The 49,870-nt window shown below is 63.5% G+C and carries 49 protein-coding genes and 2 pseudogenes; 22 read left to right on the forward strand and 29 right to left on the reverse strand.

Annotation, left to right across the window (positions count from 1 at the left end; all coding sequences use genetic code 11):
* Nucleotides 1-371: 371 nt before the first annotated feature.
* Both J5M58_RS21230 and J5M58_RS21235 read left to right on the forward strand, forming a co-directional pair.
* Nucleotides 372-539 carry a hypothetical protein gene (locus J5M58_RS21230; protein ID WP_207879485.1) on the forward strand — a complete coding sequence of 56 codons (168 nt, stop codon included), beginning with the start codon at nucleotides 372-374 and terminating at the stop codon, nucleotides 537-539.
* A 96-nt stretch (nucleotides 540-635) separates the two neighbouring features.
* A complete protein-coding gene (locus J5M58_RS21235) occupies nucleotides 636-812 on the forward strand; it encodes a hypothetical protein (protein WP_181457340.1) in 177 nt (58 codons plus the stop codon).
* Between the two features lie 244 nt (nucleotides 813-1,056).
* On the opposite strand, the gene J5M58_RS21240 is transcribed toward J5M58_RS21235, so the two are convergent.
* The 9 genes from J5M58_RS21240 to J5M58_RS21280 form a co-directional block, all read right to left on the reverse strand.
* On the reverse strand, nucleotides 1,057-1,821 hold the full coding sequence (locus J5M58_RS21240; RefSeq protein ID WP_112252279.1) for a hypothetical protein: 765 nt from the start codon (nucleotides 1,819-1,821) through the stop codon (nucleotides 1,057-1,059).
* A 64-nt stretch (nucleotides 1,822-1,885) separates the two neighbouring features.
* Complete coding sequence (locus J5M58_RS21245) at nucleotides 1,886-3,163, reverse strand: bifunctional O-acetylhomoserine aminocarboxypropyltransferase/cysteine synthase (protein ID WP_112252278.1); 1,278 nt, start codon at nucleotides 3,161-3,163, stop codon at nucleotides 1,886-1,888.
* Nucleotides 3,164-3,280: 117 nt separating this feature from the next.
* On the reverse strand, nucleotides 3,281-3,718 hold the full coding sequence (locus J5M58_RS21250; protein WP_207879487.1) for a hypothetical protein: 438 nt from the start codon (nucleotides 3,716-3,718) through the stop codon (nucleotides 3,281-3,283).
* 64 nt (nucleotides 3,719-3,782) lie between these two features.
* Nucleotides 3,783-4,472 carry a hypothetical protein gene (locus J5M58_RS21255; RefSeq protein ID WP_112252277.1) on the reverse strand — a complete coding sequence of 230 codons (690 nt, stop codon included), beginning with the start codon at nucleotides 4,470-4,472 and terminating at the stop codon, nucleotides 3,783-3,785.
* 180 nt (nucleotides 4,473-4,652) lie between these two features.
* A complete protein-coding gene (locus J5M58_RS21260; RefSeq protein ID WP_207879489.1) occupies nucleotides 4,653-5,369 on the reverse strand; it encodes an aspartate/glutamate racemase family protein in 717 nt (238 codons plus the stop codon).
* On the reverse strand, nucleotides 5,366-6,562 hold the full coding sequence (locus J5M58_RS21265; protein ID WP_207879491.1) for a DUF917 family protein: 1,197 nt from the start codon (nucleotides 6,560-6,562) through the stop codon (nucleotides 5,366-5,368). Before J5M58_RS21265 ends, J5M58_RS21260 begins: the two co-directional genes overlap by 4 nt.
* A 29-nt stretch (nucleotides 6,563-6,591) precedes the next feature.
* The gene (locus tag J5M58_RS28335) at nucleotides 6,592-8,850 is read right to left on the reverse strand and encodes a sigma 54-interacting transcriptional regulator (RefSeq protein WP_207879493.1); all 2,259 of its coding nucleotides are present in this window, start codon (nucleotides 8,848-8,850) and stop codon (nucleotides 6,592-6,594) included.
* Nucleotides 8,851-8,989: 139 nt separating this feature from the next.
* Nucleotides 8,990-10,747: an OPT family oligopeptide transporter gene (locus J5M58_RS21275; protein ID WP_112252273.1), complete on the reverse strand. Its 1,758-nt coding sequence runs from the start codon at nucleotides 10,745-10,747 to the stop codon at nucleotides 8,990-8,992.
* 130 nt (nucleotides 10,748-10,877) lie between these two features.
* Nucleotides 10,878-11,678, reverse strand: coding sequence for a hypothetical protein (locus J5M58_RS21280; RefSeq protein ID WP_207879495.1), 801 nt, complete (start codon nucleotides 11,676-11,678; stop codon nucleotides 10,878-10,880).
* Nucleotides 11,679-11,905: 227 nt separating this feature from the next.
* Between J5M58_RS21280 and J5M58_RS21285 the strand changes: the two genes are divergently transcribed.
* Entirely contained in the window at nucleotides 11,906-12,724 is an 819-nt protein-coding gene (locus tag J5M58_RS21285; protein ID WP_243432441.1) for a hypothetical protein, read from the forward strand.
* Between the two features lie 378 nt (nucleotides 12,725-13,102).
* Nucleotides 13,103-14,296, forward strand: a complete 1,194-nt coding sequence (locus tag J5M58_RS21290; RefSeq protein ID WP_207879497.1) for an ATP-binding protein — start codon at nucleotides 13,103-13,105, stop codon at nucleotides 14,294-14,296.
* Between the two features lie 9 nt (nucleotides 14,297-14,305).
* Here the strand turns inward: J5M58_RS21290 and J5M58_RS28470 are convergent, their stop codons facing one another.
* The 6 genes from J5M58_RS28470 to J5M58_RS28020 all read right to left on the reverse strand — a co-directional run bounded on the left by J5M58_RS28470 (nucleotide 14,306) and on the right by J5M58_RS28020 (nucleotide 19,213).
* Nucleotides 14,306-14,575, reverse strand: a complete 270-nt coding sequence (locus tag J5M58_RS28470) for a YkgJ family cysteine cluster protein (RefSeq protein ID WP_353844723.1) — start codon at nucleotides 14,573-14,575, stop codon at nucleotides 14,306-14,308.
* A gap of 2 nt (nucleotides 14,576-14,577) precedes the next feature.
* Nucleotides 14,578-16,200: a hypothetical protein gene (locus J5M58_RS21295; RefSeq protein WP_112252269.1), complete on the reverse strand. Its 1,623-nt coding sequence runs from the start codon at nucleotides 16,198-16,200 to the stop codon at nucleotides 14,578-14,580.
* 62 nt (nucleotides 16,201-16,262) lie between these two features.
* Nucleotides 16,263-17,363, reverse strand: coding sequence for a chemotaxis protein (locus tag J5M58_RS21300; RefSeq protein WP_112252268.1), 1,101 nt, complete (start codon nucleotides 17,361-17,363; stop codon nucleotides 16,263-16,265).
* A 104-nt stretch (nucleotides 17,364-17,467) separates the two neighbouring features.
* Nucleotides 17,468-18,487, reverse strand: coding sequence for a YafY family protein (locus tag J5M58_RS21305; protein ID WP_112252283.1), 1,020 nt, complete (start codon nucleotides 18,485-18,487; stop codon nucleotides 17,468-17,470).
* A 383-nt stretch (nucleotides 18,488-18,870) separates the two neighbouring features.
* A complete protein-coding gene (locus tag J5M58_RS28015; RefSeq protein WP_243432442.1) occupies nucleotides 18,871-19,065 on the reverse strand; it encodes a helix-turn-helix domain-containing protein in 195 nt (64 codons plus the stop codon).
* 7 nt (nucleotides 19,066-19,072) lie between these two features.
* The gene (locus tag J5M58_RS28020) at nucleotides 19,073-19,213 is read right to left on the reverse strand and encodes a hypothetical protein (protein WP_243432443.1); all 141 of its coding nucleotides are present in this window, start codon (nucleotides 19,211-19,213) and stop codon (nucleotides 19,073-19,075) included.
* Here J5M58_RS28020 and J5M58_RS21315 point away from each other — a divergent pair.
* Nucleotides 19,210-19,494: pseudogene (locus J5M58_RS21315) on the forward strand (phosphohydrolase); the annotation flags it as partial. The gene J5M58_RS28020 and the pseudogene J5M58_RS21315 sit on opposite strands and share 4 nt — an antisense overlap.
* Before the next feature lie 265 nt (nucleotides 19,495-19,759).
* Here the strand turns inward: J5M58_RS21315 and J5M58_RS21320 are convergent.
* The 3 genes from J5M58_RS21320 to J5M58_RS21330 all read right to left on the reverse strand — a co-directional run bounded on the left by J5M58_RS21320 (nucleotide 19,760) and on the right by J5M58_RS21330 (nucleotide 22,397).
* Complete coding sequence (locus J5M58_RS21320; protein ID WP_112252267.1) at nucleotides 19,760-20,692, reverse strand: 5'-nucleotidase; 933 nt, start codon at nucleotides 20,690-20,692, stop codon at nucleotides 19,760-19,762.
* Between the two features lie 84 nt (nucleotides 20,693-20,776).
* Nucleotides 20,777-21,268 carry a DUF1543 domain-containing protein gene (locus J5M58_RS21325; RefSeq protein ID WP_013972028.1) on the reverse strand — a complete coding sequence of 164 codons (492 nt, stop codon included), beginning with the start codon at nucleotides 21,266-21,268 and terminating at the stop codon, nucleotides 20,777-20,779.
* Between the two features lie 214 nt (nucleotides 21,269-21,482).
* Nucleotides 21,483-22,397, reverse strand: a complete 915-nt coding sequence (locus J5M58_RS21330) for a LysR family transcriptional regulator (protein ID WP_112252266.1) — start codon at nucleotides 22,395-22,397, stop codon at nucleotides 21,483-21,485.
* A 94-nt stretch (nucleotides 22,398-22,491) separates the two neighbouring features.
* On the opposite strand from J5M58_RS21330, the gene J5M58_RS21335 reads away from it, so the two are divergent.
* Entirely contained in the window at nucleotides 22,492-23,667 is a 1,176-nt protein-coding gene (locus tag J5M58_RS21335; RefSeq protein WP_207879499.1) for an MFS transporter, read from the forward strand.
* 152 nt (nucleotides 23,668-23,819) lie between these two features.
* Here the strand turns inward: J5M58_RS21335 and J5M58_RS21340 are convergent, their stop codons facing one another.
* Nucleotides 23,820-24,443 carry a glutathione S-transferase family protein gene (locus J5M58_RS21340; protein ID WP_207879501.1) on the reverse strand — a complete coding sequence of 208 codons (624 nt, stop codon included), beginning with the start codon at nucleotides 24,441-24,443 and terminating at the stop codon, nucleotides 23,820-23,822.
* Between the two features lie 197 nt (nucleotides 24,444-24,640).
* Here J5M58_RS21340 and J5M58_RS21345 point away from each other — a divergent pair, with 197 nt between their 5' ends.
* The 3 genes from J5M58_RS21345 (at nucleotide 24,641) to J5M58_RS21355 (ending at nucleotide 26,777) form a co-directional block, all read left to right on the forward strand.
* The gene (locus tag J5M58_RS21345; protein ID WP_207879503.1) at nucleotides 24,641-24,943 is read left to right on the forward strand and encodes a DUF3077 domain-containing protein; all 303 of its coding nucleotides are present in this window, start codon (nucleotides 24,641-24,643) and stop codon (nucleotides 24,941-24,943) included.
* A 79-nt stretch (nucleotides 24,944-25,022) separates the two neighbouring features.
* Nucleotides 25,023-25,745: a hypothetical protein gene (locus tag J5M58_RS21350; protein WP_207879505.1), complete on the forward strand. Its 723-nt coding sequence runs from the start codon at nucleotides 25,023-25,025 to the stop codon at nucleotides 25,743-25,745.
* A 111-nt stretch (nucleotides 25,746-25,856) separates the two neighbouring features.
* Nucleotides 25,857-26,777 carry a LysR family transcriptional regulator gene (locus J5M58_RS21355; protein ID WP_207879507.1) on the forward strand — a complete coding sequence of 307 codons (921 nt, stop codon included), beginning with the start codon at nucleotides 25,857-25,859 and terminating at the stop codon, nucleotides 26,775-26,777.
* 473 nt (nucleotides 26,778-27,250) lie between these two features.
* Here the strand turns inward: J5M58_RS21355 and J5M58_RS21360 are convergent, their stop codons facing one another.
* Nucleotides 27,251-28,555: an MFS transporter gene (locus tag J5M58_RS21360; protein WP_013972035.1), complete on the reverse strand. Its 1,305-nt coding sequence runs from the start codon at nucleotides 28,553-28,555 to the stop codon at nucleotides 27,251-27,253.
* Between the two features lie 266 nt (nucleotides 28,556-28,821).
* Between J5M58_RS21360 and J5M58_RS21365 the strand changes: the two genes are divergently transcribed.
* Genes J5M58_RS21365 through J5M58_RS21375 form a run of 3 tightly spaced genes read left to right on the forward strand, consistent with a single transcriptional unit; the run spans nucleotide 28,822 to nucleotide 31,130 of the window.
* A complete protein-coding gene (locus J5M58_RS21365) occupies nucleotides 28,822-29,985 on the forward strand; it encodes an iron-containing alcohol dehydrogenase (protein WP_207879509.1) in 1,164 nt (387 codons plus the stop codon).
* A gap of 20 nt (nucleotides 29,986-30,005) precedes the next feature.
* Nucleotides 30,006-30,320, forward strand: a complete 315-nt coding sequence (locus tag J5M58_RS21370; protein ID WP_013972037.1) for an NIPSNAP family protein — start codon at nucleotides 30,006-30,008, stop codon at nucleotides 30,318-30,320.
* 33 nt (nucleotides 30,321-30,353) lie between these two features.
* Complete coding sequence (locus J5M58_RS21375; RefSeq protein WP_207879511.1) at nucleotides 30,354-31,130, forward strand: SDR family oxidoreductase; 777 nt, start codon at nucleotides 30,354-30,356, stop codon at nucleotides 31,128-31,130.
* Between the two features lie 156 nt (nucleotides 31,131-31,286).
* Here the strand turns inward: J5M58_RS21375 and J5M58_RS21380 are convergent, their stop codons facing one another.
* From J5M58_RS21380 to J5M58_RS21400, 5 genes are all read right to left on the reverse strand, one after another.
* Nucleotides 31,287-32,222, reverse strand: coding sequence for a cyclase family protein (locus J5M58_RS21380; protein ID WP_133971488.1), 936 nt, complete (start codon nucleotides 32,220-32,222; stop codon nucleotides 31,287-31,289).
* Between the two features lie 98 nt (nucleotides 32,223-32,320).
* Nucleotides 32,321-32,863, reverse strand: a complete 543-nt coding sequence (locus J5M58_RS21385; protein ID WP_112252255.1) for a WYL domain-containing protein — start codon at nucleotides 32,861-32,863, stop codon at nucleotides 32,321-32,323.
* A 106-nt stretch (nucleotides 32,864-32,969) separates the two neighbouring features.
* Nucleotides 32,970-33,956 (reverse strand): zinc-binding dehydrogenase, encoded by a 987-nt coding sequence (locus J5M58_RS21390; RefSeq protein WP_207879513.1) that lies wholly within the window; start codon nucleotides 33,954-33,956, stop codon nucleotides 32,970-32,972.
* Between the two features lie 113 nt (nucleotides 33,957-34,069).
* Nucleotides 34,070-34,867, reverse strand: coding sequence for an SDR family NAD(P)-dependent oxidoreductase (locus J5M58_RS21395; RefSeq protein ID WP_112252253.1), 798 nt, complete (start codon nucleotides 34,865-34,867; stop codon nucleotides 34,070-34,072).
* Between the two features lie 113 nt (nucleotides 34,868-34,980).
* Complete coding sequence (locus J5M58_RS21400) at nucleotides 34,981-35,877, reverse strand: LysR family transcriptional regulator (protein ID WP_112252252.1); 897 nt, start codon at nucleotides 35,875-35,877, stop codon at nucleotides 34,981-34,983.
* Between the two features lie 376 nt (nucleotides 35,878-36,253).
* Here J5M58_RS21400 and J5M58_RS21405 point away from each other — a divergent pair, with 376 nt between their 5' ends.
* The 4 genes from J5M58_RS21405 to J5M58_RS21420 all read left to right on the forward strand — a co-directional run bounded on the left by J5M58_RS21405 (nucleotide 36,254) and on the right by J5M58_RS21420 (nucleotide 39,338).
* On the forward strand, nucleotides 36,254-37,447 hold the full coding sequence (locus J5M58_RS21405; RefSeq protein WP_025338595.1) for an MFS transporter: 1,194 nt from the start codon (nucleotides 36,254-36,256) through the stop codon (nucleotides 37,445-37,447).
* Nucleotides 37,448-37,477: 30 nt separating this feature from the next.
* Nucleotides 37,478-38,584: an alkene reductase gene (locus J5M58_RS21410; protein ID WP_207879515.1), complete on the forward strand. Its 1,107-nt coding sequence runs from the start codon at nucleotides 37,478-37,480 to the stop codon at nucleotides 38,582-38,584.
* A gap of 237 nt (nucleotides 38,585-38,821) precedes the next feature.
* Entirely contained in the window at nucleotides 38,822-39,067 is a 246-nt protein-coding gene (locus tag J5M58_RS21415) for a type II toxin-antitoxin system Phd/YefM family antitoxin (protein ID WP_013972043.1), read from the forward strand.
* The gene (locus tag J5M58_RS21420) at nucleotides 39,057-39,338 is read left to right on the forward strand and encodes a type II toxin-antitoxin system RelE/ParE family toxin (RefSeq protein ID WP_112252248.1); all 282 of its coding nucleotides are present in this window, start codon (nucleotides 39,057-39,059) and stop codon (nucleotides 39,336-39,338) included. Before J5M58_RS21415 ends, J5M58_RS21420 begins: the two co-directional genes overlap by 11 nt.
* Before the next feature lie 15 nt (nucleotides 39,339-39,353).
* On the opposite strand, the pseudogene J5M58_RS21425 reads toward J5M58_RS21420, so the two are convergent.
* Both J5M58_RS21425 and J5M58_RS21430 read right to left on the reverse strand, forming a co-directional pair.
* Nucleotides 39,354-40,015: pseudogene (locus J5M58_RS21425) on the reverse strand (BRCT domain-containing protein).
* Between the two features lie 91 nt (nucleotides 40,016-40,106).
* The gene (locus J5M58_RS21430; RefSeq protein ID WP_207879517.1) at nucleotides 40,107-41,012 is read right to left on the reverse strand and encodes a LysR family transcriptional regulator; all 906 of its coding nucleotides are present in this window, start codon (nucleotides 41,010-41,012) and stop codon (nucleotides 40,107-40,109) included.
* Between the two features lie 291 nt (nucleotides 41,013-41,303).
* Here J5M58_RS21430 and J5M58_RS21435 point away from each other — a divergent pair, with 291 nt between their 5' ends.
* Genes J5M58_RS21435 through J5M58_RS21445 form a run of 3 tightly spaced genes read left to right on the forward strand, consistent with a single transcriptional unit; the run spans nucleotide 41,304 to nucleotide 44,902 of the window.
* Nucleotides 41,304-42,608 (forward strand): MFS transporter, encoded by a 1,305-nt coding sequence (locus tag J5M58_RS21435; protein ID WP_112252246.1) that lies wholly within the window; start codon nucleotides 41,304-41,306, stop codon nucleotides 42,606-42,608.
* A gap of 30 nt (nucleotides 42,609-42,638) precedes the next feature.
* A complete protein-coding gene (locus J5M58_RS21440) occupies nucleotides 42,639-43,880 on the forward strand; it encodes a Zn-dependent hydrolase (protein ID WP_207879519.1) in 1,242 nt (413 codons plus the stop codon).
* Nucleotides 43,880-44,902 (forward strand): histone deacetylase family protein, encoded by a 1,023-nt coding sequence (locus tag J5M58_RS21445; protein WP_207879521.1) that lies wholly within the window; start codon nucleotides 43,880-43,882, stop codon nucleotides 44,900-44,902. The genes J5M58_RS21440 and J5M58_RS21445 overlap by 1 nt, the downstream gene beginning before the upstream one ends.
* 229 nt (nucleotides 44,903-45,131) lie before the next feature.
* Here the strand turns inward: J5M58_RS21445 and J5M58_RS21450 are convergent, their stop codons facing one another.
* Complete coding sequence (locus J5M58_RS21450) at nucleotides 45,132-46,556, reverse strand: PLP-dependent aminotransferase family protein (protein ID WP_112252243.1); 1,425 nt, start codon at nucleotides 46,554-46,556, stop codon at nucleotides 45,132-45,134.
* Nucleotides 46,557-46,604: 48 nt separating this feature from the next.
* On the opposite strand from J5M58_RS21450, the gene J5M58_RS21455 reads away from it, so the two are divergent.
* From J5M58_RS21455 to tam, 3 genes are all read left to right on the forward strand, one after another.
* Nucleotides 46,605-46,880: a hypothetical protein gene (locus J5M58_RS21455; RefSeq protein WP_146742838.1), complete on the forward strand. Its 276-nt coding sequence runs from the start codon at nucleotides 46,605-46,607 to the stop codon at nucleotides 46,878-46,880.
* Complete coding sequence (locus tag J5M58_RS21460; RefSeq protein WP_085624272.1) at nucleotides 46,880-48,289, forward strand: amino acid permease; 1,410 nt, start codon at nucleotides 46,880-46,882, stop codon at nucleotides 48,287-48,289. The genes J5M58_RS21455 and J5M58_RS21460 overlap by 1 nt, the downstream gene beginning before the upstream one ends.
* Nucleotides 48,290-48,553: 264 nt before the next feature.
* A complete protein-coding gene (gene tam / locus J5M58_RS21465; RefSeq protein WP_112252242.1) occupies nucleotides 48,554-49,330 on the forward strand; it encodes a trans-aconitate 2-methyltransferase in 777 nt (258 codons plus the stop codon).
* Here the strand turns inward: tam and J5M58_RS21470 are convergent.
* Nucleotides 49,320-49,691: a DUF2784 domain-containing protein gene (locus J5M58_RS21470; protein ID WP_207879523.1), complete on the reverse strand. Its 372-nt coding sequence runs from the start codon at nucleotides 49,689-49,691 to the stop codon at nucleotides 49,320-49,322. The genes tam and J5M58_RS21470 overlap by 11 nt on opposite strands.
* Nucleotides 49,692-49,870: the final 179 nt, after the last annotated feature.

Genomic DNA, 49,870 nt, shown 5'->3' on the forward strand with positions numbered 1-49,870 from the left:
GGGTATCCGGCACCAGGGCGCGACGCAGCGGCAGGATCGGCAGGCCCTGGCGCTCGCAGGACATGCACTGGTCGTGCGGCAGCGCGGCTTCGGCGACTGCAATGGCAATACGTTGGCTGATGGTCATGAGCGATCCTTGTGTTGGACAGGTCCTTGACGGCCTCTGAACACTAACGGGGAATCGCTTTCCAGAGAGGCATTGGGCTTCCTAAAAGCTTGTAGGAAACGTCTCTGAATAACGGGTGTGCTCAGTATGTGGCCATGATCAGTACCCCGGCCTTTTGTGCCACCTGTCGAACCCAAGGCACTGCTGATGCTGTTTTCCGTCCGATCTGTATGCGCGACCAACGCGCAAACCCAGGAGAACTTCCATGGCAAACGATCAGAAAGACCCCGGCCTCGAGCAAACCGAATCCCAGCCCGGCAGCGGTAACGGAGAGGTCCCACTACCTTCGGATGACGAAGGCCCGATCGAGGAAGAGATGGAGGACGTGCAGGCCAACAATTCGGTTTCTGCCGAGCACCCGCAGCCTCGCTGACGGGATTTGCCTGGAGCGAATGCGGTTCACACCTTTCTTGCGAGGTATGCAGCGATGAGCCCCGACCCCAATGCACAAGGCGGCACGAACCCGGACATGCCCACTTCACCCGACCCGGCCGTTGACCCTGACCGCCCGACCATACCCGACCCTGACGACGACCCGCTCATGAACGAAGAGGAGGGTGGTGGTTGGCAGGAGGAAGACAGCTTGGCTGATGACGGCAGGCAAAGCGTGGAGCAGCCTGCGGTAGACCTGGATCAGCGCAGGTAATGACCATTGATAGGGCATAGCCCTGTGGGAGCGGGTTTACCCGCGAAGCATCCAGCGCGGTGGCTGGCACCGGCTGCGCCGGTGTTCGCGGGTGAACCCGCTCCCACAGGTACGGTGGCTGCCTTGAAGGTTGTGGTGATCCTGTGGCTGCCTTGATGGCTGTAGTGATCCTGTAGGAGCTGGCTTGCCTGCGATGGGCTGCGCAGCAGCCCCAATGGACACAGCGCTAGCATGCGCCGGCGTATCACCCCCGTCGCAACGCAGCCGCCAGCCCCACGGTCAGGATCACGGCACAAAGCATGGCCAGGCTGATGGCAATTGCGACACCCCAGGCATCGAGCAGCCCTGCCAATACCAGATAAAACGCGATCACCCCCACCGCCCCGATCGCATTGCCCCGCACCATCGCCGCCATCCCTGCACGGCCATTCTGCACATGGGCGAACACCACCAGCGGCCAGGCAATCACCGGGATCGGCGCCAGCATCCCGCTGGCCGCGGGGCCCAGCCAGTTGGCCAGGCTTGTGATGACCATCAGCAACGAAGTGGCAGACACCATGCGCAGAGGGATCTCCCAAAACCGCTGTCGTGGCCGGGCCAGGGCATCCGGCCTGGGCTCGCGGCCGCTGGCGCGTATCAGCACGCCGATCAGCACCAGCGCCAGGGCAATCGACAGGTACTGGTTGCCCCCATGGGTAAACGCATAGGCCGTTACACCATAGAACAGCATCGCCAGCAATACGGCCGGGCCGATGCCGAGCCTGCGTGTGGCGAACAGGTAGAAGGTGTACGTAGCCTGCACCGCCGCCAGGCCACCCAGCGCGCCGGGCACCGCCCCCAGGGCAAAGGCCGTGCCCTGTTCCAGGCACAGGAATGTCATTACCAGTGCCGAGGTGATCGGCAGGCCGGACAGCAACCCGCCGAGCAGGCCACCCCAGCGACGCGAGGCGAGGGAGATGGCCCACATCAGGAGAGGGGTAACGATCAGCTTGAGGTAGAACAGGGTCATCGCAGCGCTATCCAGGTGTGCGAAAGGTGCGCCCGCCGTAGGCATTGGGTGGGGCGCAGATGAATCAACCGCGGCTGGCCTCCAGCGCCTGGGCCAGGTCGGCAATGATGTCGTCGCTGTGCTCGATGCCGATCGACAGGCGCACCATGTCCCGTGGCACGCCGGCCTTTTCCAGTTCCTCGTCGTTGAGCTGGCGGTGGGTGGTGGAGGCGGGGTGGCAGGCCAGCGACTTGGCGTCGCCAATGTTCACCAGGCGCACCACCAGCTGCAACGCATCGATGAAGCGCGCACCAGCCGCCTGGCCACCCTTGATGCCGAACGACAGGATCGACGCCGGCTTGCCGCCAGTGTAGCGCTGGGCCAGTGCATGCTCGGGGTGGTCAGGCAGCCCTGCATATTTCACCCACGCCACCTGCTCGTGGGCTTGCAGGTAACGGGCTACCTTAAGCGCGTTCTCGGTGTGGCGCTCCATGCGCAGGGCCAAGGTTTCCAGGCCTTGCAGGATCAGGAAGGCGTTGAACGGCGACAGCGCGGCACCGGTGTTGCGCAACGGCACCACGCGGCAGCGGCCGATGAAGGCGGCGGGGCCGAAGGCTTCGGTGTAGGTGACGCCATGGTAGGACGGGTCGGGGGTGTTGAGCAGGGCGAAGCGTTCCTTGTTGTCGGCCCAGGGGAACTTGCCGGAGTCGATGACGATGCCGCCGATGCTGGTGCCGTGGCCGCCGATATATTTGGTCAGCGAATGCACGACGATATCGGCACCATGCTCGAACGGCCGGCACAGCACCGGGGTAGCCACGGTGTTGTCGACGATCAGCGGCACCCCATGGCGGTGGGCGGCCTCGGCGAGCGCGGCGATGTCGACGATATTACCGGCAGGGTTGCCGATGGACTCGCAAAACACCGCCTTGGTGCGTGAATCGATCAATGCTTCCAGGGCGGCGATGTCGTCATGGGCGGCGAAGCGGGTGTGGATGCCCATGCGCGGCAGGGTGTGGGCCAGCAGGTTGTAGGTGCCGCCGTACAGCTTGGCCACCGAGACAATGTTGTCGCCGGCCTCGGCGACGGTCTGGATGGCATAGGTGATGGCCGCCATGCCCGAGGCCACCGCCAGCGCGCCGACCCCGCCTTCCAGGGCGGCCATGCGCTGCTCAAGCACGTCGTTGGTGGGGTTCATGATGCGCGAGTAGATGTTGCCGGCCACCTTCAGGTCGAACAGGTCGGCGCCGTGCTGGGTGTCGTCGAAGGCGAAGGAGGTGGTCTGGTAGATCGGTACGGCCACTGCCCGGGTGGTCGGGTCGTGGCTGAAGCCTGCGTGGATGGCGAGGGTTTCCAGCTTCATGCAATCGTTCCTTGAGCGTGGGTGGAGCGACCGAGCATGTGGCGGGGGGAGGGTGTGGGTCAAGCGTGAGCGCGCGATGGGGCTGCCCGGCGGTAGCCCCTCGCGTTCAAGGTGCTTCTACTGGTCCTGTCGGCGCACGTGCATCACCCACTGGCCTGCATACCAGGCGCCGCCTACCGCGATCAGGCCCGCTACTGCGCGCCAGTCACGGAAGAACAGCCGCATCGCATTGATGGTGGGCGGTGCGTCGCTGCTGCGGACGAAGATGCGGATGCGAGAGGGTTGTGGTGCGGGATCGGTCTCCTCGCTGCGGTGCTGCAGCTGCGACGCCGGGCGCAGGCCCTCCTGGATGATCAGGTAGTCACGCCCCTGCTGCTCCACGCGGGCGTTGATGTTGCCCTTCTTCAACTGTTCGACCAGGCCCTTGGTGACGCTTTCGATTTGTCGATCCATGGTATGGACGAAGTTCAACAACTGGGCGCCAGTCACATTGGGCTCGGCGAGAAACGCCAGCGGGCCGGCGTCGATGGTGGCGATGTCGATGGGTTTGTTCATTTTCAGCTCCTTGCCGAATCCGGCGACAACCAGGCCGGCGCGTTGCAGCGCGCCGGCCGCAGGCTCAGGCGTGTTCGAGAACCCTGCCAAGGCGTTCCTGGCGGGCAGCGATCAACCGTTGGGTAGCCTCGTAGGACACCTTGGTCACCTGGGTGTAGGTGAGCGTCAGCTTGATATTGGCGCCATCCATGCGCGCAGTAGCGGTTGCGCAGTTCATGCCACTGGGGAACTGGATCTGCATTGGGCCGACTACGACGTTGCTGCTGATGACTTCACCCAGCTGTACCTTCTGGAACAGCCCCAGGTAATACGTGGGCGTCACCTTGAACTGGGCCTGGCCGCCACCGACCACATCCGGCTTGAACACCGAACCCTGGCCGCTCATGCCGATACCCAGGTTGGCAGGCAAGTTCGACTTGTTGTTGATCTGGATGCTGTCTCCAGGCGCCGAGCCGCTACCCAATACCAGTTGCTGGACGTTGTCCTTGAACACACAGTCCCAGACCGATCCGAGCTGCGTCGACAGTGTCTGGCTGGCCTTGTACACCCCAACGCCACCGACCTGCCGATAATTGGCGATCACCACGTTGTAGTCGATGGTCCACTCCACCCCGCTGAAGCCCTGGGTGGGCACGGTGGTCTGCTTCCACGACACGCTGTCGAGCCCTACCGAGCTTGGCAAGGTCTGGTAGACCGCGAGGGTCCAGGTATCGTTGGTCTGGTTGTCGAAGTCTACATAGTAGTCAGTGCTCATGATGCTCTCCTTGTCATGTGGGCCGAGCGTGTGGGGTCACGCGCCCGGCCCAGTGACAGGAGCATCGATCATGCCAGGCTGGTGATTGCTTTCCTTTCAAGCAGTTAGCCCAGAAAGCCGCGGCGCAGGTGGACGTTTTCGTCCACCTTGGGGAACCCATGGCGGACGCATCCGGCCGCCTCAGCCAAGGGCCGCTCTGGCATAGCACAAACGGCTCGGCCGCACCTTCATCCGCACCAGCGACAGCAGAAAGCCGAAGCCACACTGGTTGGGGTCCAGCACCGGTACGTAGCAGCCAAGGTCCTGCTCGATAAGCTTGGACAAGCGCTCGGCGACACCCATGAAGCCGGTACAGCCGAGCAACAGTGCCTGCGCGCCGTCCTCGTTGATGGCAGCCAGCCCGGCTTGCAATGCCTTGACCAGTACCACCTCCACATCACCCAACTGGGCTACCGGGCAGTCGATGGCACGGATCGAGGCAAAATTGATGCTCTGGCCATAATTGGCCACATGGCCGCGTTGCAGGGCCAGGGTGCTCTGCAAGATGGTGATGATGGAAAACCGCTGGCACAACCCCAGGGCACTGAACGCGGAGGTGGGGAAGCCGCCAATGATCGGGATATCGATCACCTCGCGGGCAGGCTCCACGCCGCACATGTCGAAATCGCTCAGCCAGATGCCGTCGAACCCCTGCTGCTCAAGCTGCTGCGCCAGGCGCACCACCGCCAGGGCGTTCTCGGTGAGATTCAGCCGGTTCTGGATACACGGGCTGCCCTGGTCGATATTGAACACCTGAACCTCGACATCCGGGGGCACCACTGGGGCAATCGAGGCCAGCAGGCCCTCGTTGTAGTCGCTGCTGTTGACCGGCGCGAGCACCGCAATACGCAGGCTCATGGTCGTAACTCCTGCAGTTGCTCGATGCTTCGGTAGGCACCCATGTAACCCAGGTCTGCCAGCAACTGCTCGAAGCTCCAAGCGATCAACCCACCGGGTTGGCGTAATGGCGCCGCCGCCTGCCAGCCGATCAGGCAGGCACCGCGCCCGGCATAGCTCGGGTCCAGCGAGCCATCGGCGCGCACCAGGTCGCCGTTGGAGGCCAGTGCCGGCCCCGGGCCTTCGAAGAACCAGGCAATGCTGTCCGGGGCCATGGCCAGCGGTTGCGGCTGGCGCTTGTCCCACAGCAACAGCGACTCGTTCTCGTAGCACAGGCGCAAGCTGCCTTCCGGGCTGTCGAGGTCGATGCGGCCGATGTCAAAGCCGCCCTGGGTAGTCACGCCGGCGTGGCTCAGGCGCGCATTGCGGGCCAGGCAGCGGGCCATAAGGCCGAACTGGCCAAGCCAGTCGAGCACGGCCTGGCAAGTGTGCAGCTGCCCCGCAGCCAGGGCTCTGCCCAGCGCCAGGGCGCGGCTGAGGGTGCCGCGCAGCGGCAGCGCGGAAGGCAGCTGGTCGGGGCTCATGCACCATAGCGCCAGGCCACCGAATTCACCGAACGCCGGCGAGCCGACCACAGGGCGCAACATTTGCTCTGCGATCACATTGGCGTTTTCTGCATACCCCTGGGCCTTGGCTGGCGGCGTCACATCCAGCTCCACCACCAGTCCGCCCTGGCTGACCACGAACGCCGGCCGCGGCGGTATACCGGCAGCCGCGAAGGTGAGCATCGGCAGCGAGGGCACTGCGCGACCGGCGCCGTCCGCATCGACCACCGCCAGGCCCAGCTTGGCAGCGGCCAGGCACGCAACCAGAAAGCCCAGCGCGCCGCTTTCCGGTGGCACGACATAGGCAAGCTCGCGGCCCTGCGCATTCAGGCGCTGGCGCAAGCAATCCAGGGCCTGAATCGGCCCGAGGGGGTACTCGCAACCCCCGATCGTTTCCGGTGCACCCATGTACGCCACTACCGCGGCGTCGCCGGCACGGGCCTCATCCACCGTGACCACCCTGACGCGGTCGTGCGGGTAGAAATCCCCGACCTTGAACGCGGCCAGCAAGTGCCGGGCCGACGCCAAGGTGCCGCCACCACCACTGCCAAAGAAACAACCACCGTTGATCAACGCTTGCAGATCCTTAAGCTCCAGCTCAAACGCCATGATCGTGCTCCTGCTTTCGGGTTGAGGGGTCAGCTCGACAAACGTGCCAGCCAGCTACGCACGGTGCTGGCGGGCGGGTAGTCCAGTTGCGGGTCGAGGCCGCGCAGCGCCCGCACCAGGATCGACTGCACCTGGGCGCCACGCTCGCTGCGTTCGAGCAACCGGGCCAATTCCACGGCGGCGTGCAGCCGCGCCGGCACCACGCCGAGAGTCAGCGCGGTGGACAAGGCGACGCGCAGGGTTGCCTCGGCTTCGCGGTCGTCGCCAATGGCCAGCAGTGCCCGGCCGCGTAACAGCATCAGTTCGCACAGGTAGGCGCGCTCCTGATGGTCCTGGGCCAGGTCCAGGGCGACATCCACCAGTTCCAGGCAGGCCTCCGCACGCCCGCCCAGCAACAGCACTTCGCCGCGCTTCCAGGCCTGGAAGCCATGGAACAACAGGCCGCCGTTACGCAGCACATGCTGCTGGTAGCCTTCGGCAATGGCCTGTTCACCGGCTTCGTACTCACCCGATATGCCCTGGTGATAGCCGCGCAGGATCATGCCCACGCCACGGTAGAAGGAGAACTCGTGGCGCGCACTGAGCAGCTCCAGCTCGCGGGCCAGGTGCCCGAGTGCATCGCGCTCGCCCAGCACTGCAGCGAGCCAGGCTGCGCCCTGCAGGGCGACCGCGCGGTTGAAGGGGTTGTCGACTGCCTGCTCGGCGCGGGACTGCAAGCGGGCCAGCGCCTGGCGCGCCTGGCTGAACAGGCCCAGCTCGAAAGCGGCCAAACCTTCGAAAGTGCGGGCCAGGCCGACCAGGTCCAGCCCCTGGTTCGATGGCCAGCAGGCCTGGTCGTCCTCCAGCAGCCTGCCGCGCGTCAGGCAGGCCAGGCTTTCCTCGAAATCGCCGAGCCAGAACAAGGTGTTGGCCATGGCCAGGTGGGCCTCGATGCGCAGTGCCTCGCCACCGGCGACCTGTGCCTGCTGCAGCATCTGTTGTGCCGTGGCGCGGGCTTCCGCCAGCTCCAGGCCCATCAAAAGGGTGGTCCACAGCCCGAACGACACAGACGCCATCTCCTGCGCCTGGCCTTGGCGCGCGGCCAAGGCCTGGGCGTCCCGATAGCTGGCCAGGCTGGTGATGCTCAACCAGCCTTCGATACTGCGAAAGCTCACCCCCAGTAGCCGGTGCAATTCAAATTGCAAACGCCACAGGTCTTTGCCCTCGTAGACCCGCTCGGCCACTTCCAGGCCTTTCTGCAAAGGGCCCAGGGCGCCGCGAAAGTCAGCCCCGTCGATCAGCTTGCGGCCTTCGGCCAGGTAGCGCTCCACGGTCAGGCGCAAGTCCTGGCGCAACCGGACCCGCCGCTCGATCACCTTGCGATTCACCCCCAACAGCTGCGCTGCAGCACTCTTGTTGCCATTGCAGCGGTTCAGCGCATGCTCTATCAGCAGTGTCTCCACCGCCGCCAGTTTGTCCGGCCCCTCAAGCCCGAGCAGCGCTTCGGCCAGCTCGACGGCAAGCGCAGAGGCGGGCGAGGGCGGTGCCAGCAACTGCTCGAGGGTTTCTCGATCGACCAGTGGTGACGGGGCCAGGGTGCCGATGCGGTCGATCGAATTACGCAGTTCGCGCACATTGCCGGGCCAGTCTCGCTGGCACAATAGCTCCAGCGCTGCGGCATCGAAGTGCAGCGGTCGCCGTTGCTGACGGCAAAAGTGCTCGATCAGGTCCGGGATGTCCTCACGCCGCTCGTTCAGCCCCGGCAGCTCGAGCTCGAATACCGACAAGCGGTAGTACAGGTCTTCGCGAAAGCGTTCCTCGGCCACCAGGCGCTTGAGGTCACGGTGGGTAGCCGCCACCACCCGGCCGCGGAAGTGCCGGCTCTCGCTGCTACCGAGCGGCCGGTACTGCCCGGTTTCCAGCACACGCAGCAGCTTCGGCTGCAGGGCCAGTGGCAGTTCGCCGATCTCGTCGAGGAACAGTGTGCCCGCGCCGGCCATCTGCAGGTGGCCCATGCGCTCGCCAACCGCGCCGGTGAACGCGCCGCGGGCATGGCCAAACAGTTCGGATTCGAGCAATTGCTCGGGGATCGCCCCACAGTTGAGGTCGATGAATGGTTTGCCAGGCGCGCTCAGGCGGTGCAGTTGCTGGGCGATGACTTCCTTGCCGGCCCCGGTCGGGCCGAAGATCAGCACCGGGCGGTCGCTCTGCGCCACCCGTCGCAGCAAGGCGTGTAACGCCTGCATGGCAGGCGAACGGCCAGGCACGCCGTCCTCTTCGCCCGGGCGCGTGGAGTAACGTGGCTCCATGAGAATCCATCCTCGTTGGGGTGAGCCAGGCAATGAGGTATAGCAGAGCGGCGCGGCCGCTGCTGCGTGTACGGGTGGCCATCGGTCAGAACGTCGTAAATGGCGCGCGGGTGCGGCATGGCCGCGCCATTGCCAAGCGCTACAGCATCCGCACCATCTCCCAGAACGATGCCGCCACCCCGGTGATGCTTTCCCCGGCAATCAGCCCCGCTGCGGCCGTGATCGCAAACCGTTCTGTAATGCTCGGCCAACGGCAACCGACCAGCCAGGTAACCACCGCGCCGAGCCCCATCATCATACTGATCGACGCCGGCAGTATGAACGCCAGCCCAAGCGCGCCGGTACTCGGCAGCCAGCGCGCCACCCGTTGCGGCAGCAGGCTGTCCAGCGCGCCCAGCAGTACGCCTGCCGCGCTGCCGGCCACGATCGCCCAGCGCAGCTCCGGCGACAGCGCCCCCAGCCCCTGCATCAGGGTCTGGGCCACGGCCTTCCAGGTCGCCACGGCCGGTGCTGGCCATTGCTCGGTAAGCAGCAGGGTGTGCGGATCGGGAATCAGCACCAGGTACACCAGCACGCCCGCCACGCTGCCGACGAGAATGCCCAGGCATTGTGCAATCAGTTGCTTGTGTGGCGTCGCGCCGATCGCCTGGCCAACCTTGAAGTCATTCATCAGGTCGGTAGCTTGCCCGGCCGCGCCACCGGCAGTGTTGGCACTCATCAGGTTAATGGCTACCTGGCCCGGGGCAACCAGGCCAAAGCTGAGCTGCGACAGCTTGCCGATGGCGCCGATCGGCGCAATACCGGTGGCGCCGACCACGCGCGCGGCGACCACCGCAAGGCATATCGCCAAGGGAATGCTCAGCAGCGCCATCCACCAGTCGATGCCGAACAGCAACGCTTGTAGCGCCACCACCAGCGCAATGGCCAATAACAGCCCGCACGCAGGTGCCAGGGAGAACCGCCCAAGGGTGTGCGCTGCCCGATTTGCCTGCAGCTCGGCGGGCCTTTGCCGGGGCATTTGCAACAGGCGAACCGACAATGAAGTCAGGGTCGCGCATACCATCAGGCTCACGCCCGGCCACAATAGCCATTCCACCAGCGCGGCGAACTGTGGGCCGCTGGCGTTCGGGGCCAGCACCACCAGGGCGTGGTCGATCAGCCACGGTGCCAGCCCGCCCCAGGCCAGCGCGGCGCCGAACAGCAGCGTCAAGCCCACGCGGATGCCGATGATGCCGCCGAAGCCGACCAGCATCAGCGAAGGATCGAGCGTGAAGGTCAGGCGCTCGAGCGCAGGCGAGGGTGCCCAGCGCGGTATCGCCCAGACGAACCCGTCAATCCACTTCACCAGCCCCGACAGCAACGCGGCACTGCACAGCACCTTGATCCGCATCATGGCTTCGTGGCCGTGGTGGTAGATCTGCTGCAATGTCTCCAAGGTCGCCATACCCTCGGGGAACTTCAGGCCATGGTCGTCGAGCAAGGCGGGGCGCAGATACCAGGCGATCCAGATGCCCAGGAAGCTCACGGAAAACACCCAGGCCATCATCGGCAGCGGGTCCAGCTGGTGACCGGTGAGCAGGGTATAGGCGGGGATCGGCGCGACCAGCCCGCCGGAAACGATCGACGCGGCGGCCGAGGCCACTGTCTGGTTGATGTTGCTTTCGTGCAACGTCCAGGCGGGCCGGCCCTTGCTGCGCCCCGCCAGGCCCTGCCACAGCGCGAAGCCGACCAGCAAGGCGATGATCGACATGTTGAACGACCAGCCGATCCGAAGGCCCGCGTACACATTCGAGGGCGTCAGCAGAATGCCCAGCGCTACGCCGGTGAGCACCGCCCGCAGGCTCAGTTCACGTTCGATGCGAACCGGGGGAAGGGCGGCGGACGGGGCAGGTCTCATGGCAATCCCTTGACGCAGTGGTAAGCGCGCTTTGCACAACTGAGCCCCTGCTGCCGCAAAGGTTCACTGTTGCTTGCGGTTGTGCAGGCTGCTTACCAACAGGTACATCGTGCTTGTCCGCCCTGGCGACTCACTGGGTCAGTATTTCGACATACTGACGATAGAGAGCCTCCTTCTGCGCTGGCGACATGTTTTCCGCAGGTACGTACTCGCTGAAAATGATCCCGGTATAGTCCGGGAAGCTGGCCTCCGTCAGGCGCTCCAGCGGCAAGTTGAGCAGGGCTTCGTCTACAGCTTCGATAAACTTCTCAAGGCTGACTGGCTCGCCTTCACTGCTCAGCTCCACCCACACAGCACCCTGTTGAAAGACAGTGCTATCCCACGCGCCCCTGAACAGGTACTGCGCCAGCAGTTTCAGTGCGTGGTCATTCCACAGGCGGTAGGTTTTGTATTTTTCCTCATACTCATCACATACGCGACCGACGATATCCTGGAACGTCAGGCCCAGTTTGCCTGTGTTGCATCGCAGGCGGAAGTCATCCTCTTCTTGCGTAAACCCGACTTCGTTCTTCACGGGGTGAGAGGTGCACAGTTTGAGCGCCACTGCATAGGAACTACCGATCAGGCGATCATCATTTCGACCCATGCTGGCAACATTTCGCACGATGAGCCTGGCGAGGTAGTCGAGCAGTTCCTTGACGATATAGTCCCGCTTTTTCCTGGCCCAGGCCTCATCGTAAACAGGCTGCCGACCGTCATACACGACGTTGCCCGGAGTGCCTGGCTCCAGCAGCCGCTCGAAGCGAGCCAGCGGTAAGCCAAGGCCGTAGGCTTCCTCGAAATTGCGCAGCCCTTGCTTTATGTCCTCGATCAGTTGGTCGCGTTCGGCGATCTGATACTCGTCCAGGCCATGATCGGCGCCGTATTTCATTCCATTGCCTCGGTTGTCGAAGGGGCCAGAGTTGGTCGTGCGGCAAAATACTATCACCGAGTAGACCGGGGCAGGATAGCCCTTCAGCGTTGGCAATGCTGCTGTCGCAGCCCATGCGTACGCTTGCCGAAGCCAGCATAAATTGGCACTCTGCGTTGCAATATCAAAAAGATATCATGCAGTGTTCCAGGCCCTGTGCATGGACGCTTCGATAAAAGGGATTTCCCATGCCGCACGCTGTAAAAACGATCACTCAGGCGCTGGACGAAGCACGCGCCTTGATGGCCGATTGGGTCGTACCAGAAGGCGCCAGTGACGCCGATACATTGGGTGAGCTCGTCGGGGTGCTGGATAACCGCACCCTGAACAACGCAATGCGCACGCTGTGCGCGCCATTCCACCAGGGTATCAACCGCAAACTTCTGGCCCCGCGTTACAAAGTCGCCTTCGACCTGCTGCACAAATACGGGGTGATGGTTGACCCTGGCTCGCTCAGCGATGAGGTCATCGAGCGCCTTTATCCGCGGGTCAACTACCCCCGCTTCAGCTACGGGCAGACCTTGCGTGAATGGAGCGACGCGGTGCTGGGGGAGGGTGAGCAGGTGCAGTTCTTCCTGCCGCAGGCACCGCGTCGCAATACGCACCTGGCTACCGTGCAGTTTCTCAGTGATGACATTCGCGAGCTGACCGATGCGTTGGTCAAGGCCGCCTGTTCGGCTGATGAGGCAGAGGTGGAAGCCGCTGTCGAGGACAGTGCCTATGAGCCGGAAGTGCGAGCGGAGCCGTCGTCGGGGCTTGCCACCGAGGCTCAGGACATTACTTCGGGCGCGCGGCGTGGCATCAACACCCTTATTGCCTTGGGCGAAGAGGCCGAGGAGCGCTGGTCGCCCGCCATGCGCGAGTGCATTGCCGCGGTGAGAAAGGATCACGAACGAGATGATGAGGCCGACACCCTGGAGGTGATGGTCGAGCTGGTCGACCGTCTTGACAGGCTGGCGCGTGAGGCCCGCAGGCTTCTTCAAGAGCGCGGCACAGCTGCAAATTGACGGCTTTTCGTCCCGACACGCCGCAGTGGTGAAGAAGCAGATCGAAGCCCGCTCGCGGGCGATGCTGGCACTTGTCTTGGCTTACTGCGGGTTCCGGTCAGTTAAGTAAATTGGGGCTGTTTTGCGGCCCTTCGCGGGCTTGCCCGCTCCCACAGGTATAGTCTGGAGTCAGAATGCGCACGGTTCCTGTGGGCGCCTTGAGCAAGAGTATCTCCCCAGAACACCAGTAGAACTCGCCATCAGAGAGTGGGCGATGTGAGCGATGCGCTGTGCGCAGGTAATCTGGTTCGGGTGCACCCTCTTGCATTGCGTTGCCGAATCAAGTGAAATTAGTTAAGTTATCTAAATTCGATAACTTTCTTAATCTCGGTATAAGTCATGGACCCGATCGCTAATCCCTATTCCCCGGGAGCAGGCGCGCCGCCGCCGGCATTGGCTGGTCGCGACGCATTGCTCAAGCAAGTAAGCATCGCAATCGCCCGCATTCGCCGGGGCCGGGCGGCGAAGAGCGTGCTGATGGTCGGCTTGCGCGGCGTGGGCAAGACTGTACTGCTCGAAAAAATGCGCATTGAAGCCGAGGCCGAGGGCGTTCATGCCATACGCATGGAGGCGCCGGAAAACCGTTCGCTACCCGCACTGTTGGCGCCTCAACTGCGCTTGGCGCTGCTTCGCCTGAGCCGGGTGGAAGCGGCTCGGGACCTGGCTCAACGGGGGTTGCGAGCCCTTGCCGGTTTTGCAAAGTCGTTGAAGGTTGCCTACGCGGACATAGAAGTAGGCCTGGACCTGGAGCCGGAACCTGGCCTGGCTGATAACGGTGACCTGGAAGGCGACCTGGCGACCTTGCTGGAGGAGGCCGGCAAGGCCGCACAGCGCGCCGACACGGCGCTGGTGATGTTCATCGACGAGTTGCAGTACGTTGCCGAAGATCAGTTGGCCGCGTTGATTACAGCCTTGCATCGCTGTGCCCAGGGCCAGTTACCTGTCACGCTGGTTGGGGCTGGCCTGCCTCAATTGCGCGGCCGTTGTGGTAACGCGAAATCCTATGCGGAGCGACTGTTCGATTTCCCTGAGATCGGCCCGCTTGCTCCTGAGGCCGCAAGGTTTGCGGTAGTACGGCCTGCAGAAGATGAAGGCGTGGAATTCGAAGAGGCGGCGCTGGGAAGTGTGCTGGCACATTCACAGGGCTATCCCTACTTCCTGCAGGAGTGGGGCAAGCATTCATGGGATGTAGCCTCGCAGAGCCCCATCACCAGCGCCGATGTCGAGACCGCTTCAGAGCAGGCGATTGCCACACTGGATGAGAGCTTCTTCCGGGTGCGCTTTGACCGCCTGACGCTTGCGGAAAAGAAGTACCTGCGTGGCATGGCGGATCTGGGTGCTGGTCCGCATCGCTCTGGGGATATTGCGGCGCGCCTGGAGCGGAAGGTTTCCACGCTCGCGCCGTTGCGTAGTGCATTGATCGATAAAGGGATGATCTATAGCCCGAACCACGGTGATACGGCGTTCACGGTACCGCTCTTCGATGAGTTCATGCGACGCATCATGCCGGGCGATGATTGGCGGATGGCGTAGGCAGCAGATCTAGCCTTGTGGCGACTGCTCTTGCAACACCTCGCATACCTGAACATTCAGCTTCACAAACTCATCCCAGCCATACCGGTTGGCGTAGTGCAGCTCATATTGCCGATCCACCCGGCATATATCGGGCCTGTCGTTGTAGATCGTGCAGCGCCTGCCGGGCATGTCATGATGTCGACAGGTGCCGTCCCCCCGGTCGAGGAAGCGCGTTTCCTCGGCCAGGTGAACGTTTCGGCAGCACAGGCCGCACTGGTTACACGGAAACGGCTGCATCCTTACACCAGCGAGGCCAGCCAGTCGCGAGTGCTCGCACTGTTGCCCATTTCAAACGGCAGCTCGATGTTGCGCTTGGCGACCTCTGCTTTCAGCACCATGCCGCGCTGCAGTTCATCGTTGCACGCTATCAGTGTCAGCGAAAACGCTTCAAGTTCATCAGCATCCAGGTTGAACTCAAGCTTGCCCAGCTCGGTCAGGTAACGGTCCAGCTCTGCGTTTACCGACTCGAAGTGCTTGACCACGCCGGCGTGGGGCATGATCGACTCGATGAAGGCCCAAAGCTTGTGGGCCACTGGGCTGTGCAGCAGGAAGTAGTTCAGGCCCAGGGTGACCACGCCGGTGACCAGTGCGCTGGCAAACGCCACCAGTTCACCGCCGAACGGGAAGCTGCACAGTGGCAGCAGTTGGGCATGCACCATGGTGCCCACCACAGTGGCGGCGCCGAGGGACATCAAGCTGGTAACGGCCTTGCAGAGGTCGACGAAGCCCAGTTGTTCGGGGTTGAAGATCATCAGTTTGATGGCCTTGACCAACTGGCCCCAGACCTCGCGGATGATCTTGACTGCCATGACCTTGGTCGTGGCGAACACATTGAACAGCGTGGTGGTCGCGCTGGCCATGACGCCAGCGAAAACACCATCCTTGAAACCGATGAGAAAGTCCGTGAAGCGTTTTTGCACGCGCGTCCAGATGCCTTTCAAGGTGCTGTTGACGCTGTCGATGAAGGTTTCGAAGTCGAACTTGTGCTTGAGTTTTTCAAGCAGCGCCGGCACCTGCCCGCGCAATTCGAACCACACTTCGGCCAGCACCAGGCCAAGCATCTGGCGGGCACCCATTTTCAGGCCTGCATCCAGCGACGCGCAAGCGCTCTGCTTCCAGAACTTGCTGCTGGTGTAGTAGGCGCGGTTGATCTGTTCGTTGTAGGGCGCCCGGGCAGCCTCGTCCCGTTTACGCATCTCATCGGGGTCGATGGCCTTCAACGTTTCGATCTTGTTTTCGTCTTTGCGAATCTGATCTTCCAGCACGCGTGCGTTGTGCTGTTGCTCGGGGGTGTCACGCGGCAAGGTAGCCAGGCGTGCTCGGTCCTTTGCCAGTTTGGTTTCGCTTCTGCCGATCAGCTCGGGCAAATCGCGGAGGTAGTCGTTGATAGGCGTCTGGCCTTTCGACTTGTTGATGCTCTCGTGGGTCGTTTGCAGGTTGCTGCTTTGGTTCGCCAGCTCGACACCGTCTAGCCCGGCCAGCACGCGGCCGGCATCGTCATGAATTTCCTTGGCACTGATAACGTGATCAAGGTTGCGCTTCTGGGCTGCAGTCAACGTGGTGTTGCGGTAAGGGTCGTGAAGTTCGCCAGCCAGGTGGGTGGCTTTGTCCCTGCGCCCTGTCTCGATGTAGTTTTCGTGCTGATGGTACGGATCCGGGTTGTAGTCGCCGCGCTTTTCAAAGCGTTGCTTTTCCTGCTCCGTTGCCCAAACGCCATTGCGTGCATTGTGGATGGTGTCCACCTCGCCGCCGTGTTTGTCCTGGAACAAAAGAAAGTCCAGGCCAAAACTGGTGGCCAGGCTGGTGACTACGGTTTTCTCGAGCTCTTCAGCCCAGGGATAGTCTCGCGCTGCGGCGTGCATGTTCGGATCCATGAAAATCGAAAAGGGGGAGGAGGGGAAGGCGAGCCTTCCCCGGGACGGCATCAGGCTGCTTCGACCTTTTCTGCTTCAGTGCTGGCGCTGACCATCACTTTGTCGAGTTCGCTCTCGTTCAGGATCATCGAACCGTCGTTGTCCAGTTCCATGGTCGGAACGCCATCTTTGTCCTTGGCGACCTGACCGTTGACCTTCTTGAGCTTGAAGATCGGGGTGGTGATGACGTTCACCAGAATGGCCGCCAGGGCGTAGCCGTTTTCGATGGTGCGCACGATCGACTCGTTGTGCTTGGCCAGTTCCGCCTTGGCATCGACGTTGCGGCCTTTGAGGTCCTGCAGGAAGCTGTCGATGTCCTTCAGGCTGTCGAAATACTGATTGAACTGGGCGTAGATGGACATCAGCGAACGACGGATCTTGCGGGTGTAGTGTTCTGTTTCACCGAGCATTTCGGTGGCGCGGGCAAGCTTGCCGACTGCCGCTGTAACGTCCTGGTCGGCTTTGCGGGCGTTTTTCAGCGCTTCCTCGCCGTGGCTGTTGTAAGCCCAGCCAGCAATCGCCAGAACCGGGGCGGCCACTGCGGCGCCCAGAATTGCGGTACCGCCTGCCATGCCCAGGCCACCAGTAGCCAGAGAGCCGCCACCGATTGCCGCCAGGGTGGCGTTGGTAGCAGCAACACCAGCCAGCGACGAAATGGCGGTGCCGGTCGAAGCCGCACCCAGGGCCATTACCCCGCCATAGACGGCGAAGCCCGCCGCAGCGCCTGCAGTACCTGCACTTGCTACGGTACCCAGCACGCCAACAGCAGTGAAGCTGTAGCTGTCGACCTTCTGCAGGTTGTGCTTGGGAATGTTGACTTCCAGTTTGTGCTGGCGGCCAGCGTTCATCTGGTCCAGCAGTTTGTCGGCCAGTACCTTGAATTCAGCAAAGCTCTGGCCGATCTCCAGTTCCTTTTTCCCCAAAGCTTCGAGAGCGGAAGTTGTTTTGGTTTCCTGCTCGTCAAAGATTTCCTTCTTCGCCTCGTAGCGTTCTTGGGCGCCTTTGACAATTTCGTCGGCTTCCGAATGACGTTGGTATCCGTCGTAGCCTTTCTTGGCTCCGTAAGCAGCTGTAACCAGAGCGGCGGCGCCGAGGATTAGAGGAAGCGGCATGGCAATGTCCTTTTGGTGAATATCGATATCTGTCTAGGTTTGCTTTCGCGCTCACATTGAGCGGAGGCAGCGGAAAATCGGCACAACGTACTGCAGGGTTGAGGTCAGGCGGGGCAAGCTTCCAGGTAGAACGCTTGCATCGAGCGCAAACGCTGGCGGATCTCGTCGACCCAGACCTGTGGGGCATGTAGGCGGATGTTGTCGTTGAGCGCGAATATCCACCAAAGCGTCTCCCGGTCCAGTGGTACCGTGGCACGCAATCGCTTCCAGTCCTCTGAAGGCAGGTCTGTCAATTCCTGTTGGTGGCTGAGGGGCGTCTCGTGCAACAAGGTGGCGATCTGCGGATGAACATCGGCGATCAGTTCTACATGGGCGTCGGACTGGCGCAGGTTGAATACGCCGCTGGCGATGTAGTCATCGACATCGAAGCTGCTGTGCAACTCGGCAGCTTCGCCGAGCACTTCGATTTGCTGGATGCGATGCAATGCAAACTGGCGCAGGTCACTGTAGTCATCAACCGTCGCAACCAGGTAGCTGATGGCATGGCGCGATACCAGCCCGGCCGGATGCAGGCGAAATTGCTTGATGGCATCTTTGCTGCGGCTTCGATAGCTCACCTGCAATTGCCGACGCTCGAGCAAAGCGCTGGATACCTGTGCCCATACTTCAGGCAACACCGCAGCCGGGATCAAGGTTTTACCGTTGGGCAATGCACGAACGCGCCGCGCCCAATCGGCCAGGCTATTGGTGCCTACGCCATGCAGGTAGTTACGGGCGCGGCGGAACTGCGGGCCCAGTTGGTCCAGGACTGTTTGCGGCAACAAGGCATGCAGATGGTTTTCGGACAGGTAAAGCGCCAATGCCGTAGGTGCATCCATGTCTTGCAGTTGCAAGGGCGCGTTACGGGTGAAGCTCCAGCGAAAAGGCATCTCGCTGTCGTCGCACACAAGGGAGAAGGGGATGGACAACCGATTCAGGTCGCGTTGAATGGACCGCAGCGTGACCGAAAATCCGCGATCGCGAAGTTTCTCCAGCAACGTGGGGGTGGCAATGCGCTGCGGCTCTGTCGGGATAAGACGGAGCAAGGCAAACAGTCTGAGCAGCGTGTCCTTCGCTTGTGACATGAAAACGACCTTGTTCTGGATCACCGGCTGCCCGGCACGACTTCTAGCTGTGCGGATCGTACCGGTGAATGGTGGCCATATGCTAGTGGTAATGGCGGTTTAATGGCGCTTTTGCGCGCCAATTTTTATCGCCTTGGTATTGCGCGGGCTTTGCGGGCTCACTGCCGTTGCGCTTTTTCGCGTTTGAGCTCGCTGTACTCGCGATACCACTCGTATCCCTTCTTCACCACCACGGCAAAGCCGATGACTGCAAACAGGTCTCTCATATTCGTTTTCCTCCTGGCTTGGTGTGGGTAGCTTTTGCCAGGAGGACGACAACCTGTGTCGCTGGGGGGCTGATTGGCGTTGCACAACGCGTGAACGCCACGCTTATCAAGGTCTCCTCAACCCGACCGCCCAAACCGCTTGCGATACTCTGCCGGCGTAACCCCCACATGCTTCACGAACGCCCGCCGCAACGTATCCGGATTGGCAAACCCGCACAGCGCCGCCACCTGCTTCGGTGCCTCCCGCCCAGCCTCCAGCCGCGCCCGCGCGGCATTCACCCGTGCCAGCTCCACCCACGCCGCCGGGGTCATCCCCACATCACCCTGAAACACCCAAGGCCAGCGCCAGGTCCAGCCCGGCCGTTACCCCCGCAGCGGTACGCAGGTTGCCGTCATGCACCTGAATGGCATCGGCATCCACCTGCACCCGCGGGTAACGCTCGGCCAGCGGCTGCGCCACGGCACCCGCTGATCGCTCTGGTCACGGCGGGGGTGGAAACCGATGTGCTGGGGCTGCACCACGAAGGGCTCGGGATTGCCGCACGGGATGCCGTGGTCCAGGCGCACCCGCGTGGGGAGCGGTTCAAGGAGGCGATCATCCAGTCGTTTTACGACGGGATCCGGCACAAGCCGCAGACCACGTTTGGCAACGTAAAGGCGGATGTGATCGCGGACAAGGAGCCTGCATTCCGGCCGGGGAATTTCTGCAGTGTTATTCGGCAGTCCTGCTGGGCGAGCTGAGTAAAGCGGGCGCAGGATGGGAGCAGCTATCTTGCTCAAATTCTAAAAGTTGGCGCGAATCCCTGTAGAGCGGCCTTGTGTCGCGATGGGGCGCGAAGCGGCCCCAGGTTTTCAGCTTCGCAGCATAGATTGCCGGGGCCGCTGCGCGGCCCATCGCGACACAAGGCCGCTCCTACAAGGGCCAGTGCTGGCTTGAAGAGATATCCAAGACAGTTGCTCCTACAGGCAATGAGGCAACCTGACGGGCAAGACAGAGCCCGGTCGCCTAGCGCTCGCGATTCGCCACCCCGAACGGCACATGCACCATCGGCAAGTCCCCCGCCGGCGACTGCAGGTGGCTGCGCTGGTCATCAAAGAACACATGCGGCTTCAATATCGACAGCACCCTGGGTTTTTCCATCCCGCCCAGAAAGAAACACTCGTCCGGCGATACGCCCCAGTCCTTCAACGTCGTCACCACCCGCTCATGCGAAGGGGCATTGCGCGCCGTCACGATGGCAATCCGCAAGATTCGCTTGTACGCCGGGTCTTCGGCCAGCTTGCGGTCCTCGAGCATGCGAATCAGCGAAAGCTTGCGGTACAGGTCCGCCAACGGGCCCGGCGAATGCGGTATGCCTTTGCGCGCACGCTCATGCTCCTGAAACTCGTTCAGGTTGTCGTCGCGCTTGTACACGCGCTCGGCCTCGTCATCGGCAATCACCCCGTCAAAGTCGAAGGCCACCCGCAGTTCGGTATCGATCTCGTCATCGTAGATGCGTGTCGGCAGCACCCGCCCGGCCGGGTAGTCGGCGTCGATGGCTTTCTGCACATCCTCCTCGTTGGCGCTGAGGAACAGCGAGGCATTGAACGCCGGGATGTACTCGTAGGGCGAGCGGCCCGACATGAACGCCGCGCGGGTGATGTCCAGCTGGTAGTGGCTGATCGAGCGAAACACCCGCAGGCCGGTTTCCGGCGAGTTGCGCGACAGCAGCACCACCTCCACCGGCAACTGCTCGGGGAAGGCCTGGTTGATGCTCAGGAAGCGGCGAATGAACGGGAACGCCACACCCTTGGGGAAGGGTTCGTCCAGGTTCTGCTGCTGGTGCTGCCGGTACGCCTCGACGCCCTGGGTCTGGTAGATGTCGTCCGAGACGGTGAGGTCGAACAGCGCGCTCGAAGCAACGCCGATGACCAGTTTCTGTTCGATGGGGTAGGGCATGAAGCAACTCCTGAGCATGAGCTGAAGGCAAGTGTACCCGTGCGCTGTGACGAAAGCCTTCGGTACCAGCACGCGCTATCGGCATCAGATGAGGATGTAGTCGCTACGCACCATCAGCGGCTCATGCGCCCCTTCGACCAGGTGCACGAACTGCCCTGCCACCTGGTCGATCGCCAGGCAATCGTCGACATCCAGCAAGGCATCGGTATGCGGCTTCAGCCAGTCCGCCTGCATGCGTTGCTTGCCCAGGGCCTTGGCCTCGGTCTTGCTGTGGGCGGTGACCAGCAGGTAGCGGTGGGCCTCGCCGAACACTTCGCGTTCATAACCACCGAGGTTGATGAAGTACAGGCGCAGCGCACCGGGGGCGGGGGCGTGCGGGCGCAGTTCGATGCGCTGGCCGTCGACACCATGCACTTCCAGCCACGAATCGATGTGCAAACCTTTCGGGCTGCCGAACCAGGCCTGGCGCAACTGCGGGTAGGCCTGTTCGAAGGTGTCGGCCAGGGCGAACACCACATCGTGGACTTCGATCTTGGCGCCGGGGTGGCGGCCTCCGAGCATGACGACGTAAAGCATGGGTGGTCCTTTGCGGGGCTAACGTAAGAATGCGGCATTGTACTGCCTGATTCGCGGATGCCGCTTTCATGGAACTGCACAGGACTCATTGAATTAGCAGGGCCCCTGTGGGAGCGGCTTTAGCCGCGAACACCGGCGCAGCCGGTGCCAGGCACTGTGTTGGATTCTTCGCGGCTAAAGCCGCTCCCACAGGGTCCGCGTACCGTTTGCGAATTCAGTTCTCTGCGCGACAGCTCCGGCCTGACAGTTGCTCCACCAGAAAATCCACGAACACCCGCACCCGCGCGGGCATCGCCGGGCCGCCGACGAACACCGCATGGATCGGCTCGCGATCACCGGGGTTGTACACCTCCAGCAACGGCACCAACTGCCCGCTGGCCAGGTCATCGGCCACGGTAAAGGTACCGATGCGCGCCACGCCGGCGCCGAGCCTGGCCAACTGCGCCAGAGCCTCGCCGCTGCTGCATTCGATATTGCCCGTCACCTTCAATGAAAACCCCTGCCCGTCGCGGCAGAACGGCCAGTCGGGCGCGGCGCGGCGGAAGTTGAAGCGCAGGCAGTTGTGCCGAGCCAGGTCCTCCGGCACAAGCGGCGTACCGCAGCGCGCCAGGTACTCAGGCGAAGCGACGATCACCTGGCCGGTTTCGCCAATGGCACGGGCGCTCAACGAACTGTCCGGCAGGTGGCCGAAGCGCAGTGCCACATCGGCCTGGCCGCCGAGAATGTCGGCCACTTCGTCACTGAGGGTAAGGTCGACCAGCACCTGCGGGTAGCGCGCACTGAATGCTGCCAGCAACGGCACCACGGTCAGGCGACCATGGCCCAGCGCTGCGCTGACCCGCAAGCGCCCGCGTGGCACGCCCTGGTCGGTGATGGCCTCTTCCACTTCGAGCAGGTCGGCCAGCACCCGCCGTGCACCGCGCAGGTACGCTTCACCCTCGGGCGTGAGGGTGATCGCCCGGGTGGTGCGCAGCAGCAGGCGGGTGCCCAGGCGCTGTTCGGTGCGCGCGAGGATGCGGCTTACCGCCGAAGGCGTCAGGCCCAGCGCCCGGGCGGCAGCGGACAGGCTGCCCTCCTGCGCCACCTTGGCGAATATTTCCATCTCCCCGGATCTTCCACTGAAGTCCATTTGTGCCTCTTCAGCAAAGGTGGTTCGCAAAAATGCAGTCTAGTGCGGCTCAGCTTCGGATCGTAGCATTTGCAGCACAGATAAGGAGCTTGCCATGCGTATCAATCCACCTCTTGTCGCACTCGCCATCGGTGCCTTCGGCATCGGTGTCACCGAGTTCGCCCCCATGGGCATGTTGCCCAGCATCGCCACCGACCTTGGCGTCTCCATCCCCGCAGCCGGGCTGTTGGTCAGTGCCTATGCGATCGGTGTGCTGATCGGTGCACCGTTGATGACCCTGGCCACGGTGAAGATCCCGCGGCGTTACCTGCTGATTGGGCTGATGGCCATCTTCACCCTCGGCAACCTGATGTCGGCCCTGGCCAGCGACTACGCCAGCCTGCTGGTCGCCCGCGTGGTCACCTCGCTGAACCACGGTGCGTTCTTCGGCATCGGCTCGATCGTCGCGGCCAGCGTGGTGCCGCCCGAGAAGCGCGCCGGGGCCGTGGCCGCCATGTTCATGGGGTTGACCCTGGCCACCATCGGCGGTGTGCCGCTGGCGACGTGGTTCGGTGAAATGCTGGGCTGGCGCACGGCATTCTGGGGCATCGCCGGGCTCGGCCTGGTGGCAATGACCACCCTCTGGTACGCGCTGCCCAATGTGCCGTCGCCCAAGGGTGGCGGGGCCATGGCCGAAATCCGTGTGCTGGGCCGCGGGCCGGTGCTGGCGGCGTTGCTGCTGACTGTGGTGGGCTCCAGTGCGATGTTCACGGTATTCACCTACATCGCGCCGATCCTGCAGAGCGAGGCGGCAGCGTCAACCACCTTCGTCACGGCCATGCTGGTGTTGTTCGGTGTCGGCCTGACCCTGGGCAACGTGTGGGGTGGCAAGGCCGCCGACCGCTCGATCGACCGTACCCTGATGCTGGCGCTGGCCGTGCTGATTGCGGTATTGCTGGTGTTACCGCTGGTGATGGACTGGTCGCTGCCGACTGCGCTGGCGATCCTGGTGTGGGGCGTTGCCAGCTTTGCCCTGGTGCCACCGCTGCAGATGCGGGTGATGGAGGCGGCCAAGGATGCGCCCAACCTGGCGTCGGCAGTGAACATCGGGGCGTTCAACCTGGGTAACGCGATTGGTGCGGCACTGGGCGGGGCGGTGATCAATGCCGGGCTGGGGTATTCGGCGGTTTCCCTGGCGGGGGCGGCGATGGCGGCGGTTGGTTTGGTGATGGTATTGATGTTTGCCTGGCGTGGGCGGGCGGTAGTGTTGGGGGATCGGGCAGCGGTGTAATGGCTTGAGATCCTGGGGGCGCTTTGCGCCCCTTTCGCGACGCAAGGCCGCTCCCACAAGTCAAGCGAGCGCCATCCTGTGGGAGCGGCCTTGTGTCGCGATGGGCTGCAAGGCAGCCCCACAGTCCTGCCCCGGTCGTTAACCTGTTGCCATCACGGCGTACCGTTACGGCCATGCAGGTGATAGGCCGGGCGTTCGCTCAGTCGCTCGTAATAATCGCGCACTGCCGGCAGGTGCGGGTGCTCGAACGGCGTTTCGAACCAGCGGTTGACTGACAGGCCAATGGGGATGTCGGCCAGGGTGAACTGGCCGCCGGCCACGTAGGCACCGGTGTTTGCCAGCTGGCGGTCAAGAATGTGCATGTAGCGCGCCCAGTCCGCGCAGCCGGCGGCCAGGGCCTGTGGGTCCTGGTGGGCGGGCGAGTGCTTGACCAGCGACATGAACGCGTAGCTCCAGGACCGGTTGAGGTCCGAGGCCTGCCAGTCGATCCACTGGTCGATCCTGGCCCGCGCCTGCGCCTCGCCCGGGTAGAACGCGGTGGCACCATAGCGCGTGGCCAGGTAGCGGATGATGCTGTTGGACTCCCACAGGGTGAAATCGCCATCCTGGATCACCGGGATCATGGCGTTGGGGTTCAACGCAAGGAATTCGGCGCTGTCCGTGGGCTTGAAGCCTGCCCCCCAGTCTTCGCGCTCGAACGCGACCTCGAACTCGGCGCACGCCCACAGGACTTTTCGAACATTGATGGAGGAGGCTCTGCCCAGTATCCGTAGCATGGTGTTCATCCTTGTGGGGGGAGATTGATCGTCCGTCACTGCCGGTTGCCGGTCAAGAGCCTGAGTGGCGGCGGAGCATCCACTTTGTAGGGTTCTTGTAGTCCATTTCCGAAAGTAAGCCTTTCCACCCCCAAGGTTATTGTGGCGGGGCAGGCAGCGCCCTAGTCTCGGCACGCTCGTAACCCCGAGGAATGGACATGGACAAAGACACTCCGAAAGAAAACAGCAAACTCAATGTCGTGAGCGCAGCAAGCCGTTTTGGCAACGGCGGTACCGAACTGGTGCAGATGAACGCTCAGCTGACGATGCGCACCGCGTTGATGGAGGCCTCGAGCATCATGGGCTGCATTACCGAACTCACCCGCAAGGCCATCGACCGGCCCGGTGACCGAAAGGCGATGATGCAGGCCACGTACTACCTGGCAGGCATGGCCAAGGCATTGATCGATGGCCAGTTGCAACAGTTGCGCCAGGCGCGGGCAGGCGAGCAGGAGCCTTAGTCAGGCTTGCCTGGGGACCATGAACTTGGCACCCTTGGCCAGCTTGAATCGCCTGTATCACGACAGAAGGAAGTTCGCATTGAGCTGGGACAAGGTGGGGAAACTCCTCGTAGCCGTGCTGCTTGGCCTGGTGGTCCTGCTGGCCGCCTATGGGGTGCTCAGGGGCAACCCGCGCCTGGAGGCATCGCTGACCTATGCCTACCTCACCTATCCCAGCCAGTTCAGCGAGCGCATCAGCAAGGCCAGCGAACAGCTCAAGTACGAGCAGTTGCAGGGGCGTATCAACTCAATCAGCGAGGGCAGGCTGAGCCACGATCAGGTCGAGCGGCTGATCGAAACGGCCCAGGCGCCGTATGCCCAACTGTTCGCCAAGCCCTTCGAGGCCGGGTTGGTCGACCACCGCACCGGTCTGCTCATCGAGCTGCGCAACAGCGGTGATGCGCAGGTGCGCCAGGTAAAAATCCGCCTGCCGGCGAAGGGCCTGGTGCAGGTGCGTGATGCAGCTGGCAATGACACCATCCTGGAAACCTCCACCATGCAAGCGGATATCCCTGTCATCGAGCCAGGTGGTACATGCAAGGTATGGGTGTATTTCGACGCGGACTATTCGCAGATCCGCCAGGGCGGGGTCAGCATCAGTCACGCCGATGGCAATGCCGACATACAGGTGTCCCGCGAGGTCATCGGTTTCCCGGCCTGGGTAGCGCGCTACAGCCGCGAGCTGTTGGTACTGCTGGGCCTATTGGCGGCCAGCGTGCTGGGCCTGGGGTATGCCTGCCTGTCGCGTCGCCGCGTGGCGTGAGCTTGCCGGGCGTGTCTTCAGGGCAAAAGTCATTTGCCGCAAACTCAACAATCGCCCGTTGACAACCCTCTATAGTGCTCGGCATTACAAGACCCATGCCGAGCCTGCCCGATGATCCCCTCCCTGGACTCCATTTTTTCCCGCCTGCGCCTGCGTCAGTTACGCCTGCTCATCGAACTGGACCGCTGCGGTTCCCTGCACAAGGCGGCAGAGGCCATGGCAATTTCCCAGCCCGGAGCCACCAAGGCCTTGCGCGAGGTGGAGGAGGTGCTGGGTGTGCCACTGTTCCAGCGTCTGCCCAGCGGCCTGGTGGCCAATGACGCAGGTCGTTGCGTGGTGCGATATGCGCGGTTGATCCACAGCGACCTGGGGCATTTGCGGGAAGAGGTGCTTGGCATCGTCCAGGGCCAGGGGGGACGGCTGGCGGTAGGCAGCATCATGGGGGCCATGCCGACCCTGGTCGGCGCCCTCGGGCGTTTGCGCAGCAAGCAGCCGCAACTGGCGGTGGAAATTGCCGAGAACACCAGTGCCAACCTGCTGGCCCAGCTCGATGAAGGTCGCCTGGACCTGGCCATCTGCCGGCCAGGGCTGGGCCGTAACGCGGCGGACTATGCCTTTGTCGAACTGGCCCACGAGCCGCTGGCGGTAGTCGCGCACCCGCAGCACCCGCTGGCCGGGGCGGCGGCGCTGGAAGTTGGCGACCTGAGCCAGTACCGCTGGGTTGTCTACCCGGCCAACATGCCCATGCGCCAGGCGCTGGAGCGTGAGTTGAGCGAGGCGGGGGTGGAGGTGCCACGCTATCCGCTGGAAACCTTCTCTACCTTCGCCACATTCATGTTGCTGGAAGACGACCCGGCACTGGTGGCGGTGATCCCCAGTGCGGTGGCGGCCTTTGCCGAGCAGCGCGGGTTGCTGGTGTCGCTGGCAGTGAAGCTGCGGGCACTGAGCGAGCCGTTCGGGATCGTGCACCGGGTAGCAGCGCCGCTGTCGCCGGCGGCGCGGTTGCTGGTGGAGGAGCTTACGGCCGGTTGAGCCCTGTTGCGGCCCCCTGTGGGAGCGGGTTTACCCGCGAAGAACACGACGCGGTGGATGGCACCGGCTGCGCCGGTGTTCGCGGCCACGGCCGCTCCCACAGGTACAGCGTAAGCCCGAAAGCCTGCGCCGTATCTGTGGGGGCGGGCATGCCCGCGAAGCAGGCGACGCGGTGGATGGCACCGGCTGCGCCGGTGTTCGCGGCTGAAGCCGCTCCCACAGGTACAGCGTGAGCCTGAAAGCCTGCGCCGTACCTGTGGGAGCGGGCATGCCCGCGAAGCAGGCGACGCGGTGGATGGCACCGGCTGCGCCGGTGTTCGCGGCCACGGCCGCTCCCACAGGTACAGCGTGAGCCCGAAGCCAGCGCTGTACCTGTGGGAGCGGGTTCACCCGCGAAGCAGGCGACGCGGTGGATGGCACCGGCTCTGCCGGTGTTCGCGGCCAAAGCCCCCAGGAATCTCGCAATCTCGATCTCAGAACTGCCGCTCGCGGTAATCGATCAAGCTGGAAAACACCGCAATCAACACCGCCGCTACCACGAAGAAAATCAGCGCGAAGAAGTAATCGCCGGTGAACTGCACGATCAGCCCGATCACGATCGGCACCAGCACTCCGGCCATGTTGCCGCAGAAGTTCATGGTGCCACCCAGCACGCCGGTGCGCGACGGCCCACCAATGATCGCCGGCAGGCACCAGTACATCCCGCACCAGCGGATGAAGAACATCGCCACGCACAGCAGGCTGATCACCGCGACGGTTTCGCCCACATAGGCTGCCGCCAGGATGCACAGCGCCGCCACCAGCGCCGAACCGCTGAACATGGTGCGCATCACCAGGTTCGGCGAGGCACCACTGGCCCGCCAGCGGTCACCGATCCAGCCGCCGATCAACTCGCCGACAAACCCGCACATGAAGATCAGGAAGGTCGCCCCGCCCATGGCCGAGATGTTCAGGCCATGCGCCTTGTGCAGGTAGCTCGGCATCCAGGTCAGCAGGCCGTAGAACACCGCCAGGATGCAGCTGTAGCCGGCGAACATGGCAAAGATCGAACGGTCCTTGAGCAGTTCGCGCAGCGGCAGGCTGGCCTTGGCTGCCGCGGCATGGGCGCTGGCGTTGCCTTCGGTGATGTGGCGCAGTTCGGCCTCGTTCACCCCCGGGTGCTCGCTGGGGTGGTTGCGGATGTACTTCCACGCCAGGATGCCGGCCAGCACGGTGCCGACCCCGGCCACCACGAAGGCCAACCGCCACGAGCCCAGCCAGGCAATCAGCCCGGAAATCAGAATCGCCCCCAGGGCGCTGCCCAGCGGCGCACCGCCATCCACCAGCACCGCGCCACGGCCACGTTCGTTGGGCGTCAGCCAGGCACCATTGAGCTTGGCCCCAGCGGGCATGATCGGCGATTCGGCTACACCCAGGCCGATGCGTGTCAGCAGCAGTACCAGCCAGTTGTGCGAGGCCGCACCCAGTGCCTGGAACAGGCCCCAGGCCACGGTTGCCGCGCCAATGATGCCGCGGGTGTGGAAGCGGTCCAGCAGCATGCCGCCAGGGATCTGCATCAAGGCATACGACCAGAAGAATGCACTGAGCATCAGCCCTTCCATGGCCGGCGTCAGGTTGAACTCGGGGGCAATCAGCGGCAGCGCTACCGACAGCGAGGCGCGGTCGATGTAGTTGATTGCGGTCAGCAGCAACAGGATCAGGAAGATGCGCCAGCGCACCGTGGTCATCGGGGCCGCAGCGGGCAGCGCCAGGTCGGCCGGGGAGGGGATGGTCTTCATCGCAGGAGCTCGTTGTTGTGATTATCGGGAGGCGTAGCAACTACGCAGGCCGATTGTTGGAGCGCTGCCAGCAGTGCGGGTAATGAAAAGAGCTGATCCGCCAATAACGCCAGCTTATTACCCAGCCAGGGGATAAGCAGCGGTTATTGGCGGATCAGCTCTTTTCATTATCTGCGGCCCTGGCCCGCGCTCTAGATTGCCCCGGCACGGCCCGCCAGCGTCACGGTGGGCACAACAAGAACAACGCAGTTGCCTGAGGACCCCTCATGAGCCAATTCCAGTTCCATTTCCCCACCATTGCCAAATGTGGCGCGGGCCTGGCCGACCAGGCCGGTGCGCTGCTCAAGCCGCACGTGGACGGCACCCTGCTTGTGGTCACCGACCAGGGCCTGATCGACGCAGGCATCCTGGCCGGTTTCTTCGCCTCGCTGGAGCAGGCGGGCATCGACTACCAGCTGTTCAGCGCCGTTGAAGCCAACCCCAGCACCGACGTGCTCGATGCTGCCGTGGCGCTGTTGAAAGAGCGCAACTGCACCGCCGTGATCGGCGTGGGCGGCGGCAGCAGCATCGACACCGCCAAGGGCGTGGCGGCGATGGCCACCAACCCTGGCAACATCCTCGACTATGAGGGCTACGACAAACTGACCCAGCCACCGCTGCCGATCTTCGCCATCCCGACCACCTCGGGTACTGGCAGCGAATGCACGGCGTCGACCGTGTTCACCAACAAGCGCACGCTGTTCAAGACGGTGATCGTCAGCCCGCGGCTGTTCCCGCGCCTGGCCGTCCTCGACCCGGCACTGACCCTGAAGCTGCCTGCGGCCATCACCGCCGCCACCGGCATGGATGCCCTGACCCACGCCATCGAGTCGTATGTGTCGCGCCAGGCCAACCCGATCAGCCAGGCCATGGCCCTGCAAGCCATTCGGATGATTGCCGGCAGCCTGGAAAAAACCTACTTCGTCGGCACCGACATGGCGGCCCGCGAGCAGATGCTGCTGGGCTCGTTCCTGGCCGGGGTGGCGTTCTCGCAATCCAAGCTGGGCAACGTGCATGCCATTTCCCACACCTTCGGCGGGGTGTTCAACATCCCCCATGGCATCGCCAACGCGGCCCTGCTGCCTTACGTGATCAAGTTCAACCTGCCAGCCTGCCCGGAGCGCTTCCGCGACATCGCCATTGCCCTTGGCGCCGATGTGACCGGGCTCGGCGTGGAGCAGGCTGCGGCGCGCACGGTAGATGCGGTGGTGGCCCTGAACCAGGCCATCGGCATCCCCGCCACCATTCGTGAACTGGGTGTGGACCTGGAGTTCCTGCCGCAGATGGTCAGCGACTCGATGCGCAGCGGCAACGTGCTGGTCAACCCACGCCTGACCACTGCACGTGATGTCGAGCGCCTGATCACCGACGCCTACCACGGCAACCTCTGAACCTAAACGGAACCACGACCATGTTCTATGAAATGCGTACCTACACCCTGCACATCGGCAAGATGAAGCAATACCTGGAGCACTTCGAAAAGGAAGGCTTGCCGGTGATCTCGCGCTACGCCAAGCTGGTGGGCTGGTGGTACACCGAGATTGGCGAACTGAACCAGGTGGTGCACATCTGGGCCTACGAGAGCCTTGACGACCGCATCGAGCGCCGCGCGGCCCTGTACCGTGATGCGGACTGGCTGGAGCGCTTCATCCCCGTAGCCTTCCCGATGCTGGTGCGGATGGAATCGAAGCTGTTGATGCCTGCCGCGTTTTCGCCGATCCAGTGACCCTGTAACTGCATTGCATCAAGGAGCAACCCAATGGATCTAGGCATTACCGGCCGCTGGGCCATCGTCTGCGCGGCCAGCCAGGGCCTGGGCAAAGGCTGCGCCGAGGCGCTGGGCAAAGAGGGCGTCAACCTGGTCATCAATGCCCGCACCCAGGCCACCCTGGAGCAGACTGCCGCCGAGTTGCGCGCGGCCTGCCCGGGCATCGAAGTGCGCACCGTGGCCGGTGATGTCGCTGACGCCGAAGTGCGCCAGGCGCTGCTGGCAGCCTGCCCGCAGGTGGATATCCTGGTCAACAATGCCGGCGGCCCGCCTCCGGGCGACTTCCGCGACTGGGGCCGCGAAGACTGGCTGAAGGCACTGGACGCCAACATGCTTACCCCCATCGAGCTGATCAAGGCGGTGGTCGATGGCATGGCCGAGCGCGGGTTCGGCCGGGTGGTGAACATCACCTCCGGCGCGGTGAAGGCGCCGATCGATATTCTTGGCTTGTCCAATGGTGCACGCAGTGGCCTGACCGGCTTCATCGCCGGCCTGGCCCGTCAGCAGCGCCTGGCGGGCAGCAACGTGACGCTGAATAACCTGCTGCCTGGGGCGTTCGACACGGCGCGCCTGCAAAAGACCTTGAAGGCGGCAGGTGGCGATGTGCAAGCAACCGCCCAGGCGCGGCGCAAGGCCATCCCGGCGGCGCGCTTTGGCAGTGCCGATGAGTTCGGTACTTACTGCGCGTTCTTGTGCAGTGCGCATGCCGGGTACATCACCGGGCAGAACCTGTTGATCGATGGTGGGGCGTTCCCCGGTACCTTCTGAATCGCCTGACTGAACTGTCATTCGAAAAAAAACGCAGCCCCCTGTGGGAGCGGGTTCACCCGCGAAGAAGGCGACACGGTGTATGGCACCAGCTTCGCCGGTGTTCGCGGGTAAACCCGCTTCCACAGGTACCGTGTCATCCTTCAGGCGCGGCGATCAGTGAATCGCTACAGGGTTGATGTTCACCTGGGTCGAGCCCTTGTACAGCGGCTGGCCCAGCACGAACAGGAACTCGAACGCCTTGTCCTTCACCAGCGCGCGGGTGTCGATCAGCTCCAGGTTGTAGATGCCGCGCTTGGCCAGCATGAACTGATTGACCGGGAATTCTTCGCCGGTCGGGTTCGGGTACACCTCCGACGCCCAGGTATCGCCACCAAAGGCGACAATGCCCTGGTCCGCCAGCCACTCGGCCGCCGGCAGGTCGATGCCCGGTTCGGTGGCGAGGAATTGCTGGTTGTCCTTGCCGATCAGTTCCAGCCAACCGGTGTTGAACAGCACCACGTCACCCTTGCGCAGGGTAATGCCTTCTTTCTTCAGCACAGCCTTGATGTCGTCGACGGTGAACGAGGTGCCACCGGGCACGATGGTCTTGCCGTAATGAGCGGTCATGTCCAGCACCACGCCGCGGGTGACCATGGGCGGTACCTTTTCCACACCCAGCTTGGTCACGCCTTCGACGGTGACGAAGTCGGCGGCCTTGTTGCCGTTGTAGTAGACGTTGTCGATACCGATGTGGCCGATGCCGTTGAGCTGGGTGCCGACGCCGGTCCAGCCGTTGACCAGTTCATCGTTGAAGCTGAACTTGTTACGGCCCAGGGTCTGGCCGGCCTGCTCGCCAGGCTGGATGTTGTAGAGGTGGAAGCTGCGGTGGCGGAAGGCTGGCAGGTCTTTGCTCACCGGTACGGCCAGCGGGTAGGTCTTGCCGGTCTTGACCAGGCCGACCGCCTGCTTGACCACTTCGGGGGTGAGCAGGTTGGCGGCACCGATTTCATCCTGCTTGCCGTAGGGCGAGGTCTGCCAGTCGGCGGCCAGAGTGGCCTGGGCAGTGGTCGCCAGGGCGACGGCGAGCAGCAGGGGCTTGAAGCGTTTCATCGGGTACTCCTGATAGTGAGGCGTTGTCAGGAGCAGATTCTGCGCAAGGCCACCCATGGGAAAAAGCGGCCCGGGGGACAATGACTTTTGCTTGCCGGTCAACAACCTCCCTCGTGCAGCGCCAGGCTCTGGCGCAACTGCTCGAGCATGGCCTGGCGCAGTGCCTGCGGTGCCTGCACACGGATCGAGCCGGCCTGGGACAGCAGCCAGCCCATCAGCGCACGGTTGTCGTCGACGGTTGCGACCAAGGTGGCGCCGCCGTCCGCTAGCAGCGTCAGTTGCATATCTGCAGACAGTGGCGACGCATCCAGGCGCCGGGCCAGCGCATCATCGACCCAGGCGTGCAACTCGATGGGTTGCGGGGGTGTGAGCGCATCGGGCTGCAACTGCTGCACTTCGCCTGGGCCAAGGCCCGGTTGCCAATACCAGCCGTAGGGCATGCCTTTGCTGTTGCACTGCAGCGGGAACAGCGCTGCGAGTTCGATCAGGTCGCGCTCGACGGTGCGTTTGCTGGTGATATGGCCCACGGTTGCCAGGGCGGCCTGCAACTGGGTGGAACTCATCCCCGGGTGGCGGCCGGGCAGCAGCTTGAGCAGCTGCCACTGGCGAGCAATGGTGTGGCGGGTAGGGTTGCTGGGCAAAGGGCTCGTCCTTGAAGGCAGGCACGAAGCCTGCCTGGGTGGTGGCGTTTAGCTATTGCCCAGCATACCTTGTAGCAGAATGGGATCCAAGTTTCGCGCGCGGCGTTCAGCCGAGGCGCGTCACCCATTTGCCTGAGCCTTGGCCCTCTTTCAGCTGCCGTAGAGCCTGTGGCAGTGTCGAGAAGGCGAACTCGCGGCGCTGTGGCGTGATCAGGCTGCCATCGGCGACGGCCTGCAGCAGTCGTTCACCGGCCACGCGCAGGGCTTGGCGATCTGCCAACCGGCCGTGGGCATGAATGCTGTTGAGCGCCACTTCATGCAGCGAGATCGCTGTGCTGAAGGCGGGCGTCGGCGCTGTTTCCTGGCGGTCCTGAATGCACACCAGGTGGCCGTTGTAGCCGAGCAGGTGGGCAAGGCTGCCTGCATGGGGGCCGCTGACGGTGTCGAACAGGGCATGCAGCGGGCGCTCGCCCAAGGCGGCCTGCAGTTGGTTCTGCCCGTCAGCGTCGTGGTAATCGAACACCCCGCTCACTCCGAGGGCCTTGAGCGTGGCGTGGTGGCGTTGGCCGGCACTGGCCCATACGCGCAGGCCACGTTGCGCGGCCAGTTGCGCGAGGTAGAAGCCCACCGCGCCACCGGCGCCGATCACCAGCACGTCGCGGCTGGCACCCTCGGGTACTTTGGCCAGGGCCTGCCAGGCGGTCAGGGCGGGGCAGGGCACGGCGGCCGCGGCAGTGTCGCTGAGGGCGCTTGGGACATGCATCACCAGGCTTGCATCGAGCAGGCAGTGCTCGGCAAAACTGCCGTCACGCGCCAGCGATTGGTGGTAGGCAACGCGGCTGCCCAAAGGCATGTCGACGCCTGCGCCAACGGCGACTACCACGCCGGCGCCATCCACGCCCGGGACCGTGCCCTGCTGCCAGGCCGGGTGGCCCCACTCGCAGATCTTCCAGTCCACCGGGTTGAGGGCAATGGCGCGGTTGGCCACCAGCACCTCACCGTGGCCGGGTTTTGGCAGGGGTTTACGCAGCAGTTGCAGGCCGTCGAGGCCGGCGTTCGGGGTCCAGGCCCAGGCTTGATGATCGGTTGGCATGGTGCGGGTCCTTTCGAGACGGGTGTGGGCGGCAGGCTAGCGGGGATCGGGCGGGAGAAACAGGTGCGGTGAGGGCAAGGTGTCTTGATTTCAGGGCAAAAGTCTGGGGCTGCTCAGATAGCCAGGCTGTCGACCACGCCGCCATCGACCCGCAGCGCTGCCCCGGTAGTGGCGGAGGAGTAAGGGGAGGCGAGGTACACCGCCAGGTGGGCAACTTCGTCGACATCGGCGGCGCGCTGGATGATCGAGCTTGGCCGCGCAGTCCGCACGAAGTTGTCGGCTTCTTCACGAATGCTGCGCCCGGACGCCTCGGCTGCATCAGCCACCAGCGCGGCCACGCCGTCGGTCAGGGTCGGGCCAGGCAACACTGCGTTCACGGTTACCCCGGTGCCGGCCAGGCGCTTGGCCAGACCATGCGATACCGCCAGGTTGGCAGCCTTGGTCACGCCGTAGTTGATCATGTCGGCAGGGATGGCGATGCCCGATTCCGAGGAGATGAACAGGATCCGACCCCAACCTTTCTCGACCATGCCCGGGGCATAGTGGCGGGCCAGGCGCACGCCGCTCAGCACGTTGGTGTCGTAGAAGCGCGTCCACTCGCTGTCGGCCACATCGAAGAAGTCGACGTCGTCGTAGATACCCAGGTTGTTGACCAGTATGTCGGCCCGTGGGTGAGCGGCGAACAGGGTTTCGGCACCCGCGGCGGTGCCCAGGTCGGCGACCACACCGTGGACCTGCCCACTGCCACCTTGCTCGCGCAGTTCGGCCATGGCGGCATCCAGTGACTTCTGGCTGCGGCCGGCAATGACTACGTCAGCGTTGGCGCGGGCCAGGCCGCGGGCGATAGCCAGACCAATACCGCCGGTCGAGCCGCTGATGATGGCGGTGCGTCCGCCGAGGTCGATGTTCATGGAATGGCTCCTGTGGGTGAGTTGCATCGATGGGAGCCATCCTAGAGAACCACCGTCAGACTGTAAAAGACGGAGTTCGACTGAGTTCAGACCTGAGTTGGCTTATCAAGCCCTTACTCGGCCAATGCCAGCACCTGCTCGCGGAAAATGCCCACGATCGGTCGTAGGTCGACCTGGTGCCAGACCGCCCACAACTGCTCGCTGGGCTGGAACCAGTCCAGCTGGCGCAGCACCACGGTCGGCCCGGCGCTGGCCGACAGGCTGCTCTGCACCATTGCCAGGCCTAGCCCGGCCGATACCAGGCCGAGCACGCTCAGCGGGTCGGTAGCCTCCAGCGACAGGCGCGGGGTGAAGCCGGCATCGCCACAGCGGGCGATGAAATCGTCGCGCTTGTGGACCTGGTCTGGCTGGCCGCCGGTGATGATCCAGTCCTGTTCGTGCAGGTCGGCGGGGGCCAGTTCGGCCTTGCTGGCCAGTGGATGCGCGGCCGGGATGGCCAGCAGCAACGGGTCGTCCAGCACCGGCTGGCCGCGCAGGTCGGGGTCGTCCTTTGGCGGCCGGTCGCAAACCAGAGCAATGTCCAGGCTGCGCTGGCGCAGCCCCTCGAACTGTTCGTTGGAGGTCATGTTGTACAGCGCAATGTGAATGTTCGGGCGTTCGGCACGAATGGCCCGCACCGCGCCCGGCAGCACGCCGGCATGGATGGCGTGGTTGACGTAACCGATGCACAGCCCGCCTTCCTCGCCACGGCCCAGGCGCTTGCCCAGCGATTCCAGGCGCTCGGCATGCTTGAGCAGGCCACGCGCTTCGGCCAGGAAGGTGCGCCCGTCCCTGGTCAGGTACAGGCGCTGGTTGCGCCGTTCGAACAGCGCCAGGCCAAGGTTGTCCTCCAGCTGGGCGATCTGCCGGCTGAGGGGCGATTGGGAAATATGCAGCTGCTCGGCGGCTCGGCCGACGTTTTCGCATTCGGCGACGGCCACGAAGTAGCGCAGCTGACGTAGATCTTGCATGAGACCTCCAGGGACTTAACTATTAGCAATTATGACTTGGGCGGTCTCGATCTTGCCAGCCTGGGATGCGTTCACTTCGTCGGGTTGATGAACGTTGTAAAGCGGCCTTGTGTCGCGAAAAGGCTGCAAGGCAGCCCCAGGGGTTCAGCACAAATGCACAAATTGCTGGGGCTGCTTTGCAGCCCTTTCGCGACACAAGGCCGCTCCTACAAAAGCCGCGCAGGCCGGAACATTGTTTTAAAGTTGACCCGCTCGCAATAGCTTGAAGATAACCTTTGCCTTCAAATCAAAACTCATTGTCCCGTCCCCATCTTTTTCCCATTCCCATGTCCCCCCGAGAATTCACCCATCCCAACCTTCCACAGGTGATTCTCAAATGCCTCTCGCCTTGTTAGCCCTCACCCTGGCGGCCTTCGCCATCGGCACCACGGAGTTCGTGATCGTCGGCCTCATCCCGACCATCGCCAATGACCTGGCAGTCACCCTGCCTTCGGCCGGCCTGCTGGTAAGCCTTTACGCCCTGAGCGTCGCCATCGGCGCGCCCCTGCTCACCGCCATGACCGGCCGCGTGCCGCGCAAGTTGTTACTGGTCGGCCTGATGGCACTGTTCACCGCCGGTAACCTGGTGGCCTGGCAGGCGCCCAGTTACGAATCGCTGATCATGGCGCGCATTCTCACCGGCCTGGCCCACGGGGTGTTCTTCTCGGTCGGCTCGATCATCGCCACCAGCCTGGTGCCGAAAGAAAAAGCCGCCAGCGCTATCGCCACCATGTTCAGTGGCATGACCGTGGCCTTTGTCACCGGTATCCCGCTGGGTACCTTCATCGGCCAGCATTTCGGCTGGCGCGTGACCTTCCTGGTGGTGGCTGCCTTCGGCCTGGTGGCGCTGCTCGGCGCACTGCTGTTCGTGCCCAAGCGCATCCAGCACAGCCAGCCGGCACCTCTGCTGCGCCAACTGCGGGTAATGCTGCAACCGCGCCTGCTGCTGGTGTATGCCATGACTGCCGTGGGTTACGGCGGCTCGCTGATCGCCTTCACCTTCCTTGCCCCGATCCTGCAGGACATCGCCGGCTTCGGCGCCAACAGCGTCGCCCTGGTGCTGCTCGCCTACGGTGTCTCGGTTGCCCTGGGCAACATCTGGGGCGGCCGCCTGGCCGACCGCAAAGGCCCGGTCAAGGCACTGTCGATCATCTTCCTGCTGCTGGCCGTGGTGCTGCTGGCGCTGACCTTCACCGCGCCGCATCCGGTGCTGGTGGTAATCACCGTCCTGGCCTGGGGCGCGGTGGCCTTCGGCAATGTGCCGGGCCTGCAGGTGTACGTGGTGCAGCAGGCGGAAAAGGTCGCCCCCGACGCAGTCGACGTAGCTGCCGGTTTCAACATCGCCGCCTTCAACCTGGGTGTTGCCGGTGGTTCCTGGGGCGGTGCCCAGGTGGTGCAACAGCTCGGCCTCGGCCACACCCCGTGGATCGCCGCGCTGGTTACCCTCGGTGCCCTGGCTCTGACCCTGTACAGCGGCCGCCTCGACCGCCGCGTACCTGCCCAGCCACAACCTGTCGTCAGCCGCGCCTGACCCCTGATTCCACTTACGGAGATGCTCGTAATGACTCAAGATCCGCTGTTCCAGCCCCTGCAATTCGGCGCCCTGAACCTGCCCAACCGCGTGCTGATGCCGCCGATGACCCGCTCCCGTGCCGCCCAGCCTGGCGATGTACCGACCGCGCTGATGGCCGAGTACTACGCGCAACGCGCCAGTGCCGGGCTGATTGTCAGTGAAGGCACCTGGATCTCGCCACTGGGCAAGGGTTACGCCCGCACCCCAGGTATCCACACCCAGGCGCAGATCGACGGCTGGCGCCTGGTCACCGAGGCGGTACATGCCGCAGGCGGGCGCATCTTCGCCCAGCTCTGGCATGTCGGCCGCCTCAGCCACAGCAGCCTGCTCGGCGGCCAGGCACCGGTGTCGTCCTCGGCGATGCAGGCCGAAGGCGTGAATGTGTTCATCGACAATGCCGACGGCACGCCAGGCTTTGTCCAGGCCACCAAACCGCGCGCGTTGAGCGAAGCGGAAATTGCCGAGATCATCGAGCAGTACCGCCAGGCTGCGCGCAATGCCATGGTGGCGGGTTTTGACGGTGTCGAATTGCACGCGGCCAACGGTTACCTGGTCAACCAGTTCCTCGACTCCGGCGCCAACGACCGCACCGACCGCTACGGCGGTTCGCTGGAAAACCGCCTGCGTTTCCTCGACCAGGTCAGCCGTGCGTTGGTCGAAGGCACCGGCGATGCGCTGCGCGTAGGCGTACGCCTGGCGCCGCTGACCACGCTCAATGGCTGTGTCGATGCCGACCCGGTCACCACCTATACCGCCGCGGCCAAGCGCCTGGGCGAAATCGGCATTGGTTACCTGCATATTGCCGAAGCCGACTGGGACGACGCGCCGGACATGCCGGTGGACTTCAAGCAGCAGCTGCGGTCGGTGTTCCCCGGGGTGATGGTGTATGCCGGCAAATACACCGGCGAACGTGCACGGCGCGCGCTGGAGGAGGGCTGGGCTGACCTGATCGGCTTCGGCCGACCATTCGTGGCCAACCCCGACCTGCCGGCGCGGCTGAAGCTGAATGCGCCCCTGGCCGAGCACGAACGGGCCACGCTGTTCGGTGGTGATGCCCATGGCCTGACCGACTACCCGGCCCTGGCAACAGCCTGACCCCGACCGCTCCTCATGGAACTGCAAATGACTCGTTGAGTTAGCAGGGACACTGTGGGAGCGGCTTTAGCCGCGAACACCGGCGCAGCCGGTGCAATGCACCGCATTGGATCCAAAGGGCGATCTCCACAGAGACGGCATTTCGCATGTCGTGTCTCACCGCTGTGCTTGAGCAGTGACGACTTGTTTGTGTCCTATATATGGACCAAAATATGGCTCTCTATTGAGGGTGAAAAAATGCAAAACATATTCGCTGACGTGGCCGTAAGCGTGTCGGAACTGAAAAAGAACCCATCCGCCGTGATGACCGGCGCTGCGGGTATGCCCGTCGCCGTGCTCAATCACAACCGCGTGATGGGTTACATGGTGCCGGCCGAACTGTACGAGGCCATGATGGAGCGCCTGGAAGATCTCGAATTGAGCGAACTGGCCAAGTCGAGGTTGGGTGAAAAAGGCGTACCGGTATCCCTGGATGACCTATGAACTCGAATTCCTGCCTTCGGCGCTGAAAGAGTGGGGCAAGCTAGGCCACACCGTGCGCGAACAGATCAAGAAAAAACTCGCCGAGCGCCTGCAGTCACCCAAGGTACAGGCCGACGCGCTGCGTGACCTGCCGAACCACTACAAAATCAAGCTCAAGGCCTCTGGATATCGCCTCGTCTATCGAGTCGAGGACGAGCGTATCGTTGTAGTGGTGGTATCGGTTGGCAAGCGCGAGCGTAGCGAGGTGTATCGATCCGCTCAGAAGCGGTAAACGCCATCATGGCCATCAACCAAACGCCGCACGCTGCCAATGCGCCTCGCTTACGATCGCAATGTTCGCACCCGCTTCCCTGATTTCCACTGCTCTCTTGATCTTCGTGCCATAACTGCTGTGCAGCCACTGCTCGTTGCCAATACTGCCAATGACCAGGTAGTGGATCTTCTTGCTCACCCCCGCAGCGATTGAACCCCCACGTTCGACTACCAGCGCTTCGCATGCTTTGCGAGGCCCGTAAGCCATTGTGCCGGTAAACAGGAACATACGGCCTGCCCACTCCAGTGTGGGTTCGGGGTTATCGAGTGGCAGTGAGGTGGGTGAAAGAATGGGTTGTCGCTGCAGCGCGGCTTGCCGGTGAACTGCTGCAATAGCTCAAGCAGTTCAGCCGACTCAGCAGCATCCAGCATATTGTCCTTGAGCATGTCGCTCAGGCGCCGGTACAACAAATTGATTACCGGATCCTCAAGATGAACGAGTTGCTGCTCCATCCATCTTTTGAGGAACTCGGCTTCTTGTTGATTGACCTGATTGTCAGCAGTCAGGCCTGCAGCGATTCCAATCAACCCATCAACCGAGCGCTGCGCGATCCGCGCTTCGTGAAAAAAGCAGGTGATCAAAGTGCGGATGGGGTGATGAATAGGGCGTCGAATAACCCCGGTAGCTCGATCCATGACTGAGATTGTCCGTAATGTTCAGTTGATCTGGATGCTACTAATTGGCCACTATCGTGTCCAGTGCTCGCCGACCCCCGCGCTGCGTTCACTACAGGCTCTGCTGCAATGCCTCGATAAACACTTCTTCGGCGCGGCTGAAGCGCTGCTCCCTGTTCCACAACAAGTGAATATCCACATCGGCAATGCCTTCCTGCGGTGGTAGCTTCCACAGCAACCCGGCGTCTACATCCGGTGCCACCACATGCTCGGGCAGGCAGCCTATGCCAAACCCGGCAATCACCAGCCGGCGTACTTCTTCAAGGCTGGGTGACGATGCCACGATCCGCCCGGCAAACCCTTGCTGGTCGCGGAAAATGGTCAGTGGCGACAGCATGCCGCCAATCTGGTCACTGGTGAAGCTGACGAAGTTCTCCCGCTGCAGGTCGCCTTCGGCCTGGCCGAACAGGTCATGGTGCTTGCCACAGAAGAACGCATAGCGCTGGCGCAGGAACAACCGTTGCTCCAGGCGTGGCTGCGCACGCCGGTTCAGGCTGAGGCCCGCCGTTGCGGTTTTTTCCTGCAGGGCGGCGACGATGTCGGAGCTGCGCATCACGTCGATCTCCAGTTCCACCCGCGGGTGCTGGCGGTGGAAGTCGGCGAGGAAGTCGTCGAAGCGTTCGTTGACGATACGGCTGATCATCAGCAGGCGGACCTTGCCCACCAGTTCGTCCGCCGGCTGCTCCAGCAAGCCGCCGATTTGCGACATCTGCCCATAGACCTCGCCGGCCAGCTGGAACAGCTGCTCGCCCATTTCCGTCAGCACGAAGCGCGGCCCGCGGCGGGCAATGAGCTGGCGGCCAAGCTGTTCTTCAAGGCGCTTGAGGGCCTGGCTCACTGCCGGCTGGGTGAGGTGCAGGCGCGCGGCAGCACGGCTGATGGACAACTCCTGGCCGATGACCCGGAAGGTACGCAGCAGGTTCCAGTCGAGGCGGTCGTTGAGCAGACGGTCGGACATGGCAGGGCTCGATAATAAGCAAGGCTAATACTGCGAATAATAAATAGAAAATTGACTAATCATAGCCCCGGGCCGATAAATCGCAGGTATCGAGGCTTGCTGAGTCGGTGCCGGCTTCTTCGCGGGTAAACCCGCTCCCACAGGAACTGCAGCGCTTGCAGGCCTTGTGCAATCCCTGTGGGAGCGGGTTTACCCGCGAAGAAGCTGACACCAGACCAACAGGCCAAGCGCCACAAGAGCGCCACCGTGCCCCCGACAACTCCTGCCAGAACAACAAGCAAAGGAGCCCCCATGAAGCCCACCGCTTCCGCCCAGCCACGCCGTGCCGCCGCCGCCGCGTTCATCGGCACCATGATCGAATGGTACGACTTCTACATCTACGCCACCGCCGCCGCCCTGGTGTTCGGCGCGCTGTTCTTCCCGTCCGACAACAGCCTGTTCAGCACCATGGCAGCGTTCGGCACCTTCGCCGTCGGCTTCTTTGCCCGACCTCTGGGTGGCATCGTCTTCGGCCACGTGGGCGACCGTATCGGCCGCAAGAAGTCGCTGGTCATCACCTTGCTGATGATGGGCATCGTCACCGTATGTATTGGCCTGCTGCCAACTTACGCGCAGATCGGCGCCACCGCACCGGTGCTGCTGATCATCCTGCGGGTGATCCAGGGCATCGCCGTGGGCGGCGAGTGGGGCGGGGCGGTACTGATGGCCGGCGAACATGCGCCCAAGGGCCGGCGCAACTTCTTTGCCTCGTTCGCCCAGCTGGGCAGCCCGGCGGGCCTGATCCTGTCGTTGCTGGCCTTCGGCGTGGTCACCCGCCTGCCGGAGGAAGACCTGATGAGCTGGGGCTGGCGCGTGCCGTTCCTGGCCAGCGCGCTGTTGCTGGTGGTGGGCCTGGCGATTCGCCTGGGGGTCAATGAGTCGCCCGAGTTCATTGCCAGCCGCGAGCAGGCGGTCAAAGCCCAGCGCAAGGAGCAGGCACCGGTACTGGAAGTGCTGCGCACCGCCTGGCGCCCGCTGCTGCTGTGCATCGGGGCCAATACCCTGGGGATCGCCGGGGTCTACTTCACCAACACGTTCATGATCAGCTACACCACCCAGCAATTGCATCTGCAGCGCTCGTTGATCCTCGAATGCCTGTTCTTTGTGGCAATCATCCAGTTCTGCGTGCAGCCGTTGGCCGCGTGGCTGTCGGAAAAGCTCGGCGCCACCCGCTTCCTGGCCCTGGTCGCGCTGCTGGCGATGGCCTCGCCCTACCCGATGTTCGTGCTGGTCAGTTCGGGCCAGGGCCCGTTGATCGTGCTCGGCATCGCCCTGGCGGCCGCGTGCATGGCGTCTTTCTACGCAGTGATCGCCGGCTATGTCAGCGGCATGTTCGACACTCGCGTGCGCTACACCGCCATTTCCCTGGCCTACCAGATCTGCGGCGCCATCGCGGGCGGCCTGACCCCGCTGATCGGTACCTGGCTGGCCCACACCTTCACCGGCCAATGGTGGCCGATGGCGGTGTTCTACACGCTGATTGCAACCATTTCGCTGGTGTGCGTGCTCGCCCTGGCACGCCAGTACGCCCGCAGCCAGCGTCTGGAACTGGCCTGATCGAACCGCTTTTTTCTGGAGTACCCGCACATGTTGAAATGCAATGGCGAACGCTTGTGGGCGAGCCTGATGGCCATGGCCGAAATCGGCGCCACCGCCCGTGGCGGTAGCTGCCGCCTGGCCCTGAGCGACGAGGACAAGGCAGGCCGGGAACTGTTCAGCCATTGGTGCCGCGAAGCCGGCCTGACGCTGACTGTGGATGCCATCGGCAACCTGTTCGCCCGCCGCGCTGGCAGCGACCCGGCTGCAGCGCCGGTGATGATGGGCAGCCACCTCGACACCCAACCTGAGGGCGGCCGTTTCGATGGCGTCTATGGCGTGTTGGCCGGGCTGGAGGTGGTGCGCCGCCTCAACGACCTGAACATTAACACCCGCAAACCGCTGGAAATAGCTGTCTGGACGAACGAGGAGGGTGCGCGCTTCACCCCGGCCATGTTCGGATCGGCGGTGTTCACCGGTACCCTGGCGCTGGACGAAGCGCTGGCCATTCGCGACGCCGATGGCATCAGCGTCGCTGACGAACTGCGACGCACCGGTTACGCCGGCCAACGCCCGCTGGGCGGTCCGGTCGATGCCTATTTCGAGGCGCATATCGAGCAAGGTCCGATCCTTGAAGACAACGCCAAGGCCATCGGCGTGGTCAGCGGCGGGCAGGCCATCCGATGGCTGGATGTCAGGGTCGAAGGTATGGCCGCGCATGCCGGTACCACGCCGATGCCGCTGCGCAAGGATGCCCTGTACGGTGCGGCACGGATGATCCAGGCGGTCGAGCAACTGGCTGCCGATTTTGCCCCCGAAGGCCTGACCACGGTGGGTGAACTGTCCATCGCCAAGTCCTCGCGCAACACCATTCCGGGGCTGCTGCAGTTCACCGTCGACTTGCGTCATCACCGAGATGAAGCCATCGAGGCGATGGAGCGCGACCTGACATTGAAGCTGCAAGCCATCGCCGATCAGCGCGGGCTGCAGGTGCGTATCGAGCGCCACTGGGTCAGCCCGGCCACACCATTCGATGCCGGTTGCGTAGCCGCCGTGCAGCAAGCGGTGGACGGCCTCGGTTATGCCCAGCAGTCCATCGTCAGCGGCGCCGGCCACGACGCCATCCTGCTGGCCCGCTACTGCCCGACGGCGATGGTGTTCATCCCTTGTGTCGGCGGCCTGAGCCACAACGAAGCCGAAGACGTGTTGCCCGACGACGCCCGCCAGGGCGCCGATGTACTGCTCAATGCCGTGCTGGCCCGCGCGGGCCGTATCGAACAAGGAGACGCCTGATGCGTTGCTACTTCCACCCCGAACAGCTGCTGCACCACCCGCGCAGCTACTACTCGCGCGGCGCCATGCGCACCCCGCAGGAAGTCCCCGAACGCGCCCAGCGCCTGCTGCAGGCCGCCAAGAATCTGGGCTTTGACATCCGCCAGCCTGAGGACGCCGGCCTCGAGCCGCTCAAAGCCGTGCATGGCGAGGCCTACCTGGCCTTTCTCGAAGAGGCCCATGCGCGCTGGAAGGAAGTGCCCGAGGATTGGGGCGACGAGGTCATGTCCAATATCTTCGTGCGTGAACCCAACGCCCTGCGCGGCATCCTCGCCCAGGCAGGGCGCTACCTGGCTGACGGCAGCTGCCCTGTAGGCGAAAATACCTGGCGCTCGGCCTATTGGTCTGCGCAAAGCGCTGTGGCCGGTGCCAAGGCCATTCTCGGCGGCGAGCCGGCGGCCTATGCCCTGTGCCGGCCGCCAGGCCACCACGCGCGCTTCGATGCAGCCGGTGGTTTCTGCTACCTCAACAACGCCGCTGTCGCTGCCCAGGCCTTGCGCAGCCGCTACAGCCGTGTGGCCATCCTCGATACCGACATGCACCATGGGCAAGGGATTCAGGAGATCTTCTACGACCGCCGGGATGTGCTGTATGTGTCGGTGCATGGCGACCCCACCAACTTCTACCCGGGTGTGGCCGGGTTCGTGGACGAGCGTGGCAGCGGTGCGGGGGAGGGGTACAACCTGAACTTGCCGATGGCGCACGGGGCTAGCGAAGCGGACTTCATGAGCCAGCTGGAGATCGCGCTGGCTGCGGTTAAGGACTTTGGCGCCCAGGTGCTGGTGTTGTCGCTGGGGTTCGATATCTATGAGCTCGACCCGCAGAGCAAGGTGGCGGTGACGACGGAGGGGTTTGCGGTATTGGGCGAGCGGATTCGGGCGATGTGCCTGCCTTGCCTGATCGTGCAGGAAGGGGGATATCACCTGGAGAGCCTGGAGGCGAATGCGCAGGCGTTTTTTGCCGACAAGGCGGACTGGCGATAAGGCCAGGGGCCGGCGGCTGAGGAATGGCTGCCGGCCTCTTCGCGGGTGAACCCGCTCCCACAGGGATCGCGAAGCCCTTGGGCCTTCAGCAGGGCCATTGCTCCCACAGGGATATCACTAAAGGCTGGTGGGATCCATGTGGGAGCGGGTTTACCCGCGAAGAGGCCGGGGCAGGCAGCCCATCGGCGCCAGGTATGAAGGTGGATTCACGGAAAGCCGAAGTAGCACGTTACATCCCACCCCGCCGCACATGCTTCACCAGCACCTTCTCCAGCAACTCCCACATCGCAGGCTCGGTACTGAACGCCACGTTGAACCGCATCCACCCGGTCGCCTTGGCATCGACCATGAACAACTGCCCGGGCCCGAGCATGATGCCTTTCTCCAGCGCGTCATCCAGCAACGCCGCGCTGTCCGGAATCGCCGGATGCCGGGTCCAGATATACATCCCTTCATCCGACTCGGTGAACAGCTCGAAGCCCAACCGATGCAGGTGCCGGCCAACTTCCTGGTGCGCCTCGGCCAAGCGCTGGCGCAGGCGCTTGAGGTGCTTGCGCCAGCGCCCGTCGATGATCGCGGCATACACCACGCGCTCCATCACCTGCGAGGTAGTCAGGCCCGAGCGCATCTTCAGGTGCAGCAGCTTCTGCATCAGCTCGGGGTTGGCCAGCATGTAGCCGACCCGCACATTGGGCGAAATGCTTTTCGAGTAGCTGCCCACATACACCACCTGCTGCAGGTGGTCGAGGCTGGCCAGGCACGGCTGTGGTTCGGCGACCATGTCGGCGTACAGGTTGTTCTCCACCAGACGGAAGCCGTGCTGGCTGGCCAGTTGCAGCAGACGGTGCAGCTGCGGCAGCGGGGTGCGCGAGCAGGTCGGGCTGTGCAGGTGTGGCTGGGTGAAGAACGCAGTGGGCCGGTGATGAGTGAGCAACTGCTCCAGCTGATTCAGGTCGTAGCCGGCGGGTGTGCGCGGCACGCCGACCAGGATCGCGCCCTGGGTGCGCAGGATGCTCATCAGGTTGGGGTAGCCGGGGTCGTCCACCAGCACCACGTCGCCCGGGCGCACCAAGGTACGCGCGGCCAGGTCCAGGGCCTGGCTGGCGCCGTGAGTGAGCATCAGCTGCGCCGGGTTGGCAACGATCGACAGTTCCTGCTGCAGGTTCTGTGCGGTCAGAGCACGCAGCTCCATCAGGCCCATGGGGTCGCCATAGCCCGACAGCTCCAGCGGGCTGCCAGCCACCTGGCGCAAGCCGCGGCGCAGGCCGTCTTCGTACATCCAGTCGTTGGGCAACCAACCGCACCCCGGCTTGAACGGCAACTGGCGGATTTCGAAGATCTGCTGCAGGTACCACTCGGAGTTGAACGTTGGTCGACTGGTGTCGGCCTCGGCATTGTGCTGGTCCAGCAGTTCGCCAGCTGCCCGGTTGACGAAGAACCCCGCGTTGCCACGGCTCACCAGCAGGCCTTGGGCGACCAGGCGGTCGTAGGCCTCGACCACGGTGAAGGTGCTCACCGAATAGCTCGCGGCAAAGGCGCGGATCGAGGGGACCTTGGCGCCTGGCTTGAGGGTCTGGTTGTCGATCAGCTCGCGCAGCCCGTCGATGATCTGGTTCACCAGCGGGGTCGAGGAGTCTGGATGTAATTCGAACATTCGGGGCCTTCAGGGTGCGTATCGCCCGGCGTTTGCAAGGTGTATTGCATGGGCGACCTGTACAGTGCAGTGCGAGATTCATGCCACTGTGCATGGCTCTCTGCGTCGGACATTTTTACATTAGGTGTCAGATATCGCCACCTAAAGCATGTTCAGTTCGCCTCAGGCGCCTGCCCTGGGGCGCGTCAGCAGGCCGCCATGGAAGGCCTGCGTGTGTTCGCTCACACCATCCTGCGCGCATTAGCACTGATGTACGTGAAACCGCCAGCCATCGGGGTTTCACAGTTTTCCTTGGATAAAAAGAAGCACGGGGTACACAACTGATGGACGCAACATCCACAACCACCACCGCGAAAAGCGGGCACGAGAGCAAGCTCAGTGCCTCGCTCAAGTCGCGCCACCTGACGATGATGTCGATCGCCGGGGTTATCGGCGGCGCCTTGTTCGTCGGTTCCGGCAGCGTGATTCACAGCGCCGGCCCAGCCGCTGTGCTGGCTTACCTGGCAGGCGGCATCCTGGTGGTACTGATCATGCGCATGCTGGGTGAAATGGCGACCTCCTCGCCAGACACCGGTTCGTTCTCCACCTACGCCGATCGCGCCATCGGCCGTTGGGCCGGTTTCACCATCGGCTGGCTGTACTGGTGGTACTGGGTGATCCTCATGGCCTGGGAAGCTTATGTGGCGGGCAAGATCCTGCATGGATTCTTCCCCGACGTCAGCGTCAACGTGTTCGTGCTGGCCACGACCCTGTTGCTGATCACTGTCAACTTCTTCAACGTCAAGCACTACGGTGAGTTCGAGTTCTGGTTCGCCTTGATCAAGGTGATCGCGATCGTCTGCTTCCTGATCGTGTGTACCGCTGCCGTGCTGAATATCTGGCAGTTCGGTGAAGTGCGTGGCATCAGCCACCTCACCGCAGAAGGTTTCATGCCCAACGGCATCACCACCGTGATCGGTGCCTTGCTCGGGGTCATGTTCGCCTTCCTCGGCGCGGAGATCGTCACCATCGCCGCTTCCGAAGCCAAGGACCCGGCCGCGCAGATCGTCAAGGCGACCAACTCGGTGGTCTGGCGTGTGTGCCTGTTCTACGTGGGTTCGATCTTCCTGATCGTCTGCCTGGTACCCTGGAACGACCCGCACCTGGGCGTTTCCGGCTATGGCGCCTACCGCCGCACCCTGGAGCTGCTGGGCGTGCCATATGCCGAGCTGCTGATGAACTTCGTGGTGCTGACCTCGGTGAGCAGCTGCCTGATCTCGGGCCACTACACTGCTTCTCGCATGCTGTTCTCCCTGGCCCAGCGTGGCGACGCGCCGTCGTTCTTCAAGATCACCCGCGCCGGCACCGGTGTACCGGTGTACGCGATCATGGGTTCGTGCGCCGTGGCCGTGGTGTGTGCGCTGATCAACTTCAGCGAGACCCTGCGCCCGAAAGACGTGCTGGAAACCCTGATGAACACTACCGGCATGATCGCCTTGCTGGTGTACCTGGTGATTGCCTTCTCGCAGCTGCGCATGCGCCGCAAGCTGATTGCCGAAGGCAAGGAAGTACGCCTGAAGATGTGGCTGTTCCCATGGCTGACCTACCTGGTGATCGCGTTCATCGTGGCCGCCCTGGTGACCATGGCCTTCATGCCTGACTACCAGATCCTGGTGATCTCCACTGGTATCGCCGCGGCAATCGTGGTGGCGATGGGTGTGGTGCACCAGATCCGTTCTGGCAAGCAGCACTAAGCGTCACTCGCTTCTCGAAACGGCCGGCTCCCTCGGGGACCCGGCCGTTTCGCGTTGTTGGGCCAGTTCCGGCTTGTGCGCCGTTGTAGGAGCGGCCTTGTGTCGCGATCGGGCCGCAAAGCGGCCCCAGATTTCTCGATTGCTGCGACTAACGCTGGGGCCGCCTTGCGGCCCGATCGCGACACAAGGCCGCTCCTACAGGGATCGCGCCGCCTGTTACATGGCATATGCTGAACACACATTGCCCGCCCAAAGGAGCTTCACATGGCCTGGTCCGCCACCCAATATTCCCTTTTTGAAGACGAGCGCACCCGTGCCGTGCGCGACCTGCTCGCCGCTGTGCCACCACGCCCGGTCCGCCACGCCACCGACCTGGGCTGTGGCCCTGGCAATTCCACCGAGGTGCTGCTGCAACGTTACCCGGATGCCCAGGTGACGGCCCTGGACAGCGACCCGGACATGATCGACAAGGCCCGCGAGCGCAAACGGCTGTGCATCCCCCGCGTGCGCATGGTCATCGGTGACATTGCCGGCTGGTCCGCCCCCGAACCGCAGGACCTGATCCTGGCCAACGCCTCGCTGCAATGGGTACCCGACCACGCCTCGCTGTACCCGCACCTGGTGCGCCAGTTGAGCGAGGGTGCCAGCCTGGCCGTGCAGACCCCCGACAACCTTGACGAGCCGGCCCACCGGCAATTGCGCGAGATCGCCAGCCAAGGCCCTTGGGCAACGAAATTTGCCGATTTCCAGCTGCCGCCGCGGCACAACGCAGCGTTCTACTACGACCTGCTCAGCCCGCTGTGTGCGCGCGTGGATGTTTGGCGCACCACCTATCACCACCCGCTGATGGGCGGCGCTGAAGCGGTGGTGGAATGGTTCAAGGGTTCGGCGCTGAGGCCATATCTGGCCAAGCTCGATGAACGGGAGCAGGCCGACTTCCTGCAGATGTACCTGCAAGCCATGCAGCGCGACTATCCGCCGGCCAGCGACGGCAAGGTGCTGTTGCCGTTCCCGCGCTTGTTCGTGGTCGCTACCCGCTAGGCCGGCGCCAGCGCCAGGCCGCGTAACTGTAGATGCCGAGGTTGAGCAGGAGCACGAAAGTGCCTAGCAGCAGCTGGAGGTGCGGGGTCAGCCCGGCGGGGTAGATCAACGGCCAGATGTAGTGCTCGACGAAGCCTCCCTGGTAGCCCGCGTCACCGGCCGCGCTGCGCATGCGGTTTTCCCAGGTGGTCAGCGGGCAGCCCAGGTGCAGGCACTCCACCGCCAGGCCCCAGGCCAGGGCTGGCAGGTGCAGCAGCAGGACAGGGCGCCAGCGCAGCACCAGCAAGCCGCCGAACAGCACCAGCAGGATGAAGGCCAGGTGCAGCAGCATCAGGGTGTCGGCGGCCAGGCGGTAGAGCATGGGTTGAATGCCGGAGAAGGAGGTTATCCCAGCATAGTTGGGTTGCCTGTAGCGGCCTCTTCGCGGGTGAACCCGCTCCCACAGATACTCCACAGAGCTCGAGTGCTGTGGAATACCTGTGAGAGCTGCCTGTATTGGTCCCCCCACAGGTACTGCGCCAATCTGAGCTCTGGTGCGGT

It is taken from the genome of Pseudomonas sp. 32_A (genome assembly GCF_017490905.1).
Classification (GTDB): domain Bacteria; phylum Pseudomonadota; class Gammaproteobacteria; order Pseudomonadales; family Pseudomonadaceae; genus Aquipseudomonas; species Aquipseudomonas inefficax.

What these genes read in the sequence shown, in the direction of transcription:
- J5M58_RS21230 (WP_207879485.1), top strand. Translation starts at nt 372, where the DNA reads ATGGCAAACGATCAGAAAGACCCCGGCCTCGAGCAAACCGAATCCCAG.
- J5M58_RS21235 (WP_181457340.1), top strand. Translation starts at nt 636, where the DNA reads ATGCCCACTTCACCCGACCCGGCCGTTGACCCTGACCGCCCGACCATA.
- J5M58_RS21240 (WP_112252279.1), bottom strand. Translation starts at nt 1,821, where the DNA reads ATGACCCTGTTCTACCTCAAGCTGATCGTTACCCCTCTCCTGATGTGG.
- J5M58_RS21245 (WP_112252278.1), bottom strand. Translation starts at nt 3,163, where the DNA reads ATGAAGCTGGAAACCCTCGCCATCCACGCAGGCTTCAGCCACGACCCG.
- J5M58_RS21250 (WP_207879487.1), bottom strand. Translation starts at nt 3,718, where the DNA reads ATGAACAAACCCATCGACATCGCCACCATCGACGCCGGCCCGCTGGCG.
- J5M58_RS21255 (WP_112252277.1), bottom strand. Translation starts at nt 4,472, where the DNA reads ATGAGCACTGACTACTATGTAGACTTCGACAACCAGACCAACGATACC.
- J5M58_RS21260 (WP_207879489.1), bottom strand. Translation starts at nt 5,369, where the DNA reads ATGAGCCTGCGTATTGCGGTGCTCGCGCCGGTCAACAGCAGCGACTAC.
- J5M58_RS21265 (WP_207879491.1), bottom strand. Translation starts at nt 6,562, where the DNA reads ATGGCGTTTGAGCTGGAGCTTAAGGATCTGCAAGCGTTGATCAACGGT.
- J5M58_RS28335 (WP_207879493.1), bottom strand. Translation starts at nt 8,850, where the DNA reads ATGGAGCCACGTTACTCCACGCGCCCGGGCGAAGAGGACGGCGTGCCT.
- J5M58_RS21275 (WP_112252273.1), bottom strand. Translation starts at nt 10,747, where the DNA reads ATGAGACCTGCCCCGTCCGCCGCCCTTCCCCCGGTTCGCATCGAACGT.
- J5M58_RS21280 (WP_207879495.1), bottom strand. Translation starts at nt 11,678, where the DNA reads ATGAAATACGGCGCCGATCATGGCCTGGACGAGTATCAGATCGCCGAA.
- J5M58_RS21285 (WP_243432441.1), top strand. Translation starts at nt 11,906, where the DNA reads ATGCCGCACGCTGTAAAAACGATCACTCAGGCGCTGGACGAAGCACGC.
- J5M58_RS21290 (WP_207879497.1), top strand. Translation starts at nt 13,103, where the DNA reads ATGGACCCGATCGCTAATCCCTATTCCCCGGGAGCAGGCGCGCCGCCG.
- J5M58_RS28470 (WP_353844723.1), bottom strand. Translation starts at nt 14,575, where the DNA reads ATGCAGCCGTTTCCGTGTAACCAGTGCGGCCTGTGCTGCCGAAACGTT.
- J5M58_RS21295 (WP_112252269.1), bottom strand. Translation starts at nt 16,200, where the DNA reads ATGCACGCCGCAGCGCGAGACTATCCCTGGGCTGAAGAGCTCGAGAAA.
- J5M58_RS21300 (WP_112252268.1), bottom strand. Translation starts at nt 17,363, where the DNA reads ATGCCGCTTCCTCTAATCCTCGGCGCCGCCGCTCTGGTTACAGCTGCT.
- J5M58_RS21305 (WP_112252283.1), bottom strand. Translation starts at nt 18,487, where the DNA reads ATGTCACAAGCGAAGGACACGCTGCTCAGACTGTTTGCCTTGCTCCGT.
- J5M58_RS28015 (WP_243432442.1), bottom strand. Translation starts at nt 19,065, where the DNA reads ATGACCCCGGCGGCGTGGGTGGAGCTGGCACGGGTGAATGCCGCGCGG.
- J5M58_RS21320 (WP_112252267.1), bottom strand. Translation starts at nt 20,692, where the DNA reads ATGCCCTACCCCATCGAACAGAAACTGGTCATCGGCGTTGCTTCGAGC.
- J5M58_RS21325 (WP_013972028.1), bottom strand. Translation starts at nt 21,268, where the DNA reads ATGCTTTACGTCGTCATGCTCGGAGGCCGCCACCCCGGCGCCAAGATC.
- J5M58_RS21330 (WP_112252266.1), bottom strand. Translation starts at nt 22,397, where the DNA reads ATGGACTTCAGTGGAAGATCCGGGGAGATGGAAATATTCGCCAAGGTG.
- J5M58_RS21335 (WP_207879499.1), top strand. Translation starts at nt 22,492, where the DNA reads ATGCGTATCAATCCACCTCTTGTCGCACTCGCCATCGGTGCCTTCGGC.
- J5M58_RS21340 (WP_207879501.1), bottom strand. Translation starts at nt 24,443, where the DNA reads ATGCTACGGATACTGGGCAGAGCCTCCTCCATCAATGTTCGAAAAGTC.
- J5M58_RS21345 (WP_207879503.1), top strand. Translation starts at nt 24,641, where the DNA reads ATGGACAAAGACACTCCGAAAGAAAACAGCAAACTCAATGTCGTGAGC.
- J5M58_RS21355 (WP_207879507.1), top strand. Translation starts at nt 25,857, where the DNA reads ATGATCCCCTCCCTGGACTCCATTTTTTCCCGCCTGCGCCTGCGTCAG.
- J5M58_RS21360 (WP_013972035.1), bottom strand. Translation starts at nt 28,555, where the DNA reads ATGAAGACCATCCCCTCCCCGGCCGACCTGGCGCTGCCCGCTGCGGCC.
- J5M58_RS21365 (WP_207879509.1), top strand. Translation starts at nt 28,822, where the DNA reads ATGAGCCAATTCCAGTTCCATTTCCCCACCATTGCCAAATGTGGCGCG.
- J5M58_RS21370 (WP_013972037.1), top strand. Translation starts at nt 30,006, where the DNA reads ATGTTCTATGAAATGCGTACCTACACCCTGCACATCGGCAAGATGAAG.
- J5M58_RS21375 (WP_207879511.1), top strand. Translation starts at nt 30,354, where the DNA reads ATGGATCTAGGCATTACCGGCCGCTGGGCCATCGTCTGCGCGGCCAGC.
- J5M58_RS21380 (WP_133971488.1), bottom strand. Translation starts at nt 32,222, where the DNA reads ATGAAACGCTTCAAGCCCCTGCTGCTCGCCGTCGCCCTGGCGACCACT.
- J5M58_RS21390 (WP_207879513.1), bottom strand. Translation starts at nt 33,956, where the DNA reads ATGCCAACCGATCATCAAGCCTGGGCCTGGACCCCGAACGCCGGCCTC.
- J5M58_RS21395 (WP_112252253.1), bottom strand. Translation starts at nt 34,867, where the DNA reads ATGAACATCGACCTCGGCGGACGCACCGCCATCATCAGCGGCTCGACC.
- J5M58_RS21400 (WP_112252252.1), bottom strand. Translation starts at nt 35,877, where the DNA reads ATGCAAGATCTACGTCAGCTGCGCTACTTCGTGGCCGTCGCCGAATGC.
- J5M58_RS21405 (WP_025338595.1), top strand. Translation starts at nt 36,254, where the DNA reads ATGCCTCTCGCCTTGTTAGCCCTCACCCTGGCGGCCTTCGCCATCGGC.
- J5M58_RS21410 (WP_207879515.1), top strand. Translation starts at nt 37,478, where the DNA reads ATGACTCAAGATCCGCTGTTCCAGCCCCTGCAATTCGGCGCCCTGAAC.
- J5M58_RS21415 (WP_013972043.1), top strand. Translation starts at nt 38,822, where the DNA reads ATGCAAAACATATTCGCTGACGTGGCCGTAAGCGTGTCGGAACTGAAA.
- J5M58_RS21420 (WP_112252248.1), top strand. Translation starts at nt 39,057, where the DNA reads ATGACCTATGAACTCGAATTCCTGCCTTCGGCGCTGAAAGAGTGGGGC.
- J5M58_RS21430 (WP_207879517.1), bottom strand. Translation starts at nt 41,012, where the DNA reads ATGTCCGACCGTCTGCTCAACGACCGCCTCGACTGGAACCTGCTGCGT.
- J5M58_RS21435 (WP_112252246.1), top strand. Translation starts at nt 41,304, where the DNA reads ATGAAGCCCACCGCTTCCGCCCAGCCACGCCGTGCCGCCGCCGCCGCG.
- J5M58_RS21440 (WP_207879519.1), top strand. Translation starts at nt 42,639, where the DNA reads ATGTTGAAATGCAATGGCGAACGCTTGTGGGCGAGCCTGATGGCCATG.
- J5M58_RS21445 (WP_207879521.1), top strand. Translation starts at nt 43,880, where the DNA reads ATGCGTTGCTACTTCCACCCCGAACAGCTGCTGCACCACCCGCGCAGC.
- J5M58_RS21450 (WP_112252243.1), bottom strand. Translation starts at nt 46,556, where the DNA reads ATGTTCGAATTACATCCAGACTCCTCGACCCCGCTGGTGAACCAGATC.
- J5M58_RS21455 (WP_146742838.1), top strand. Translation starts at nt 46,605, where the DNA reads ATGGGCGACCTGTACAGTGCAGTGCGAGATTCATGCCACTGTGCATGG.
- J5M58_RS21460 (WP_085624272.1), top strand. Translation starts at nt 46,880, where the DNA reads ATGGACGCAACATCCACAACCACCACCGCGAAAAGCGGGCACGAGAGC.
- tam (WP_112252242.1), top strand. Translation starts at nt 48,554, where the DNA reads ATGGCCTGGTCCGCCACCCAATATTCCCTTTTTGAAGACGAGCGCACC.
- J5M58_RS21470 (WP_207879523.1), bottom strand. Translation starts at nt 49,691, where the DNA reads ATGCTCTACCGCCTGGCCGCCGACACCCTGATGCTGCTGCACCTGGCC.